The 55,076-nt window shown below is 73.7% G+C and carries 48 protein-coding genes and 3 pseudogenes; 31 read left to right on the top strand and 20 right to left on the bottom strand.

All coding sequences use genetic code 11. From position 1 onward, the window contains the following. Positions 1–592: 592 nt before the first annotated feature. Positions 593–1,828, bottom strand: coding sequence for a threonine aldolase family protein (locus tag MUU72_RS30470; RefSeq protein ID WP_248016649.1), 1,236 nt, complete (start codon positions 1,826–1,828; stop codon positions 593–595). 834 nt (positions 1,829–2,662) lie between these two features. Here MUU72_RS30470 and MUU72_RS30465 point away from each other — a divergent pair. From MUU72_RS30465 to MUU72_RS30420, 10 genes and pseudogenes are all read left to right on the top strand, one after another. After that, the gene (locus MUU72_RS30465) at positions 2,663–3,601 is read left to right on the top strand and encodes a Rossmann-like and DUF2520 domain-containing protein (RefSeq protein ID WP_248016648.1); all 939 of its coding nucleotides are present in this window, start codon (positions 2,663–2,665) and stop codon (positions 3,599–3,601) included. After that, positions 3,598–4,641, top strand: a pseudogene (gene panC, locus MUU72_RS30460) (pantoate--beta-alanine ligase); the annotation flags it as partial. The gene MUU72_RS30465 and the pseudogene panC, both read left to right, overlap by 4 nt. Positions 4,642–4,976: 335 nt before the next feature. Then, positions 4,977–6,737, top strand: coding sequence for an L-aspartate oxidase (locus tag MUU72_RS30455; RefSeq protein WP_248016647.1), 1,761 nt, complete (start codon positions 4,977–4,979; stop codon positions 6,735–6,737). Beyond that, positions 6,734–7,765, top strand: coding sequence for a carboxylating nicotinate-nucleotide diphosphorylase (nadC, locus tag MUU72_RS30450; RefSeq protein ID WP_248016646.1), 1,032 nt, complete (start codon positions 6,734–6,736; stop codon positions 7,763–7,765). The genes MUU72_RS30455 and nadC overlap by 4 nt, the downstream gene beginning before the upstream one ends. Before the next feature lie 4 nt (positions 7,766–7,769). Beyond that, entirely contained in the window at positions 7,770–8,567 is a 798-nt protein-coding gene (locus MUU72_RS30445) for a type III pantothenate kinase (RefSeq protein WP_248016645.1), read from the top strand. A 124-nt stretch (positions 8,568–8,691) separates the two neighbouring features. After that, a complete protein-coding gene (locus MUU72_RS30440) occupies positions 8,692–9,441 on the top strand; it encodes a hypothetical protein (protein ID WP_248016644.1) in 750 nt (249 codons plus the stop codon). Between the two features lie 68 nt (positions 9,442–9,509). After that, entirely contained in the window at positions 9,510–9,689 is a 180-nt protein-coding gene (locus tag MUU72_RS30435) for a hypothetical protein (protein ID WP_248016643.1), read from the top strand. A 169-nt stretch (positions 9,690–9,858) separates the two neighbouring features. Then, a complete protein-coding gene (locus MUU72_RS30430) occupies positions 9,859–10,341 on the top strand; it encodes a BlaI/MecI/CopY family transcriptional regulator (RefSeq protein ID WP_248016657.1) in 483 nt (160 codons plus the stop codon). Between the two features lie 9 nt (positions 10,342–10,350). Then, entirely contained in the window at positions 10,351–10,869 is a 519-nt protein-coding gene (locus tag MUU72_RS30425; protein ID WP_248016642.1) for an amino-acid N-acetyltransferase, read from the top strand. Positions 10,870–11,026: 157 nt separating this feature from the next. Next, positions 11,027–11,359 carry a histone-like nucleoid-structuring protein Lsr2 gene (locus tag MUU72_RS30420; protein WP_248016641.1) on the top strand — a complete coding sequence of 111 codons (333 nt, stop codon included), beginning with the start codon at positions 11,027–11,029 and terminating at the stop codon, positions 11,357–11,359. On the opposite strand, the gene MUU72_RS30415 is transcribed toward MUU72_RS30420, so the two are convergent. Next, complete coding sequence (locus MUU72_RS30415; protein WP_248016640.1) at positions 11,290–11,970, bottom strand: SCO3374 family protein; 681 nt, start codon at positions 11,968–11,970, stop codon at positions 11,290–11,292. The genes MUU72_RS30420 and MUU72_RS30415 overlap by 70 nt on opposite strands. Positions 11,971–12,467: 497 nt before the next feature. On the opposite strand from MUU72_RS30415, the gene MUU72_RS30410 reads away from it, so the two are divergent. After that, positions 12,468–14,990, top strand: coding sequence for an ATP-dependent Clp protease ATP-binding subunit (locus MUU72_RS30410; protein ID WP_248016639.1), 2,523 nt, complete (start codon positions 12,468–12,470; stop codon positions 14,988–14,990). 76 nt (positions 14,991–15,066) lie between these two features. Here the strand turns inward: MUU72_RS30410 and MUU72_RS30405 are convergent, their stop codons facing one another. Next, positions 15,067–18,264, bottom strand: a complete 3,198-nt coding sequence (locus MUU72_RS30405) for an NACHT domain-containing protein (RefSeq protein WP_248016638.1) — start codon at positions 18,262–18,264, stop codon at positions 15,067–15,069. 464 nt (positions 18,265–18,728) lie between these two features. Between MUU72_RS30405 and MUU72_RS30400 the strand changes: the two genes are divergently transcribed. After that, entirely contained in the window at positions 18,729–19,418 is a 690-nt protein-coding gene (locus MUU72_RS30400) for a M23 family metallopeptidase (RefSeq protein WP_248016637.1), read from the top strand. Between the two features lie 27 nt (positions 19,419–19,445). Here the strand turns inward: MUU72_RS30400 and MUU72_RS30395 are convergent, their stop codons facing one another. After that, positions 19,446–20,030 (bottom strand): TetR/AcrR family transcriptional regulator, encoded by a 585-nt coding sequence (locus MUU72_RS30395; RefSeq protein ID WP_248016636.1) that lies wholly within the window; start codon positions 20,028–20,030, stop codon positions 19,446–19,448. A gap of 194 nt (positions 20,031–20,224) precedes the next feature. Between MUU72_RS30395 and MUU72_RS30390 the strand changes: the two genes are divergently transcribed. After that, positions 20,225–21,829: an MDR family MFS transporter gene (locus MUU72_RS30390; RefSeq protein WP_443743070.1), complete on the top strand. Its 1,605-nt coding sequence runs from the start codon at positions 20,225–20,227 to the stop codon at positions 21,827–21,829. Between the two features lie 64 nt (positions 21,830–21,893). Here the strand turns inward: MUU72_RS30390 and MUU72_RS30385 are convergent, their stop codons facing one another. Both MUU72_RS30385 and MUU72_RS30380 read right to left on the bottom strand, forming a co-directional pair. Then, entirely contained in the window at positions 21,894–22,271 is a 378-nt protein-coding gene (locus MUU72_RS30385; protein ID WP_248016635.1) for a DUF397 domain-containing protein, read from the bottom strand. Then, positions 22,249–23,073, bottom strand: coding sequence for a helix-turn-helix domain-containing protein (locus tag MUU72_RS30380; RefSeq protein WP_248016634.1), 825 nt, complete (start codon positions 23,071–23,073; stop codon positions 22,249–22,251). Before MUU72_RS30380 ends, MUU72_RS30385 begins: the two co-directional genes overlap by 23 nt. A gap of 147 nt (positions 23,074–23,220) precedes the next feature. Here MUU72_RS30380 and MUU72_RS30375 point away from each other — a divergent pair, with 147 nt between their 5' ends. The 4 genes from MUU72_RS30375 to MUU72_RS30360 all read left to right on the top strand — a co-directional run bounded on the left by MUU72_RS30375 (position 23,221) and on the right by MUU72_RS30360 (position 26,390). Beyond that, entirely contained in the window at positions 23,221–23,436 is a 216-nt protein-coding gene (locus MUU72_RS30375; protein WP_248016633.1) for a hypothetical protein, read from the top strand. Further along, positions 23,430–23,855 (top strand): ATP-binding protein, encoded by a 426-nt coding sequence (locus MUU72_RS30370; RefSeq protein ID WP_372503273.1) that lies wholly within the window; start codon positions 23,430–23,432, stop codon positions 23,853–23,855. The genes MUU72_RS30375 and MUU72_RS30370 overlap by 7 nt, the downstream gene beginning before the upstream one ends. 77 nt (positions 23,856–23,932) lie before the next feature. Beyond that, on the top strand, positions 23,933–25,075 hold the full coding sequence (locus MUU72_RS30365) for an SPFH domain-containing protein (protein WP_248016654.1): 1,143 nt from the start codon (positions 23,933–23,935) through the stop codon (positions 25,073–25,075). A gap of 46 nt (positions 25,076–25,121) precedes the next feature. After that, a complete protein-coding gene (locus MUU72_RS30360; protein WP_248016632.1) occupies positions 25,122–26,390 on the top strand; it encodes a TFIIB-type zinc ribbon-containing protein in 1,269 nt (422 codons plus the stop codon). A 29-nt stretch (positions 26,391–26,419) separates the two neighbouring features. Here the strand turns inward: MUU72_RS30360 and cseC are convergent, their stop codons facing one another. The 5 genes from cseC to MUU72_RS30335 all read right to left on the bottom strand — a co-directional run bounded on the left by cseC (position 26,420) and on the right by MUU72_RS30335 (position 31,482). Next, positions 26,420–27,724: a two-component system sensor histidine kinase CseC gene (gene cseC, locus MUU72_RS30355; RefSeq protein WP_248016631.1), complete on the bottom strand. Its 1,305-nt coding sequence runs from the start codon at positions 27,722–27,724 to the stop codon at positions 26,420–26,422. An 8-nt stretch (positions 27,725–27,732) separates the two neighbouring features. Beyond that, positions 27,733–28,446, bottom strand: a complete 714-nt coding sequence (gene cseB, locus MUU72_RS30350) for a two-component system response regulator CseB (RefSeq protein ID WP_248016630.1) — start codon at positions 28,444–28,446, stop codon at positions 27,733–27,735. An 8-nt stretch (positions 28,447–28,454) separates the two neighbouring features. Beyond that, positions 28,455–29,138, bottom strand: a complete 684-nt coding sequence (locus tag MUU72_RS30345) for a hypothetical protein (protein WP_248016653.1) — start codon at positions 29,136–29,138, stop codon at positions 28,455–28,457. A 235-nt stretch (positions 29,139–29,373) separates the two neighbouring features. Continuing rightward, positions 29,374–29,925, bottom strand: coding sequence for a SigE family RNA polymerase sigma factor (locus MUU72_RS30340; protein WP_248016652.1), 552 nt, complete (start codon positions 29,923–29,925; stop codon positions 29,374–29,376). Positions 29,926–30,522: 597 nt separating this feature from the next. After that, on the bottom strand, positions 30,523–31,482 hold the full coding sequence (locus tag MUU72_RS30335) for an iron-sulfur binding domain-containing protein (RefSeq protein ID WP_248016629.1): 960 nt from the start codon (positions 31,480–31,482) through the stop codon (positions 30,523–30,525). Between the two features lie 227 nt (positions 31,483–31,709). On the opposite strand from MUU72_RS30335, the gene MUU72_RS30330 reads away from it, so the two are divergent. The 3 genes from MUU72_RS30330 to MUU72_RS30320 all read left to right on the top strand — a co-directional run bounded on the left by MUU72_RS30330 (position 31,710) and on the right by MUU72_RS30320 (position 34,398). After that, positions 31,710–32,213 carry a pyridoxamine 5'-phosphate oxidase family protein gene (locus tag MUU72_RS30330; protein WP_248016628.1) on the top strand — a complete coding sequence of 168 codons (504 nt, stop codon included), beginning with the start codon at positions 31,710–31,712 and terminating at the stop codon, positions 32,211–32,213. 205 nt (positions 32,214–32,418) lie between these two features. Then, positions 32,419–33,234, top strand: coding sequence for a hypothetical protein (locus tag MUU72_RS30325; RefSeq protein ID WP_248016627.1), 816 nt, complete (start codon positions 32,419–32,421; stop codon positions 33,232–33,234). A gap of 165 nt (positions 33,235–33,399) precedes the next feature. Further along, positions 33,400–34,398 (top strand): NAD-dependent epimerase/dehydratase family protein, encoded by a 999-nt coding sequence (locus MUU72_RS30320; RefSeq protein ID WP_248016626.1) that lies wholly within the window; start codon positions 33,400–33,402, stop codon positions 34,396–34,398. A gap of 72 nt (positions 34,399–34,470) precedes the next feature. On the opposite strand, the gene disA is transcribed toward MUU72_RS30320, so the two are convergent. Together disA and radA are read right to left on the bottom strand one after the other, a co-directional pair. Then, positions 34,471–35,595, bottom strand: a complete 1,125-nt coding sequence (disA, locus tag MUU72_RS30315; protein WP_248016625.1) for a DNA integrity scanning diadenylate cyclase DisA — start codon at positions 35,593–35,595, stop codon at positions 34,471–34,473. A 133-nt stretch (positions 35,596–35,728) separates the two neighbouring features. After that, complete coding sequence (radA, locus tag MUU72_RS30310; RefSeq protein ID WP_248016624.1) at positions 35,729–37,141, bottom strand: DNA repair protein RadA; 1,413 nt, start codon at positions 37,139–37,141, stop codon at positions 35,729–35,731. A gap of 198 nt (positions 37,142–37,339) precedes the next feature. On the opposite strand from radA, the gene MUU72_RS30305 reads away from it, so the two are divergent. Then, a complete protein-coding gene (locus MUU72_RS30305) occupies positions 37,340–39,157 on the top strand; it encodes a BACON domain-containing protein (protein ID WP_248016623.1) in 1,818 nt (605 codons plus the stop codon). Between the two features lie 40 nt (positions 39,158–39,197). Here MUU72_RS30305 and MUU72_RS30300 read toward each other — a convergent pair whose 3' ends face one another. Continuing rightward, positions 39,198–40,055, bottom strand: a complete 858-nt coding sequence (locus tag MUU72_RS30300; RefSeq protein ID WP_248016622.1) for a DUF3109 family protein — start codon at positions 40,053–40,055, stop codon at positions 39,198–39,200. A 57-nt stretch (positions 40,056–40,112) separates the two neighbouring features. Here MUU72_RS30300 and MUU72_RS30295 point away from each other — a divergent pair, with 57 nt between their 5' ends. From MUU72_RS30295 to MUU72_RS30280, 4 genes are all read left to right on the top strand, one after another. Then, positions 40,113–41,039, top strand: a complete 927-nt coding sequence (locus tag MUU72_RS30295) for a Ppx/GppA family phosphatase (protein ID WP_248016621.1) — start codon at positions 40,113–40,115, stop codon at positions 41,037–41,039. Between the two features lie 320 nt (positions 41,040–41,359). Continuing rightward, a complete protein-coding gene (locus MUU72_RS30290) occupies positions 41,360–42,172 on the top strand; it encodes a sugar phosphate isomerase/epimerase family protein (protein ID WP_248016651.1) in 813 nt (270 codons plus the stop codon). A gap of 186 nt (positions 42,173–42,358) precedes the next feature. Next, positions 42,359–44,209: a dihydroxy-acid dehydratase gene (gene ilvD / locus MUU72_RS30285; RefSeq protein WP_248016620.1), complete on the top strand. Its 1,851-nt coding sequence runs from the start codon at positions 42,359–42,361 to the stop codon at positions 44,207–44,209. A gap of 218 nt (positions 44,210–44,427) precedes the next feature. Further along, the gene (locus MUU72_RS30280; protein WP_248016619.1) at positions 44,428–44,628 is read left to right on the top strand and encodes a hypothetical protein; all 201 of its coding nucleotides are present in this window, start codon (positions 44,428–44,430) and stop codon (positions 44,626–44,628) included. A 93-nt stretch (positions 44,629–44,721) separates the two neighbouring features. Here the strand turns inward: MUU72_RS30280 and MUU72_RS30275 are convergent. The 3 genes and pseudogenes from MUU72_RS30275 to MUU72_RS30265 all read right to left on the bottom strand — a co-directional run. Further along, positions 44,722–44,904, bottom strand: a pseudogene (locus MUU72_RS30275) (DUF397 domain-containing protein); the annotation flags it as partial. A 71-nt stretch (positions 44,905–44,975) separates the two neighbouring features. Then, positions 44,976–45,206, bottom strand: a complete 231-nt coding sequence (locus MUU72_RS30270) for a DUF397 domain-containing protein (RefSeq protein ID WP_248016617.1) — start codon at positions 45,204–45,206, stop codon at positions 44,976–44,978. Next, positions 45,188–45,600 (bottom strand): annotated as a pseudogene (locus MUU72_RS30265) (helix-turn-helix domain-containing protein). Before MUU72_RS30265 ends, MUU72_RS30270 begins: the two are co-directional and overlap by 19 nt. Before the next feature lie 173 nt (positions 45,601–45,773). Here MUU72_RS30265 and MUU72_RS30260 point away from each other — a divergent pair. Continuing rightward, positions 45,774–45,980 carry a hypothetical protein gene (locus tag MUU72_RS30260; RefSeq protein WP_248016650.1) on the top strand — a complete coding sequence of 69 codons (207 nt, stop codon included), beginning with the start codon at positions 45,774–45,776 and terminating at the stop codon, positions 45,978–45,980. Then, complete coding sequence (locus MUU72_RS30255) at positions 45,977–46,198, top strand: hypothetical protein (RefSeq protein WP_248016616.1); 222 nt, start codon at positions 45,977–45,979, stop codon at positions 46,196–46,198. Before MUU72_RS30260 ends, MUU72_RS30255 begins: the two co-directional genes overlap by 4 nt. Positions 46,199–46,237: 39 nt before the next feature. Here MUU72_RS30255 and MUU72_RS30250 read toward each other — a convergent pair whose 3' ends face one another. Beyond that, positions 46,238–48,553 carry a serine/threonine-protein kinase gene (locus MUU72_RS30250; RefSeq protein WP_248016615.1) on the bottom strand — a complete coding sequence of 772 codons (2,316 nt, stop codon included), beginning with the start codon at positions 48,551–48,553 and terminating at the stop codon, positions 46,238–46,240. Positions 48,554–48,740: 187 nt separating this feature from the next. Between MUU72_RS30250 and MUU72_RS30245 the strand changes: the two genes are divergently transcribed. Continuing rightward, positions 48,741–49,025, top strand: coding sequence for an SH3 domain-containing protein (locus tag MUU72_RS30245; protein WP_248016614.1), 285 nt, complete (start codon positions 48,741–48,743; stop codon positions 49,023–49,025). 91 nt (positions 49,026–49,116) lie between these two features. Continuing rightward, positions 49,117–49,632, top strand: coding sequence for a hypothetical protein (locus tag MUU72_RS30240; RefSeq protein WP_248016613.1), 516 nt, complete (start codon positions 49,117–49,119; stop codon positions 49,630–49,632). A 98-nt stretch (positions 49,633–49,730) separates the two neighbouring features. Here the strand turns inward: MUU72_RS30240 and MUU72_RS30235 are convergent, their stop codons facing one another. Continuing rightward, positions 49,731–50,690: a glycoside hydrolase family 113 protein gene (locus MUU72_RS30235; protein WP_248016612.1), complete on the bottom strand. Its 960-nt coding sequence runs from the start codon at positions 50,688–50,690 to the stop codon at positions 49,731–49,733. A 175-nt stretch (positions 50,691–50,865) separates the two neighbouring features. Between MUU72_RS30235 and sigJ the strand changes: the two genes are divergently transcribed. Then, complete coding sequence (gene sigJ / locus MUU72_RS30230) at positions 50,866–51,915, top strand: RNA polymerase sigma factor SigJ (protein ID WP_248016611.1); 1,050 nt, start codon at positions 50,866–50,868, stop codon at positions 51,913–51,915. 106 nt (positions 51,916–52,021) lie between these two features. On the opposite strand, the gene MUU72_RS30225 is transcribed toward sigJ, so the two are convergent. Continuing rightward, positions 52,022–53,473: a M1 family metallopeptidase gene (locus MUU72_RS30225; protein ID WP_248016610.1), complete on the bottom strand. Its 1,452-nt coding sequence runs from the start codon at positions 53,471–53,473 to the stop codon at positions 52,022–52,024. A gap of 348 nt (positions 53,474–53,821) precedes the next feature. On the opposite strand from MUU72_RS30225, the gene proC reads away from it, so the two are divergent. Beyond that, positions 53,822–54,634, top strand: a complete 813-nt coding sequence (proC, locus tag MUU72_RS30220) for a pyrroline-5-carboxylate reductase (protein WP_248016609.1) — start codon at positions 53,822–53,824, stop codon at positions 54,632–54,634. Positions 54,635–55,076 lie beyond the last annotated feature (442 nt).

Below are 55,076 nucleotides of genomic sequence, written 5' to 3'. Positions count from 1 at the left end.
CACCCCCACCCGCCCCGACCAGAACCACCACCACCTCGCCGCCCACTAGCCCCACCCCCTGACCTCGCCACCGTGCCCCACCAAGACCCCTGACCGGAGCGCGGCGGTGCCACTGACCGGAGCGCACCAAGGTCACCGACCGGGGCGCGGCAATGCCGCCGACCGGAACGCAGCAGTGCCACCGACCCGGCTGGGCCCCGAACCCGCTTCCCGGGCCCGGCAAACGCACCGCACATGCCACCAGGAGCACCGCCCGGGCGCGCCAACCTCCTCACCGAGTCGCCCCGAGGCCACCGACCGGGCCGCATCCAGCTCCTTGACCCGGGGCGCACCAGATGCATCGGCGGATGCCGCCATGCGTACCGGCCGGAGGCGCCAAGGGCGCCGGCCGGAGGGAGCCGGCGGACCGACGAAGCCGAGGCGCCGACAGCCTCAGCGGCCCGGGTTCCCCGTTACGGGCCTGGGGGCACGGCTGACCTCGGCCGAGGATGCGCCGGCCGACGCCAGCGCTCGACGCGGCGGGCCCCTGCTCGTGACGTGCACCGGCCACCGGGTCACCGGCCACCGTCAGGCCCCGCCGCGCCGAACGGCGTCAGGTCTCGATCCGGCGGACGAAGTCGGCCACCGCGGTGCGTATGTCGTCGGCCGTCCACTCCAGGGCGGGGGAGGCGACGGTCACCTCCGTCATGGCCACGCCCGGCGGGCCGGCCGGGTCCGGCTCGAACCACCTGTGGAACAGCGTCGTGCGGGTCTCCTCGGACTGGCGGGTGGCGGCCTCGGTCAGGACCTCCGGTGGGTGCGGCAGCCATACCTGGAACTGGTGGGTGTGCGGCTCCTCGGGATGCACCCGGAACCACGGCACACCGGCCTCCGCCAGGCCCTCGCGCAGCGCCCGGGCCACGACCTTGGCGTGCGCGACGTACTCAGGGAGCCGGGGGAGTTCGCGGTCCAGGCCGGCGAGCGCGGCGAGGGCGACCGGCCACTGCTGGAACTGCTGGCCGCCGTAGCGGTGCCGCCAGGCACGGGCCTCCTCGACGAACCCCTCGCTGCCGGCCAGCGCCGCGCCCGCTATGCCGTCCAGCGACTTGTAGAACGACACGTAGACGCTGTCCGCCAGGCCGGCGATCTCCGGGAGGGGGCGGCCGAAGTGCGGGGCGCACTCCCACAGCCGGGCTCCGTCGAAGTGCACCACCGCGTCCCGGTCCCGCGCCGCGGCGACGGCGGACGTCAGCTCCTCCCAGCGGGGAAGGACGAATCCGGCGTCGCGCAGCGGGAGTTCGAGGGTGAGGGTGCCGAACGGCTCCTGGAGATCGTAGATCTCCTCCGCCGTGGGCAGGCGCGGGGCAGTCGTCGGATGCGCCATCCGCAGGCCGCTGACCACCGCGTAGGCGTCCCGCTCGTGCACCTCCAGATGGGAGAGGGGGTGGCCCGCGACCGTGGCGTTGCCGGTGCGACCGGCCCAGCAGCGCAGCGCCACCTGCTGCGCCATCGTGCCGGTCGGGAAGAACGCGGCGGCCTCGGTGCCCAGGGCGTCGGCGGTCCGGCGCTCCACCTCGCCCACGATGCCGTCGGCGTTGCCGTAGAGGTCGGTCCAGTCGTCGAGGTCGTACGCGCCGGGGGCCTCGGCCGCCAGGCGGCGGAGCCGCTCGCCGATCGTTTCCGGCGGCCGGGAACCGGTGAGCGTCCGCAGTGAGCCGCGCCATGCCGTCAAACGCCGGGCCCGGGCGTCGGGCGGCCCCTGGGGCACGCCGTCCGGCACCGGCGCGGCCGCGCCACCGTCCTCGGCGTCCCCGGCCGTCCGCTTTCCGTTGCCGGTCTCCTCCGTCATGAGTGCGTCCCCGCTTCCCCTGCTCGCCGTCCGGTTTCTTCTGCTCGCGGCCCGGATCTCCCCACTGCCGCCACCTCCCGCAAATGCGCCGCGTTCGAGGCGGGCACCGCGTTCATCGCGAGTGCGTTCATCGCGGTCGTCGCGCGCAGCGACGTCGCAGCGTTCGCCGAGTTCATGGTGCCCACCGGCCTTGCGGCGTTCACCGCGCTCCCCGGCCGTGCTGCGTTCGTCGCGCACACCGGCTCCGTCCTGTTGGCTGCGTTCGTCGGCTCCGTGGCGTTCGTCGGGTTCGCCGGGGGCCGTGTGTGCTCCTGCGCCGTTCGTGAGGTTCTCTGTGAGCTGCGGGAGATCTCCGAGATCCGGCGGGAGATCCCCGTGCTCTCCGGGGGCCCGGTGTGCTCTGCCGTTTTGGTGCTCCCCGACGTTCTCGGGTCCCCCGAGGCCCTTGGCTTCTCCGCGGTCTTGCCGTTCCCGGCCCGGCGGGAATTTCTCGTGCCGGGTGCTTTTGCCCTCGCGGGCTTTCGCGTTCCGCGCTGTCTGTTTTCCGCTCTCGGTCACGGCCCCCGCCTCCGCTCGTCCCGCTCCTTCCGCGCCCGCCGCGCGGCTTCGGACCGATCATCGCGCAGTCGCGCAAGACGCCGCGAGGGCTGTGGATAACTCTCCGCGGCGGGCCGGAGCGGGCTCGCGGCGAGGCCGGAGCACGAGGTTCCGGTTCTGCTCCGAGACGCTCGTCTCACCCTCTGTGCGGCCCTCAGGGCCGCGGGAGGCACTCGCGTAGCATGGCGACGAATCGTCCGGTACCCCTTGCGGACTGGAACGGAAGGCCGCCGCCACGTGAATCCGAACCCATCCACCGAGGCCCACGCCCGGCCAGCCCGGCTCACCGTCGGAGTCGTCGGGGCAGGCCGCGTCGGGCCCGCGCTCGCCGCGTCGCTCCAGCTCGCGGGCCATCGCCCGGTAGCCGTCTCGGGGGTCTCCGACGCCTCCGTACGGCGCGCCGCCGAGCTGCTGCCCGGTGTCCCGCTGGTCTCCCCGGCCGAGGTGCTCGCCCGGGCGGACCTGGTCCTGCTGACCGTCCCGGACGACGCGCTGGCCGACCTGGTGAAGGGCCTCGCCGAGACCGGCGCGGTGCGGCCGGGCCAGCTGCTGGTGCACACCTCGGGGCGGTTCGGGGCGAAGGTGCTGGACCCGGCCACCCGGGCCGGGGCGCTGCCGTTGGCGCTGCACCCGGCCATGACGTTCACCGGGACGTCCGTGGACGTCCAGCGGCTGGCCGGCTGCCCGTTCGGGGTGACCGCGCCCGAGGAGCTGCGGATGGCCGCCGAGGCGCTGGTCATCGAGATGGGCGGGGAGCCCGAGTGGATCGCGGAGGCCGACCGCCCGCTCTACCACGCGGCCCTCGCCATCGGTGCGAACTACCTGGTCACCCTGGTGGCACAGGCCATGGAACTGCTGCGGAAGGCCGGCGTCCGGGCCCCGGACCGGATGCTCGGCCCGCTGCTCGGCGCGGCGCTGGACAACGCGCTGCGGTCCGGGGACGCCGCCCTGACGGGCCCGGTGGCCCGGGGGGACGCGGGCACCGTCGGGGCCCATGTGGCGGAGCTGCGTACGCACGCCCCGCAGGCCGTCGCCGGCTATCTGGCGATGGCCCGGATGACCGCCGACCGGGCGCTGACGCACGGCCTGCTCAAGCCCGAGCTGGCCGCCGAACTGCTGGACGCCCTCGCCGGCCCGCCGCCCTCCGACCCCGGCCCCCATGGAGGTGGCGCATGAGCTCCTCGTTCGTCCCTTCGTCCCCGGACGGTGCCGGGCGGCCGGCAGGGGGGCCGCAGCTGGTGCGGACCGCGGAGGCGCTGCGCGCGCTGCCGCGCCGCAGCGGCGTGCGGGCCGTTGTCATGACCATGGGCGCGTTGCACGAGGGGCACGCCACCCTGGTGCGGGCCGCCCGGGAACGGGTCGGGGCGCAGGGCCAGGTCGTGGTCACGGTGTTCGTCAACCCGCTCCAGTTCGGGGCGGGCGAGGACCTCGACCGCTACCCCAGGACGCTGGACGAGGACGTGGTGCTGGCCGGCCGGGCGGGCGCCGACGCCGTCTTCGCGCCGTCCGCCGACGAGGTCTACCCGGGCGGCGCACCGCAGGTCCGGATCACCGCCGGCCCGATGGGCACCGTCCTGGAGGGCGCCAGCCGCCCCGGGCACTTCGACGGAGTGCTCACCGTCGTCGCCAAGCTGCTCCACCTGACCGGCCCCGACCTGGCGTTCTTCGGGGAGAAGGACGCCCAGCAGCTCGCCGTCATCCGGCGGATGGCCGCCGACCTGAATTTCCCGGTCGAGATCGTCGGCGTGCCCACGGTGCGGGAGGCCGACGGGCTGGCCCGGTCCAGCCGCAACCGCTACCTCTCCGGTCCGGAGCGGCGCACCGCGCTGGCGCTGTCCGCGGCGCTCTTCGCGGCCCGCGACCGGCTGACCGCCGAGGAGGCGCTGCGCGCCCGCGCCGCCTCCGCCGGGCGCCCCGTACAGGACCGCTCCGCGGCGCTGGCGGCCCTCGGCGAGGACCGGGCGGCCGCCGACGCGCACGCGGTCGCCTACGCCTCCGCGGGGCCGCCGCACGGCCCGTCCGTGGCCCGCGCCGCCGCGCACGCCGTCCTGGAGGACGCCTCCCACCTGGACCCGCCGCTGCGCCTGGACTACCTGGCCCTGGTCGACCCCCGGGACTTCACCGAGGTCGGCGACGACTACGAGGGGGAGGCGATCCTCGCGGTGGCCGCCAAGGTGGGCACCACCCGGCTCATCGACAACATCCGGCTGCTGTTCACCCCGGGCGCCGCCCCGTATCCCGCGGCCGCCCAGGGGGCGCGGACCGGCTCCGCGGGGAAGCCCGGCCACAAGCCCCGGAAGGCCGCCACGGCGGCGGACGCCCGCAAGCCCCCTCAGGCCGCCCCCAAGCCTCCCAAGGCCACCAAGGCCACCAGTGCCCAGGACGCCCCGCAGCCCGCCCGGTCCCCGCAGCCGGCCCGGCCCCCGCAGGCCCCGGCCGAGCAGCCCTCCCCGCACCCCGCCCGGCCCCCGCAGGCCGCGGCCGAGCAGGGCTCCCCGCAGTCCCCGACCCCTACGTCCACCCCACCCCAAGGTCCCCTCGGAGCGACCCGATGACCGCTACCGGAACAGCCGGCCCCGCCGGCATACGTCTCACCGCCCCCGCCCCCGGGTGGTCCATCACGGCGGACGTCGTCGTCGTGGGCTCGGGCGTCGCCGGCCTGACCGCCGCGCTGCGCTGCGCCGCCGCCGGCCGCCGGACCGTGGTCGTCACCAAGGCCCGGCTCGACGACGGCTCCACCCGCTGGGCGCAGGGCGGGATCGCCGCTGCCCTGGGGGATGGCGACACCCCCGAGCAGCACCTGGCCGACACCCTCGTCGCGGGCGCCGGGCTGTGCGACGAGGAGGCCGTGCGGGCGCTGGTCACCGAGGGGCCGGACGCCGTCCACCGGCTGATCGCCGCCGGGGCCCGCTTCGACACCGCCCCCGGTAGCGACGAGATCGAGCTCACCCGGGAGGGCGGCCACCACCGGCGCCGGATCGCGCACGCCGGCGGCGACGCCACCGGGGCCGAGATCTCCCGCGCCCTGGTCGCCGCGGTCCGCGACGCGGGCCTGCACACCATCGAGAACGCGCTCGTCCTGGACCTGCTCACGGACTCCGCGGGCCGCACCGCCGGCGTCACCCTGCACGTCATGGGCGAGGGCCAGCACGACGGCGTGGGGGCCGTCCACGCCCCGGCGGTGGTGCTCGCCACCGGGGGCATGGGCCAGGTGTTCTCCGCGACCACCAACCCGCCGGTCTCCACCGGCGACGGGGTGGCCCTGGCGCTGCGCGCCGGCGCCGAGGTCTCGGACCTGGAGTTCGTCCAGTTCCACCCGACCGTGCTCTACCTGGGGCCGGACGCCGAGGGCCAGCAGCCGCTGATCTCCGAGGCGGTGCGCGGCGAGGGCGCCCACCTGGTCGACGCCGACGGCACCCGCTTCATGGTGGGGCAGCACGAACTCGCCGAGCTGGCCCCGCGGGACATCGTGGCCAAGGCGATCATGCGCCGCGCCCAGGAGCAGGGCACCACGCACATGTACCTCGACGGCCGCCACTTCGGCGCCGAGATGTGGCAGCGCCGCTTCCCGACCATCCTGGCCGCCTGCCGGGCGCACGGCATCGACCCGGTCACCGAGCCGATCCCGGTCGCCCCGGCGGCCCACCACGCCTCCGGCGGCGTCCGCACCGACCTGCACGGCCGGACCACCGTCCCCGGCCTCTACGCGTGCGGCGAGGTGGCCTGCACGGGCGTGCACGGCGCCAACCGGCTGGCCTCCAACTCCCTGCTGGAGGGCCTGGTCTTCGCCGAGCGGATCGCCGCCGACATCGCCGCCCGGGAAACCGGTGCCGCGGCCCCCGCCCCGGTGGAGGACCGGTCCCCGCTGCCCCTCCTGGCGCCCGAGGCGCGCACCGCCGTCCAGCGGATCATGACCTCCGGCGCCGGTGTGCTGCGCAGCGCGGACGGCCTGGCCCGGGCCGCCGACGACCTCGAACGCCTCCACCGGGAGGCCGCGGCGGCCGCCGCCGACCCCGACGCCGCCTCCGCCAAGGCCCCCGTGCCCGGTGTGGAAGCCTGGGAGGCGACCAACCTGCTGTGCGTCGCCCGGGTCCTGGTGGCCGCCGCCCGCCTCCGGGAGGAGACCCGCGGCTGCCATTGGCGCGAGGACCACCCGGACCGCGACGATGCCACCTGGCGCCGGCACTTCCGCATCACCCTCGGTGCGGACCGCGCCCTCGCCGTCCTGACCACCGAGGCCGCCGGCTTCCCGCCGACCGCCGGCCCGACCCCTCAGCCCGTCCCCACTCCCGATTCGGAGCCCACCCCGTGAGCAGCACCCCCGACGACCTCCCCCTCCTCCAGATCGGCCGGCCCGGCGCCGTCCCCGCCGGCGGCGGCTGCGGCGACGCCTGCGGGTGCGCCGGTGACGGCGACGGCTACGAGCTGGACCCGCTGACCTGCGGGCTCGACCCGGACCTGGCCGCCCTCCTGGTGGCCGCCGGCCTCGACCCCGTCCAGGTGGAGGACATCGCCCACATGGCCATCGAGGAGGACCTCGACCAGGGCGTGGACGTCACCACCGTGGCCACCGTCCCCGAGGACGCCGTCGCCACCGGCGACTTCACCGCCCGGGAGGACGGCACCGTCTCCGGGCTGCGGATCGCCGAGGCGGTGCTCTCCGTGGTCTGCACCGACGAGTTCGCGGTCGAGCGGCACGTCGAGGACGGCGAGCGGGTCACGGCCGGGCAGAAGCTGCTGTCCGTCACCACCCGCACCCGCGACCTGCTGACCGCCGAGCGCAGCGCCCTGAACCTCCTCGGCCGGCTCTCCGGCATCGCCACCCTGACCCGCGCCTGGGCGGATGTCCTCGACGGCACCAAGGCCCGGGTCCGCGACACCCGCAAGACGACGCCGGGCCTGCGCGCCCTGGAGAAGTACGCGGTCCGCTGCGGCGGCGGCGTCAACCACCGGATGTCGCTGTCCGACGCCGCGCTGATCAAGGACAACCACGTCGTGGCGGCGGGCGGCGTCGCCGAGGCGTTCACGGCCGTGCGCGACGAGTTCCCCGGGGTGCCCATCGAGGTGGAGGTCGACCGGCTCGACCAGATCCCGCCCGTCCTGGCGGAGGGCGCCGACCTGATCCTGCTGGACAACTTCACCCAGGAGCAGACCCGGGAGGCGGTGGAGCTGGTCGCCGGCCGCGCGGCCCTGGAGTCCTCCGGCCGGCTCACCCTGGACAACGCCCGCAGCTACGCGGAGGCCGGTGTCGACTACCTGGCGGTGGGCGCGCTCACCCACTCCGCCCGGGTCCTGGACATCGGGCTGGACCTGCGCGAGAGCGACGACGAGAGCCGCTGACGCCATGCTGCTGACCATCGACGTAGGCAATACGCACACCGTTCTGGGCCTGTTCGACGGTGACGAGATCGTCGAGCACTGGCGGATCTCCACCGACGCCCGGCGCACCGCCGACGAACTGGCGGTGCTGCTCCAGGGCCTGATGGGCATGCACCCGCTGCTCGGGGAGGAACTGGGCGACGGCATCGAGGGCATCTCCATCTGCTCGACGGTCCCCTCGGTCCTCCACGAGCTGCGCGAGGTGACCCGCCGCTACTACGGGGACGTCCCGGCCGTCCTGGTGGAGCCGGGCGTCAAGACGGGCGTGCCGATCCTCATGGACAACCCCAAGGAGGTCGGCGCGGACCGGATCATCAACGCGCTGGCCGCCGTCGAGCTGTACGGCGGCCCCGCCGTCGTCGTCGACTTCGGCACCGCGACGACCTTCGACGCGGTCAGCGCCCGCGGGGAGTACGTGGGCGGCGTGATCGCCCCGGGCATCGAGATCTCCGTGGACGCGCTGGGCGTCAAGGGCGCCCAGCTCCGCAAGATCGAGCTGGCCCGCCCGCGCAGCGTCATCGGGAAGAACACCGTCGAGGCCATGCAGTCCGGCATCCTCTACGGCTTCGCCGGCCAGGTGGACGGCGTGGTGCAGCGGATGGCCCGGGAACTGGCCGACGACCCGGACGACGTGACGGTGATCGCGACCGGCGGGCTGGCCCCGATGGTGCTCGGCGAGTCCTCGGTGATCGACGAGCACGAGCCCTGGCTGACCCTGATCGGCCTGCGCCTGGTCTACGAGCGGAACGTCGGGCGCCTCTGACGGACGCGGACGGAGGGTGCGCGTCCGGTCCGGCACTGGCGCGCCCGTGTGACGCGCACCCCGCTGCCGCGCCACCGTGCACGAATTAAGCGGCTTTTGTCCGAATCGGTCGTAAAGTCGCCGCATGCCAATGCCATACGGACCCCGCGGCGGCATGGCCTTCGGCGCCGATGAGTTGCGTGTGCTCCGTCGCGCCCTCGCCCATGCCCTCCAGACGACCTCCCCCGCCGTCCCGCCGGCCGCCCCCGGGCCGGACCGGGCGCAGGACGTCCAGGAATACCTCCTGCTGGCCGAGGCGGTGGACGAGGCGGTCCGCGAGGGCGCCCGCCTGCGCGCCTTCCTGCTCGCCGACCTCGCCCGCTACCGCGACGCCCTCCCCGGGGCCGCCACCGGCTACCTCACACGCCTCCAGGAGGCGCTGGCGGCCGGCCACGTCCCCGGCCCCGACGACCTCGCCGCGCTGCGCTCCCTGCTCGCCCGGCCCGCCGCCGAGGCCGAGCGCACACGCCGCGGCGAGGTCCTGCGGCACTGTGAGCGGCTCGCCGAGCAATCGGTCCGGGCCCGGCTGCGCGCGCTCCCCGGCGGGCGCTCCGGCCCCTGCCCGGACGGCCTGCCGGCCGGGCGCGCGACCGCCCGGCCACGCCCGGCCGGCGCGGGCCCCCGCGGCGGCCCGGACGCCGCCTCCGGGCCGGAGCCCGAGCGGGAACCCCGGCGCGAGCCCAGCCCCGCGCCCCGCCCCGAGCCCCGGCGGGGGCCGCCCAAGCCCACGCCGGACCCGAAGGCCCCCCGCCCCGACCGGCCGATCCCCACGCCCGGCGAGGTCTTCCCGCCCCGCCGCAAGCCCGCGCCGCCCCCGGAGACACGCACCGCCTGAGCGCTGCGTACTCTGGCTCCTGGCTCAGTACGCATCGCGGGCTCACGCCTTGAAGGAGGCCCCTTGCCATGGATTACGTCGCAGCGCTGCTTCCGCCCGTAGTGATGGCAGTGGCCTTCACCTGCCTGATCATCACGATGATCAAGAGCCAGGGCGGCCAGAACAAGTCGAAGGAGGACGCGGCCGTCGACGAGGCGTTCGCGCGCGCCGAGGCCGCCGGGCAGGAGCCCAAGGCGTTCGGCGCCTGAACCCCGCCTTTTCGGCGGCCCGTCCGCGTGCGGTACGGCCCGGGATTGACCGTCCCGGGCCGTACCGCCTTTTTCCGGGCCAAACGCAACGAGATCAACCGGCATTCGCGACATCTCCCACTATTCTTCTTGTGTGCCGAGACGCTTGGGTGATCTGGAAGACGCGGTGATGACGCGGGTCTGGGAGTGGAACCGCCCGGTCACCGTTCGGGAAGTCCTGGAGGATCTCCAGAAGGAGCGGTCGATCGCCTACACAACGGTCATGACCGTATTGGACAACCTCCATCAGAAGGGCTGGGTCCGCCGCGAAGCCGAAGGCCGCGCCTATCGATATGAGGCGGTCTCCACTCGCGCCGCCTACTCGGCCGCACTGATGAACGAAGCGTGGTCCGCCAGTGACAACCCCGCGGCCGCACTGGTCGCCTTCTTCGGCATGATGTCGCCCGAACAACGGCAAGCCCTGCGCGACGCCGTACGGATGGTGCAGGCCGACGACCCGGACGACGCCGGGGAAGAACAGACCGCCGCCCGGGAACGGCACCGGGAAGGGGCTGCGGAAGCCCCCCGCGAAGAACACCCGCACGCGCCCGGGGAAGCCCCGGCCGGCGCCGGAGATGAACCCGGAGCGGAGGCCGGCGGCAAGGAGCGATAGCGTCCGGGCATGCCAGCGCATTCAAAAGGGCTCACCGTCCGCCGCGCCCGGACCGGCGATGTCCCGGCCGTACGCCGCCTCATCGACGCCTACTCGCGCGAGGGGATCCTGCTCGACAAAGCCACCGTCACGCTTTACGAGGACATCCAGGAGTTCTGGGTCGCCGAGCGGGACGAGGACGCCGAGGTCGTGGGCTGCGGCGCACTGCACGTCATGTGGGAAGACCTCGCGGAGGTCCGCACCCTGGCGGTGGACCCGGCGATGCGCGGTGCCGGGGTCGGGCACCAGGTCCTGGCCAAGCTGGTGGCCACCGCCCGGTGGCTGGGAGTGCGGCGCATTTTCTGCCTCACCTTCGAAGTCGACTTCTTCGCCAAGCACGGCTTCGTCGAGATCGGCGAGACTCCCGTAGACGGGGATGTCTACAGCGAACTGCTGCGTTCCTATGACGAGGGGGTTGCGGAGTTCCTCGGCCTCGAACGAGTGAAGCCCAACACCCTGGGCAACAGCCGCATGCTTCTGCACCTGTGATCAGCGTTCTATGTCCGAATCGCTCCCCTATCTCATGGCTACGGAAGCATGCGTTCCCCGCTGTGTGGGCAAGTGAACCCTACCCAAGGGTTTGTGTTTTTCCCGGAAAAGCGGTTTGCTTTCCGTCGTAATCCACATTCGATGAAAGGGAAACCTGGTGGCACAGAAGGTTCAGGTTCTTCTTGTCGACGACCTCGACGGTGGCGAGGCCCACGAGACGGTGACGTTCGCTCTCGACGGTAAGTCCTACGAGATCGACCTCTCCGACGCCAACGCGGAGAAGCTGCGCGAGTCGCTGGCCGACTTCGTGAAGGCCGGCCGCAAGACCGGTGGCCGTTCCGCCGGCCGCGGCAAGACCCGCGCCGCTTCCGCCGGCTCCCAGGACACCGCGAAGATCCGCGCCTGGGCGAAGGAGAACGGCTACAACGTCAATGACCGCGGCCGGGTCCCCGCCGACATTCGCGAGGCATTCGAGAAGGCCAACGGCTGAGCGCCGCAGGCGCGATCCGATTGGCCATTACGCGCACGTTCCAACCGGGCCCGGTGGCACTCCGTCGCCGCCGCGCTCACGAGCCGTACGAGGTCGGGGGCGTCCCCACCGTCCCCGATTCCTGCCCCGATCCCCGTGGTGGGCAGGGAATCCGCGGCCTCGTACCCAGGCCGGGGAGGCCGCACCCACCCCGCGGCCTCCCGCGCGCCGCAGCCGCTTGAGGCGCGGCCTTGCGAGGGGGGCGCCGGTGCGGGCATCCGCCCCCCGGCCCCGCGCGCCGTGAGATCCGCGGCGAGCGCCCCCCACTCCAGCCATTCCAGGATTCCCGGGAGCTCCTCCGCGCCGCCCGGCGCGACGAGCAGGAGCAGTTTCGGCCGATCCGGCGGGCGCTGCGCGCCCCGTCCGGGCCGCAGGAGCGCGGCCGGGCCGGTGTGCGGCAGCCGCCGCAGCACGGCGCGCCCCGCGTCGGCGGGCATCTCCAGGACGTCGAAGCGGACCCCCGTGAGCAGCTCCACCGGCTCGGTGCCGGTGGTCGGCCAGCCCAGTTCGTCCTCGTACCACCGGCGGACGGTGGCGAGGGGCGAGCGGGGTCGCGGAAGCGCGCGGGCCATGCCCGGTGCAACTCCCGACCCGACGGAAGGTTACGGAGGGTGTGCGGAGGATTGCATTCCGTGTATCGAGGTGGGGAGTGCGGGTGCATCGCGGGGCGTGGGGTTGTTCGCCCGTAGCGGAGGGGAAAGGCCCGCGCCGCATGGAGTGTCAGTGGCAGCGGGTAAGAAAGTCTCAGTGGGAAGAGACGCTGTGACCGGCGCACGGAGCAGTTCGCCGCCGTCTTTGACCGGTGGCGGACGGTGTGTCGGCGAGGGGCGCGTTCGCCACGGGCGTAGTGGCGGCATGCGTATATGCCTGGCCTGCGGGAACATCGTCTCGCACCATCGAGTTGGAGCAGATGTCAGCTGTTCGGCAGTAAATTTCCCCGTCGGAGCGGGGTGATCCGGACGGGTGTCGGCAGTTGGAATGAGCTGTCCCGCCCTGCGGGACTAGCATGCGGAAGGACAGGGAGGGGACCGACCCCTTACTGCCTGACCGCTCTGAGGAGCGATTAACGATGTTCGAGAGGTTCACCGACCGTGCGCGGCGGGTTGTCGTCCTGGCTCAGGAAGAAGCCCGGATGCTCAACCACAACTACATCGGCACCGAACACATCCTCCTGGGTCTGATCCACGAGGGTGAGGGTGTCGCCGCTAAGGCCCTGGAGAGCCTCGGCATTTCGCTCGAGGCGGTCCGCCAGCAGGTGGAGGAGATCATCGGCCAGGGCCAGCAGGCCCCGTCCGGGCACATCCCCTTCACCCCCCGTGCCAAGAAGGTCCTGGAGCTGTCGCTCCGCGAGGCCCTCCAGCTCGGCCACAACTACATCGGCACCGAGCACATCCTGCTCGGTCTGATCCGCGAGGGCGAGGGCGTCGCCGCCCAGGTCCTCGTGAAGCTGGGCGCCGACCTGAACCGGGTCCGGCAGCAGGTCATCCAGCTGCTCTCCGGCTACCAGGGCAAGGAGGCCGCCACCGCCGGCGGCCCGGCCGAGGGCACCCCCTCGACCTCCCTCGTCCTGGACCAGTTCGGCCGCAACCTCACGCAGGCCGCCCGGGAGACCAAGCTCGACCCGGTCATCGGGCGCGAGAAGGAAATCGAGCGGGTCATGCAGGTGCTGTCCCGCCGTACGAAGAACAACCCGGTCCTCATCGGCGAGCCCGGCGTCGGCAAGACGGCGGTCGTCGAGGGCCTGGCGCAGGCCATCGTCAAGGGCGAGGTGCCCGAGACCCTCAAGGACAAGCACCTCTACACCCTCGACCTGGGCGCCCTGGTCGCCGGCTCCCGGTACCGCGGTGACTTCGAGGAGCGCCTGAAGAAGGTCCTCAAGGAGATCCGCACCCGCGGCGACATCATCCTGTTCATCGACGAGCTGCACACCCTGGTCGGCGCGGGCGCCGCCGAGGGCGCGATCGACGCGGCGAGCATCCTCAAGCCGATGCTGGCCCGCGGCGAGTTGCAGACCATCGGTGCGACGACGCTGGACGAGTACCGCAAGCACCTGGAGAAGGACGCGGCCCTGGAGCGCCGCTTCCAGCCCATCCAGGTCGCCGAGCCGTCGCTGCCGCACACCATCGAGATCCTCAAGGGCCTGCGGGACCGCTACGAGGCGCACCACCGGGTGTCCATCACGGACGCCGCGCTGGTCGCCGCGGCCACCCTGGCCGACCGCTACATCTCCGACCGCTTCCTGCCGGACAAGGCGATCGACCTGATCGACGAGGCCGGTTCCCGGATGCGCATCCGCCGGATGACCGCGCCGCCGGACCTCCGCGAGTTCGACGAGAAGATCGCCGACGTGCGCCGCGAGAAGGAGTCCGCGATCGACTCGCAGGACTTCGAGATGGCCGCCGGCCTGCGCGACAAGGAGAAGCAGCTCCTGGCCGCGAAGGCGAAGCGGGAGAAGGAGTGGAAGGCCGGCGACATGGACGTCGTCGCCGAGGTGGACGAGGAGCTGATCGCCGAGGTCCTGGCCACCGCGACGGGCATCCCGGTCTTCAAGCTCACCGAGGAGGAGTCCAGCCGGCTCCTGCGGATGGAAGACGAGCTGCACAAGCGCGTCATCGGCCAGAAGGACGCCATCAAGGCGCTCTCGCAGGCCATCCGCCGCACCCGCGCCGGTCTGAAGGACCCCAAGCGCCCCGGTGGCTCGTTCATCTTCGCCGGTCCGTCCGGTGTCGGTAAGACCGAGCTGTCCAAGACGCTGGCGGAGTTCCTGTTCGGTGACGAGGACGCGCTGATCTCCCTCGACATGTCGGAGTTCAGCGAGAAGCACACGGTCTCCCGCCTCTTCGGTTCGCCCCCCGGTTACGTGGGCTACGAAGAGGGCGGCCAGCTGACCGAGAAGGTGCGCCGCAAGCCGTTCTCCGTCGTCCTCTTCGACGAGGTCGAGAAGGCCCACCCGGACATCTTCAACTCGCTGCTCCAGATCCTGGAGGACGGTCGCCTGACCGACTCCCAGGGCCGGGTCGTGGACTTCAAGAACACGGTCATCATCATGACCACCAACCTCGGCACCCGGGACATCTCCAAGGGCTTCAACCTGGGCTTCGCCGCCCAGGGCGACGTCAAGACCGGCTACGAGCGGATGAAGGCGAAGGTCAACGAAGAGCTCAAGCAGCACTTCCGGCCCGAGTTCCTCAACCGTGTCGACGACACGGTGGTCTTCCACCAGCTGTCGCAGGAAGACATCATCCAGATCGTCGACCTGATGATCGCCAAGGTGGACGAGCGCCTGAAGGACCGCGACATGGGCATCGAGCTCAGCGGCGAGGCGAAGTCGCTGCTGGCCAAGCGCGGCTACGACCCGGTGCTCGGCGCGCGTCCGCTGCGCCGCACGATCCAGCGCGAGATCGAGGACGCCCTCTCGGAGAAGATCCTCTTCAACGAGCTGCGTCCGGGCCACATCGTGGTCGTCGATGTCGAGGGTGAGGGCGACGCCGCCACGTTCACCTTCCGCGGCGAGGAGAAGTCGGCCGTGCCGAGCGCCCCGCCGGTGGAGTCGACGACGGGCGGCGCGGGCCCGAACCTCAACAAGGACTGAGCCCGAGCACGCACACAACCGCCCCGGGACCGCACGTGATGTGCGGTTCCGGGGCGGTTGTGCGTGGTGCCTTCGGTCAGTCGCGGGGGCGGGGGTAGTAGGTGACGTCCAGGTGGGGCGGGAGGGGGGAGGCGGGGGACGGGGTGAGGTAGGAGAGGTAGAGCTTTTCGAGGGCGGGGAGCGCCTCGACGGGGGAGAGGTCCAGGGAGCCGCCTATCAGGCCGTAGAGCTGGAGGGTGCGGACGTTCGGGAAGGCCGGGAGGAGGGCGGGGAGGAGAGCGCCGAATTCGGCCAGGGGGCGGTACCCGATATTGATCAGGCTGAGCATTTCCACCTGGGGGAGGCGGAGGTTCCGGGGAATGCGGAAGGTCGTTTCCTCTTCCGCCAGACCGAGGGAGAAGTCCGCCAGGTGGTCCAGGCGGGAAAGCGCCTGCCACTGGTCGGGGGCGGAGTCGCCCGGGAACTTCCGCAGCTGGAGGCTCTTCAGGCCCGGCCAGGCGGTGAGGCCGGTGAGGTCGGGAAGCCGCTCGCCGACCAGGAGGTGGGTCAGCGGAGCCCGGCCCGGCAGGGCGTCGAGCCCCTCCGGCGGGAGCGGGACCATGAGCATCAGGGAGGTCAGCCGGTCCAGACGGGCCAGACCTCGTGGCGTACGGCCGATCCCGGAGACGGAGAGATAGCGCAGGGGCAGGCCGGCGAGCGGGGCGACGGAGGCGACGCCGGGGCAGTTCTGGAGGGACAGCGAATCCAGGGACGGGAATTCCCGGAGGAAGGCCAGATCGTCGAGGTCCGGATTTCCGCTCAGCGTGAGATGCGTGAGCTGGGGGTGGAGGCCGCCGAGGAGTTCCGCGGTGGTGAACGGGCCGTTGACGGTCGTACGGGGGCGGCCGCCGAGGGACCTCAGCAGGTGCAGTTCCTCGGGGGAGGACACGGTGACGGGCGTGTCGGGGCCGAGGTGGCGGATGACTTCTTCCGCGTAGCGGTCGGTGCCGAACGTGGCCCAGTGGAGGCCGAGTTGGGAGCGGACGGCGAGGGACGGGTGGTCCCGGAAGCGCTTGACGCATTCCAGTGCCGCGTCCGTGCCGATGGTGGCGGCCGTGTGAATGACTTCCTGGGCCTCGTCGTCCTCCAACCCCTCGGGGCCGGGGAGCAGTTCCAGGACGAGGGGGCCGGTGTCGGCGAGGAGGTTGGACTCCTCGCGGGTGCGGGGCGGGAGGATGGCGCGGGCCCGGGCGTTGACCTCGTCGCGGACCGCCGGGTCCAGTTCCGTGGCGTGTTCCAGGCAGGCCACGGCGAGCAGGTCGACGCGGAGTTCGCCGCGGGCGAGGAGGCCGCGCAGCAGCTCGACGCGTTCGCGGGGGCGGGCGTGGGCGACGGCCATGCGGATCACGTCCTCCCACTGGGAGTCCGCGGCGTGGTGGAGGAGGAGGCCGAAGTCGCCTTCCTCGACGGCGGCCTTGGCGCCCAGGTAGTCCTGGAAGGTGCGGTGGACGAAGTCCACGGTGCCGGGCGCCGGTTCGCGGAGGAGGCCGCTGCGGAGCAGGAGGTGGCGGAAGACCGCCGGGGCGGGGCCCTGGGAGGCGGCGGCGGGGACGGCGGGGAGGGCGTCGGCGAGGAGGCGTTCGGCGCGGTCGCGGTCGAGTTCGGTGCGGCCGTTGCGGATCAGCCAGTAGGCGAGCCGCTGGAGGAGCTGGATCTGCGGTTCGTCGGCCAGCTCGATGCCGTCCGGGCCGCGCATGTCGCGTTCGCGGTCGCGGCGGGAGAGCAGCATGCTCAGCGCGGCGTCGTAGAGCTCCTTGCGGCCGTGCGGGAGGTAGCCGCGGCGGTCGCGGTGGAGTGCGCAGATCAGTCCGCACATCAGGGGGTTGGTGGCGAGGCGGCCCAGGTCGGGTTTGGTGCGGACGGCGGCGAGGAGGGACTGCTCGTAGCCGGCGAGGAGGTGGGGGTCGTCGGGGTCCGGGGTGGCGGCGTGGTGCCAGCGGGTGAGGAACGCGGCGACCTCGTCGCGGCTCATGGGGGAGAGGGTCAGTTCGGCGAAGCCGTCCGGGGCCAGCCAGTCGTCGCGGACCGCCGAGGGGCGGGTGGTGACCAGCCAGCGGTTGTCGGCCGGGAAGGCGTCGAGGAGGTCGCGGAGCCAGGCGCGGGCGGCCTCGCGCTCGCGGTCGGGGATCTCGTCCAGGCCGTCGATCAGGAGGAGGGCGCGGCCGGAGGTCAGGACGCGGTCGGCCCAGCCGGCGGGCTGGGCGCCGGCGTGCGGGCAGCCCACGGCGGCCAGGAAGCGGTCCGGGGTGGGCAGCGGCGCGCCGGAGCGGGTCAGGGTGCGCAGCGGGAGGACGAAGGGGATCCGGCCGTAGAGGTGGGGCAGGGCGGTGGCGGCCAGCGGCCGGGTGCAGGAGACGGCGAGCCACTGGACGAGGGTGCTCTTGCCCGAGCCGGCGACGCCGCGGAGGAGGACCCGGGAGCGGTTGGCCAGGGCCTGGTCGGCGGGTTCGGCCTTGCGGGCCGGCAGCCCCTCGAAGGGGATCTCGAACTGCTCGAACAGGTCGTGCGGGCCGGTGCCGGCGGCGGTCGCCTCCAGGCTCATGTAGGCCGCGTCCAGGGGCCAGCGGCCCGGGGAGTTGTGCAGGTCGATGCCGTAGATGGTGAGGCGGTTGTGCTTGCGCGCGACGTAGTCGAGGTAGGTGCGCTCGAAGGCGGTGTCGGCGGCGAGCGGGGACGGGTGGCGGTCCAGGAAGTCGTCGATGCGGCTGATCAGGGTGTCCAGGCCGCGGCTCTGCTGGACGAGGGTGCGGGCGACGAAGGTGGACCGCTGGCTGAAGAAGTGCACGATGTGCAGGCAGGCGGTGGCCAGCAGGGTGTCGTGGAGGAGTTCGGCGTCGCGGGAGAGGTCGCGGGTGGCCCGCGGGGCGGCGGCGCGCAGGTTCTCCGCCAGGGCCGCGGGGCCGAGCCGGACGGCCTGGACGTCGTCCATGGTGAGGGCGGAGAGGGCGGCGAGGGTGGTGGCCAGGGCGGTGGCCACGGCCGTTTCCTCGTCCGGGGGGACCGGGTGCTCGCCCGGGGCGGCGGAGCGGGCGGCGCGGCGCACCAGTTCCCCGGCGAGTTTGCCCAGGTCGCGGTCGGAGAGGGTGCGCTGCTCGCCCTTGAAGGAGACGAGGGCGGAGATGCGGACCGGCTTGTCCACCAGGCCGGCGCCGGGCCCCTCCGCCACGAAGAGCTTCTTCACGAGCGGTCCGACGACGGCGGACGCGAGCCGTGCGCCTACTGCTGACGGGTCCATGTGCGGTTCGTTCCCCCCTGTGACGGTGCCGGGATCAGATTAGAGGGGCGGGCGACCGCCGGTCAGCCGTTTCCCCCCGTTACCGGGAGCCGGTGGTCCTGAATTGCGTAATCCGGGTCACAGTAATTCCCGTAACCCGGGTCACATGCGGGCTGTCCGAGTATGTAATGCGGGCCACAGAAAAGCCCGGGATTCTCGTGACATGGGGCACAGGAATTGGGCCCGTACTAGGTGTGCTAGGAGAATGCGGCGGGGTGGGCGGCGGGCGCCCGAAGAGTCATCGTCGCCGGTCAGCGCGGTGTGGGTGGCGATCGGGGCCGGTCAAGAAGTGTCCCGGTATTACGCGTGCGCCTAGTAGGAACGGCCTCTTGGACATGACGGCCGGGCGGGTTACCAAGGTATGGCGATCCCGGACCGCAGCCGGGAAAACCCCCCTGACTTTCCCTTTCGGAGGAAAAGCCCGCATGTCTGAGTTCACCGCCATACGCAATTCCAAGAAGTCCGCCAAGAACACCGTGTTCGGGCTGCGCCACCGGGCCGCCGTCGTGGTCGCCGGTGCCGGTATCACCGCCGCGCTGGGCGCCGGTGTCGCCACCGCCGCCGACAGCGGGCTGCTGCACCTGACCGCCGGCACCGGCAAGGCCGTCGCCGCGCAGGCCGACGCGCAGACCAAGGCCGCCAAGGACGCCAAGGCGGCCGCGGTGAAGGCCACGGCGAACGCGGCGCAGAAGGCGGACGCCTGGGTGAAGCCGGTGGACCAGTACGTCCTGGGTGAGCCGTTCGGCATCCCGGGCAGCCACTGGGCGCACAAGCACAGCGGCCAGGACTTCGTCGTGCCGACCGGTACCGCGGTCCACGCCGTCCACGAGGGCACGGTCATCAAGGCCGGTCCCAACGGCGGCGGCGACGGCCCGGCCTACGGCAACGCGATCGTGATCAAGCACGCCAACGGCATCTACACCCAGTACGCGCACCTGTCGCAGATCCAGGTCCACGTCGGTCAGCAGGTGTCCGCGGGCCAGCAGATCGCCCTGTCCGGCAGCACCGGCAACTCCACCGGCCCGCACCTGCACTTCGAGGTCCGCACCGGCCCCAACTACGGGTCGGGCATCGAGCCGACCGGATTCCTGCGGGCTCACGGCGACGCCGTCTGAGGACGGCACGGCCTGAGCTGAATCCGGTCAGGCTGGCCGGCGGCCCGGCGGGTTTGCCGCCGTGACCAGTTCCGTGGCGACCCTGAGGACGGCCTTGCGCTTGTCCTCGGGGTCGCCTGCGAGGTTCTGCATCGCGAAAACGCCCGCATGCATCGCGAACAGCGCGGTGAGGCACCGCACCTGGTCCACCAGGTCGGCGTCGTCCTCCTTGAGCAGGTCGTAGAGGTCGAGCATCCGCTCCTTGAAGCGCAGGCCGACGCTCAGCTCACGCACCGTGGCCTGGTTTTCCTGCATGAAGCGGAAGAGGTCCTCGGCGGAGCGCAGCGACTCGTGGTACCGCCGGATGACCTCCTGCTTGGTCTCCACCGTCCGCGGCTGCTCCTTCGCCCAGGCGATCAGCTCGTCGATGGGCCGGCACAGGTCCTCGAAGAGGCTGATGACGATGTCTTCCTTGGTCTTGAAGTGGTAGTAGAGCGCGGCCTTGGTGACCTCCAGTTTTTCGGCGATCTCGCGCAACGAGGTCTTCTCGTAGCCGTGTTCGGAGAACAGCTCCAGCGCGACGTCCTGGATGCGCTGGCGGGTGTTCCCGCGGCGCGGCTGTGCTGTGCCCATGCTGCTCTCCTGCGTGACGGCGTGATCGGTGCGGGGTGCGGCCCGCTTCCCCGGCAATCATCTGCTGCCCTGCTGGTCACGGACGTACCCACCCCGGCACCAAAAAACTTACTTGACGCCCGGCTAGTAACTCTCTACCTTCTGACTGTACCTAACTAGCCGGGCGGCAAGTAAGTAAGAACGATGGGGAAGTGATGGGGATGTCGCGCACAGCGACCCCGACGGGGGAGATAACGGAGCCGGCACAGAGCACGGGCAAACAGCCCGCCGGCGTACGCATGGTGCTCTTCGCGCTGATGATCGCGATGCTGCTCGCGATGCTGGACAACATGATCGTCGGCACCGCGATGCCGACGATCGTCGGCGAACTGGGCGGGCTGGCGCACCTGTCCTGGGTCGTCACCGCCTACACGCTGGCCACCGCGGCATCCACGCCGATCTGGGGCAAGCTCGGCGACATGTACGGGCGGAAGGGCGTCTTCCTGACGTCCATCGTGATCTTCCTGATCGGTTCGGCGCTGTCCGGCATGGCGCAGGACATGGGCCAGCTGATCGGCTTCCGCGCCGTGCAGGGCCTGGGCGCGGGCGGTCTGATGGTGGGCGTCATGGCCATCATCGGCGACCTGATCCCGCCCCGGGAGCGCGGTAAGTACCAGGGCATGATGGCCGGTGTGATGGCCATCGCCATGATCGGCGGCCCGCTGGTCGGCGGCACCATCACCGATCACCTCGGCTGGCGCTGGAGCTTCTACATCAACCTGCCGCTCGGCGCGATCGCCCTGGTCATGGTCACCGCCGTGCTGCACCTGCCGAAGAAGCGGTCGCAGGCCCGGATCGACTACGCGGGCTCGGCGCTGCTGACCATCGGCATCACCTCGCTGGTCCTGCTCACCACCTGGGGCGGCACCGAGTACGACTGGGCCTCGAAGCAGATCGTGGGCCTGGGCGCGCTGGCGCTCGTCGCCCTGGTCGCCTTCGTGCTGGTCGAGCGGAAGGTCAGCGATCCGGTCCTGCCGCTGCGGATCTTCCGGAACGCGAACTTCTCGCTGGTCACGGTGATCGGCTTCCTGGTCGGCTTCGTGATGTTCGGCTCGATGACGTTCCTGCCGCTGTTCCAGCAGACCGTGCAGGGCGCCTCGGCGACCAACTCGGGTCTGCTGCTGCTGCCGATGCTGCTGTCGATGATGGCGGTCTCGCTGGTCGCGGGCCGGGTCACCACCCAGTCCGGCAAGTACAAGATCTTCGTGACCGGCGGCGGCTTCCTGATCACCGCGGGCCTGGCGCTGCTGTCCCTGATGGACGTCGGCACCACGCGCTTCACCTCGGGCCTCTACATGGCGGTGCTCGGCGCCGGTATGGGCTTCCTGATGCAGACCACGATGCTGATCGCGCAGAACAGCGTCGAGATGAAGGACATGGGTGTCGGCTCCTCGTCGGCGACGCTGTTCCGGACCATCGGCGGCTCGTTCGGCGTCGCGATCCTCGGTGCGCTGTTCACCAACGAGGTGACGCGGACGATGACCGAACGCCTCGGCGCCGCGGCCGGCAAGATGGCCGGCGGTGCGCAGATGGACCCCAAGAAGCTGCCGTCGCTCCCGCCGGCCGTGAAGGACGCGTACGCGCACGCGGTGGCGTCCGGCGCGCACCAGGTCTTCCTGTGGGGCGCGATCGTCAGCGTGATCGGCTTCGTCGCCGCGTGGTTCCTCAAGGAGGTCCCGCTGCGGGGCGGCCCGGCGGCCAAGCCGGCCGAGGCGGGTGCCGCCGACGCGGAGAAGCCGATGATGGTCGAGGCCGTCTGACGGCTGCGGGCGGTGAACGGCCCCTGGTGTACGTGGCTCACGTACGCCAGGGGCCGTTTCCCGTTCAGGCGCCCGGCAGTTGCCCGCCCTTGACGGCCGCGACGAACGCCGACCAGCCGGCCGCCGGGAACACCAGCGCGGGCCCGTGGGGGTCCTTGCTGTCCCTGACGGGGACGAGGCCGGGCAGGGCGTCGGTAACTTCGACGCAGTGGCCGCCGTCGCCGTTGCTGTAACTGCTCTTGCGCCAAGTGGCGGTCGCGAGGAAGTCATCGGAGACCTCGATGCAGTTTCCGCCGTCGGGGTTGCTGTAACTGCTCTTGCGCCAAACGGCGGTTGCGAGGAAGTCGTCGGAGACCTCGATGCACTCGCCGCCCTCGGCATTGCTGTAACTGCTCTTGCGCCAAGTGGCAGACGTCAGATCAATGCCCTTGCTGCGCTTCATCTCTATAGCCCCTTGCCGATTCCTCGATCATGGCCAAGGACGCCCTGGGTGACAGTGCGGCGGCCCTGAGCAGATCGTACGACCTCCGGTAGCTCGTCACGAGCGCTGGATAGTCGATGATCTGGCCGCTGTGAACGCCCTCGGTGTAGATCAACGGCGGGGCATCAGGGAAGGTCAGGACCTTGAGCACGCCCATCATGAGCGGGTGATCGGTCTCCGATTCCGGAAGGATCTGCACGACCGTCTGGCTGCCGCGCATCAGGGCGGCGATGTGCTCCAGTTGCTCGGCCATTTCGTAGGGCGGGAGCAACGGCTTGCGGATCAGCGGCTCATGCAGGATTCCCCAGTACGTGGCGCGGTCGTCCCGTCCCCAGAACTCCGCTCGGGCCAGCCTTGCGCGGACACGTTCCTCGACGCTCTCGGGTGATGCCCATGCCGCCTTCGACTCGGCGATGCGTTGGGCGTACGCCTTGGTCTGGAGCAGGCCCGGGATGAGGAACGGCGCCCAGTCCTCGATCGTCAGGGCGGACTTCTCCAGGTCCGGGACCTCCGCGAAGTACGGCGGATGTCCTGCCACGCGCGCCTTGTGGACCGCCTCGCAGTGGCGCCCGAAGAAGCCATTGGTCGCCAGCTTCTTGTCGATGTGGATGGCCAGATCCACTGGCATGCCGAGTTCGCCGCGTTCGATGCGGCTGAGGAGTGGAGCGCCGCGGTAGCTGCCGTCCACTAACTGTTCGAGGGTGAGGCCCGAGCTTTCCCGCAGGTAGCGCAGTTCGGCGCCGTAGAAGGAGGGGACGCTCATCGATGGGTTCGGCTCCTTGCGAGGGGACATCACTCATCACCACCACTTGCTGGGAGGGCGTGCAAGCCCGATTCCCTTCCCAACGTACGCAGCCCGACGTCACGCTGTGAGCGGATCGTCACAAAGCGCACAGGAGGGTGAACGGGTATGGCCAGGGACACGGAGCAGGACGACGCGTACGCGTGTGCCGAGGGGCTGCGGGACGCGCTGGCGGCGCACGGGATCACGCTGCCGTCGCTCGGCGTCGATCTGCCGTCGTTCGCGGGTACGTACCCGCCGCCGCTCGTCGCGCTCGGCAACTGCAACGCGGCCACCGCCCGCAGGCTCGCCGACGTGCTGCACGAGGCGGCGGCGCGGTGCTGACCGTGCGGCTGCTCGCCGTGCCGAAGGAGGTGCCGGTGCTGCGGCAGGCCGTACGGGCACACCTCGGGGCGGCGGCGTCCTGCGAGGTCGAGCTGTGCGTGAGCGAGCTGGTCGGCAACGTCATCCGGCACGTGGCGGAGGGCGTACCCGTCACCGTCCGGGTGCGCGGGACCGCCGACGGGCGGACGCGGATCGAGGTCAGCGACCCGGATCCGCGTGCGCTGCCCGTGCTGCTGCGGGCGACCGCCGAGGACGAGAGCGGGCGCGGGCTGGCGCTGCTGGACGCCGTCGCGCTGCGCTGGGGCGTCCGCCAGGAGGAGGCCGGCAAGACCGTCTGGTGCGAGGTGGCGGGGGAGCCGGCGGGCACCGGCGGCCCGGCCCCTCCCCCTCGGCGCGCACAGGTGGCGCCCGTACGATGACGTGGACGTAACAACGACTCACACGTCCGCGACCGGACCCGGCCCGGACGGTACGGGGGGAATGTCTCGTGGGCTTCATGGACCGCATCCGCGGCGAGTTCATCGACATCATCGAGTGGACCGACGACAGCCGCGACACGATGGTCTGGCGCTTCCCGCGCTACGAGAACGAGATCAAGATGGGCGCCAAGCTCATCGTCCGGGAATCCCAGGTGGCGGTCTTCGTCAACATGGGCCGGATCGCGGACGTCTTCGCGCCGGGCATGTACGAGCTGGAGACCGGGAACCTGCCGATCCTCTCGACGCTCAAGGGCTGGAAGCACGGCTTCCACTCGCCGTTCAAGGCGGAGGTCTACTTCGTCACGACGCGGCAGTTCACGGACATGAAGTGGGGCACGCAGAACCCGGTCACGGTGCGGGACGCCGAGTTCGGCATGGTGCGGCTGCGGGCCTTCGGCGGCTACGCGGCGCGGGTGACCGACCCGGCCAAGCTGCTGACCGAACTGGCCGGTACGGACCCGCAGTTCCGCACCGAGGAGGTCGAGGAGTACCTGCGGCAGCTGATCGTCGGGCGGCTCGGCTCGCTGCTGGGCGGTGCGGGGATCCCGATGCTCGACCTGGCCGCGCGCCAGGACGAGCTGGGGGGCCGGCTGGCCAAGGCGCTGACCGACGAGCTGGCGGCGTCGCACGGCATCTCGATCCCGAAGTTCGTGATCGAGAACATCTCGCTGCCGCCGGAGGTCGAGCAGGCCATCGACGCCCGCAGCCGGATGGGCATCATCGGCAACATCGACACCTACGCGCGGATGCAGGCGGCGGACGCGATCGGGGACGCGGCGAACAACCCCGGCGCGGCGGGCCAGGGCATGGGCTTCGGGCTCGGGATGGCCGCCGGGCAGCAGATGGCGCAGGCGTTCGCGCCGCAGCAGGGGCAGCCGCAGGGGCAGCCGCAGCAGGCCGCCGCGCCGGCCCCTGGGGGCGGGGCGGTGCCGCCGCCGCTGCCGGGGCAGCAGCAGTACCAGTGGCACGTGGCGGTGGACGGTCAGCAGCAGGGGCCCTACGACCACGCGACGTTCACCGGGCACATCGGCTCGGGGGCGATCCGGCCCGGCATGCTCGCCTGGCGGGAGGGCATGGCGTCCTGGCTGCCGGTGGAGCAGATCGCGGAGCTGGCCCCGTACTTCCGGGCGACTCCGCCGCCGCTGCCGCCGCAGGCGTGACCGACTGCCGAGAGCCCCGTGCCGACCGCCAGGAGCCTGTGACCGTATGAGCTACCCGCCGTACCAGCCGCAGCCGCCGCAATACCCACAGCAGCCGCAGCAGCCGCAGCCGCAGCCGCAGCCGCAGCAGCCGCAGCAGCCGCAGCAGCCGCAGTACCAGCAGCCGTATCCGCAGCAGCCGTATCCGGGCCAGCAGCCGTATCCGCCGCAGGCGTACCCGCCGCTGGTTGCCCAGCCGCCGCAGGCCCCCCAGCCGCCGCAGGCCCCGGAGCCGCAGGCGCCCGCGCAGCAGAGTTACGCGTGCCCGTCCTGCGGGTCCACGGCCGAGTACGCGCCGGGGACGAACAGCCTGCGGTGCCCGCACTGCCGGTTCGAGCAGCCCATCGCGCCCGTTGACCGCGAGGTGCGGGAGCACGCCATCGAGGAGCTGGCGACGCTGCCGCCCAAGCCCCGGGCGGCCGGCGGGCAGGTGCTGCGGTGCCCGGGCTGCGGGGCGGCGAACGAGACCACCGCGCTGTCCGGCCGCTGCCAGTTCTGCGCCACCCCCATGATCGCCTCGGCGGCCGAGGACCGGATCGTGCCGGAGGGCCTGGTGCCGTTCCGGGTGGCCAAGCAGGACGTGCACGAGAATCTGCGCACCTGGGCCCGGTCGCGGTGGTTCGCGCCGAACAGCTTGAAGAAGGTCACCACCGCCGAGACCCTGCACGGCACCTACGTCCCGCACTGGACGTACGACGCCGCGACCACGACCTGGTACCAGGGCGAGCGGGGCGAGGAGTACGAGGTCGGCAGCGGGGACGACAAGCGGACCGAGGTGCGCTGGTACCACGTGCGCGGCACGGTCCAGCGGTACTTCGACGACGTGCTGGTGCCCGCTGCCGGGAACGTCGAGGCCGACCGGCTCAAGGAGCTGGAGCCCTGGCCGCTGAAGGACGCGGTGCCGTACCAGGAGGCGTACCTGTCCGGCTTCCGGACCCTGCGGTACGACATCGAGCCGGAGGCGGGCTACCAGCGCGCCCAGGAGCGGATGGCCGAGGTCATCCGCAAGGACTGCAAGGACGACATCGGCGGCGACCGGCAGCGGCTGCACGCGGTGGAGACCGCCTACGAGGCGGTGACGTACAAGCTGCTGCTGCTCCCGGTGTGGTTCGCGTCGTACGTCCACAACGGCAAGCAGTGGCAGGTCATGGTGAACGCCGAGACCGGCGAGGTCACCGGGGAGCGGCCGTACAGCCCGCTGAAGATCGCGTGTGCGGTGGCGCTGGTGGCGGTGGTGGCGACGCTGGTGTTCCTGCTGACCAAGCACCACCACTGAGCGCGGGGCCGGGGGCCGGGCCCCCGGCCTCAGCGGTCCGGGAGCTGGATGACCGGGAAGCTGCCGGTGGCGGTCGGCGCGTTCTCGGGGAGCCAGAGCACCGAGACCGCGCCGGTCGAGCCGTCCGTCAGCTCGTCGGCGTTGCGGAAGGTCAGGCGGGCGCCCAGGACGCGGGCCTGGCCCACCGCGATGGTCAGGCCCAGGCCGTGGCCGACGCCGGCCCGGTCGCTGCTGCCGGTGCGGAAGCGGCTGGGGCCCTCGCGCAGCAGCGCCTCGGGGAAGCCGGTGCCGTGGTCGCGGACCCGGATGACGCGGCCCTCGACGGTGACCTCGATGGGCGGCTTGCCGTGCCGGGAGGCGTTGGCGATGAGGTTGCCCAGGATGCGTTCCAGGCGGCGTGGGTCGGTGGAGACCTCGGCGTCCCGCAGGACCTCGACGCGCACCTCGGGGTCCAGGGTGCGCACCCGCCGGACCACGAACTCGCCCAGCGCCACGTCCTGGAGCTCGGCGCGCTCGGCATGACCGTCGAGCCGGGCCACCTCCAGCACGTCCTCGACGAGGGTGCGCATGGCCTGGGCGCGGTCCCGGACGAGTTCCGAGGGGCGGCCGGGGGGCAGGAGTTCGGCGGCGGTGAGCAGGCCGGTGACCGGGGTGCGCAGCTCGTGGGCGATGTCGGCGGTGACCCGGCGCTCGGCCTCGATGCGCTGCTGGAGGGCGTCGGACATGGCGTCCACCGCCCAGGCCAGGTCGTCGGTCTCGTCCCGGACCCGGCCGCCGCCGACCTCGTCGCGGATCCGCACCGAGGTGTCGCCGTCGGCGAGCTTCCCGGCGGCGGCCGCGGCCTTCCGCAGCCGCTTGGAGAGCCGGCCGCCGACCAGTACGCCGAGCGCGCAGCCGCCGACCACCACCGCGGACGAGCCGATCAGCAGCGCCTGGTCGAGGTCGTCCAGCACCGCGAACCGGTCGGGGAAGCGGTCGTGGAGGGACAGCACCCGGCCGTTGGCGAGCGGAGAGGCGGCCCAGACCTCGGGTGCGGTCTGGCCGGTGTCCTCCAGGAACGTGGCGCGCTCGCCCTCGCTGACCTCCTTGCGGAGCGCCTTCGGCAGCGCCGGGTCGTCGATCTTCGCGCCGAACTGGAGGCGGTTGGTGGACTCGAAGATCTTCTGCGTGAAGTTGAGGCGCTCTATCTGGACGTCGCGGCTGTTGTCGAGCATGGAGACCCGCGCGGCGTTGTGCACGACAAGGCTCAGCGCCACCGCGACCAGCGCCCCGACGAGCGCGATCGCGGCGCTCAGTTTCCATCTCAGGCCCGTTCGCAGGGCCAGCCTGACCACCTCCGGAGTCAGCCTCTCAGCTTGTACCCGAAGCCGCGGACCGTCTCGATCCGGTCCTGGCCGATCTTGCCGCGCAGCCGCTGGACGTGGACGTCCACGACCCGGGTGTCCCCGCCCCAGCCGTAGTCCCAGACCCGCTCCAGCAGCCGGTCGCGGGACAGGACGGTGTTCGGGGCGGTGGAGAACTCCAGCAGCAGCCGCATCTCGGTCGGGGTGAGCGCCACCGTCTCCCCGCCCTTGCGGACCTCCATGCCCTCGGTGTCGACCTCCAGGTCGCCGAAGCGCAGCACCGTCTCCACGGCGAGGTCGCCGGGGTCCGGGCCGTTGCCGCCGGCCCGGTCGGCGCCGCTGGCGTGGCCGAAGCGGCGCAGCACGGCGCGGATCCGGGCGACCAGCACCGCGCCGTCGAACGGCTTGGTGACGTAGTCGTCGGCGCCGGCCTCCAGGCCCAGCACCACGTCGATGGAGTCGGCGCGGGCCGACAGCATGATCACGGGGACCGTCGACTCGTCGCGGATGCGGCGGCAGAGGCTGACGCCGTCGAGTCCGGGAACCATCACATCGAGCAGGGCGATATCGGGACGATTGGCGCGGAACGCCTCCAGGCCCGCGAGCCCGTCGGGCATGGCGGTGACCACGAAGCCGTCCCGCTCCAGCGCGAGTTGGGTGGCCTCGCGGATGACGTCGTCGTCCTCGACGAAGAGAACGTGGGTGTCGGCCATGAGGTGTCTCAGCCCTCCGATCCCGTGGTGCCGTCCGTCCCGCCGGCGTCCCCGGCGCCGTCGGTGCCGCTGCCGGCGTCGCCCGGGGTCTCGTCGACGGTGGTCTTGCTGTAGTCGGTGTGGTAGCGGTCGTACTCGGTGAAGCGGTCGTTCGCCCAGCGGTACGTCATCACATCTTCCCCCGACGGGCAGCACACCTTGTCACCGGTGTCGTAGGTCTGCTTGGAAACCTCCAGCTCGCCCTTGCTCACCCCGGCGTAGACCGACGGCTGCTCGTTCGCGTACACGTTGTCATACCCGTCCCGGGCGCCGGGCCGCTCGCGGTAGACGTACGCGCCCAGGCCGACGGAGTCGGCGCAGGTCATGACGTTGACGATGACGTCGGGGGAGGAGCTGCCGGTCAGCGAGGCGTAGGTCACCTCGACCGGGTACTCGTCCGCCGCGCAGGGCTTGGCGACGGCCCGCTTCACGTCCGCGCTCACCTTGGGGTCGTCCTTGAGCAGGCGGACGGCGTTGACCTTCTTGTACTGCGTGCCCGGGCTGGGGGTGGGGGCGGCGCTCAGCGCGCCCCGGGGGGCGGGCGTGCGGGGCGCGGCGCCTTCCTTGCGTATGCCCTCGCCACCCGGATTGCACCCGGCCAGCAAAAGGCCGACGGCGGCCACCCCCGCCGTGGCCGCGCCGCCCTTGGTCAAACCGTTCCTGGTCAGGCTCCTGGTCAGCCTGTATCTGGACAATCCGCTCCTGCTCACCGTGCCGCTGCTCGCCCGGCCGCCGCGTCTTCCGTCGCCGTGCCCCCGGCCGCCGCTCCTGTGGAGATTGTCGCGCGCCGAGCTGTGCGCCGGGCTGTGGGCTTGGTTACGTCCCCCGGCGCGGCCCCCTTCGTGGCCCGGGTCACGGTACCCGCCGTGGTCCCGGGCGCGCCGCCGGTCAGGCCGCGCACCGCTCCCGCTCCTGCTCGCCGCGCTCCAGGATGCGGGCGTCTATGTCGCGGCTCTCCAGCTCCTGGCGGAGCCGGGCCAGGGCGCGGTGCAGGGTGCTCTTGACGGTGCCGGTGGACATGCCGAGCGCCGCCGCGGTCTCCTCGGTGCTCATCTGCTCCCAGTGGCGCAGCACCACGACGCTGCGCTGCTTCGGGGCGAGCACGCCGAGGATGTCCATCAGCAGGGCCCGGTCGGCGCGCTGCTCGGTGCCGTCGTCCACGCTCGCGTCCGGGAGCTGCTCGGTGGGCACCTCCTCCAGCTTGCGGGCGCGCCACCACTCGGTGCGGGTGTTGATCATGACGCGGCGGAGGTAGGCGTCCGCCAGCGACTTGTCGGCGATGCCGTCCCAGCGGCCGTAGGTGCGGACGAGGGCGGTCTGGAGCAGGTCCTGGGCGTCGACCGGGTCCGGCACCAGGCGCCGGGCGCTGCGCAGCAGGGCATCCTGCCGGGTCCGCACGTACTCTTCGAAGTCCAGTACCTTGCCGCCGCTGGTCGCCATCCCGACGCCTCCGATCCGCTTTCGTTTCCCCACGTTGTCCGTGCCGGCGGTCATCTCCAGCACGGGAATGACGCTACGGAGGGGGTGTTGCGGCGTAATGTGCGTCGGCCCCTCAGGGAGTGCACGGAAAACCCTCGGTTGTGTAACAGCGCGCCGGGGGTCCTCCTTCGGGCGGACGGGAGCCGCCGCAGGGTCATCCTCCGGACGGACGCGAAGTCCCCGCCGGGAGGGACAGCGGCCTCGCGCGGGGCGCACGGGGCTCCCGGGGCGGCCCGGAACGACGAGAACCCGTCAGATCCGGCCGGTTTCCGGTCACATCCCCGGAGGGCGGGTTTCCGCTTCCGCCGGCGCGCCACCGGGTGCCGGTACGCCCACGGGCGCGGCCCCGGGGAAGGGGACGCGCCCGTGAGAGAAGACGGCCGGAACGGCCCCGCGTTCCATGACGGGACGGTGACGTACGCGACGGGTGGCGTAGGTGCCGGGGGCGTGACGGTGGCGTACGCCGTAGGTGACGTGCACACCGGGGCGGGTCCGGCGGCTCCGGCGCCGGCTTCCGGCCTCGGCGCCGGCTTCCGGCCTTGCGGCCGCGGACCCGGGTCAGGAATGCGGCAGGCGGTAGCGGCCGCCGCCCAGCGGCTCCACCAGCCCGTCCGAGACCAGCCCGTCGAGCGCCCGGGCCCGCTGCACCGGCTCGTCCCACACCGCGTCCAGCACCCCCTGCGGCACCGGCGTCACGGCCTCGCGCAACACCGCCAGCAGCTTGCCGCGCACCTGGCGGTCGGTCCCCGCGTACGCCTGGGTGCGGCGCGGCGGACCCTCGTGGACCGGCGAACCCGCCAGCCGCCAGGCGCACTGCGCCGCGATCGGGCAGCGGTGGCACTCCGGGCTGCGCGCGGTGCAGACCAGTGCGCCCAGCTCCATCGTGGCCGCCGCCCAGCGGGCCGCCAGCCCCTCGTCCTCCGGGAGCAGGGCGCGGGCGAGCTTGCGCTCGGCGGCGGTGGTGGCGTTCGGCGGGTACTGGCGGCCGGTGACCGCACGGGCGAAGACCCGCCGCACATTGGTGTCCAGCACCGCGTGCCGCTGGCCGTAGGCGAAGGAGGCGACGGCCGCCGCGGTGTACTCGCCGACGCCGGGCAGCGCCAGCAGCTGGGCGTGCTCACGGGGGACGTCGCCGCCGTGGCGCTCCTGTATGGCGGAGGCCGCGGCGTGCAGCCGCAGCGCGCGCCGCGGATAGCCGAGCCGGCCCCAGGCGCGCACCGCCTCACCCGGCGGCTCCGCGGCCAGGTCGGCCGGCCGCGGCCAGCGGGCCAGCCACTGCTCGTACACCGGCAGCACCCGGCTGACCGGCGTCTGCTGGAGCATGAATTCGCTCACCATCACGCCCCAGGCGCCCGCCTCGGGGCGGCGCCAGGGCAGGTCGCGAGCGTGCTCGGCGAACCAGTCGGTGACCGGGCCGTGCAGCCCGGTCCCGTCCACGGCCCCCGCGGCCGATACGGCGGCGGAGGCGTTCTCGGCGGCGGAGGTCATGGCACTGGGAATGGCAGGCGTGGAAGTCATGGCACTGCCGATCCTGGCACGCCCGCCCGCCACCGGGAAACGCACCCGCCCCGCCCCGCCGCGCGCCCACCCGCACGCAGGAAGGGCGGCGTCCGGCGGCGGCGTCCGGACCGGCCCCGGGGCGCGCGGCGGCCGGCGGGAGAGGGAGCGGCCACCGGCCGGCGCGGAAGGGCCCCGGGGCGCGTGGGGCGGGGGCGGCGTACGAGGATGCCGGTATGGAAGCCGGTATGGAGGAGACGAACGGTACGGGCGGCACCGGGCGGGCCGCGGGCGCGGGCTGTCCGCCGGCGATCGGGCGGGCGCTGGCCGGGCACACCACGGTGACCCTGGCCTACGCGGACGAGGACGGGCCGCAGGCGTGCGCGGTGCTCTACGCCGCCGGCCGGGCCGCGGACGGGGCCCCCGTCCTGTACTTCGTGACGGCCGTGCACACCCGGCACGGCCGGGCCCTGTCGCGGCCCGGCGCCCGGGTGGCGTTCACGGTGCAGCGCGACGGCCAGGAGTGGAGCGGGCTGACCGGCCTTCAGGGCCGCGGCGGCTGCCGGGTCCTGGACGGCGCGGAGCGGGACGCCGGCTGGCGGACCTACACCGCCCGCTTCCCCTTCGTCGCCGAGGACCCGCGGCTGCGCGCGGCCCTGGAGCGCACCGCCCTGTGGGAACTGCGCCCGGACTGGCTGCGCCTGATCGACAACACCCGCGGCTTCGGGCACAAGGAGGAGTGGCGGGGGTAGGGGCGTCGGGCGGTGGGCGTCGGGCCGTTCGGCCGCCGCCGGGTGCCTACCCGTCCCCGGCGGGTGGCCGACCGGCCCCGCCGGGGGACCAACGGGCCCCCTCGGGCGGCCAATGCGCGCCCACCGGGCCGATGATGTGAAAAGTTGCTGCCGGAAGCGGCGGGTACTGGCCGGTGCCGGTGCTGATCTCTCGTAGAGTTTTCGCGTGGGATCACTGCGCAATCCGATCGGGCCGCTTCCCTCCTCCATCTACTGGCGGCGGAGGGCCGTTGCGCTGGCCGTCGTCGTCCTCCTCATCGCCCTGGTGGTGTGGGCCCTGACCCTGGGCGGGAGCGGCGAGAAGGCGGCCGACGAGGGCAAGGGTGCGCAGGGTTCCGGACCCGCTGCCTCGATCACGCCCGGGCCCGCCCCCAGCGGCCCGGCGATCGGCCAAAAGCCGGGCGGGCGCGACGAGTCGGGGGCCGGCGGGGCATCCGGCGGTTCGGGCTCCGGGTCGGCGGGCGGCGCCGGGTCGGACGGCGGTGGCACCGGCGGCGCGTCCGGAACGGGCGGGGCCGCTTCCGGCGGCGCGCCGATCGGCCGGGCCGCGGGCGGCGACACCGTCGCCGCGGGCCCCTCGCTCCCCAACTGCGGGGCGGAAACGGTGAAGTTGGCGCTGCGCAGCGTCAAGGACGCCTACGCGCCGGACGACAAGCCGAAGTTCGAGCTGACCGTGCGGAACACCGGCGGCGCGGCCTGCAAGGTGGACCTCGGGCGCAAGGCGGCGGTGCTCACCATCACCGACACCGCGGGCGACGACCGGGTGTGGGCGTCGGACGACTGCCCGGCCGGCAGCGGCCCGGCGCTGCTCCAGGTGCCCGCCAAGGGCGCGGTGACCCGGACCGTCGAGTGGGACCGGCGGGCCAGCGGACCCCAGTGCGCGACGCCCAGCGCGGCGGCGGTGCCGGCCGGTACGTACACGATCGAGGCCAAGGTGCCGGGGCTGGCGGCGGTCCACACGACGTTCGAGCTGAAGGGCTGAGGCCGGGACCCGTTCCGGGAGCAGAGCCGGGGCCCGTCCCGGGGTGGCGGCCGGGGGCCGTTCCGGGGGGATGGAAGCGGAAGCTCCGGAAGTTCCGCCCGTAGGGAATCCGCTCAGAGCGAGCAGCGCTGGTGGCGGCCGGCCCGCCGGGGCACAGTCCCCGGCATGAGGCTACTGATTCTGGGCGGTACGGAGTTCGTGGGGCGGGCGCTGGCCGAGGCGGCGGTGGCGCGTGGCTGGGACGTCACGGTCTTCCACCGGGGGCGGCACCCCGCGCCCGAGGGGGTCACCGTGCTGCACGGCGACCGGTTGGCGGAGGGCGGGACGGCCGCCCTGGAGGACGGCGCGTGGGACGCCGTCGTGGACACCTGGAGCGCCGCGCCGGTCGCGGTGCGGGACACCGCCCGGCTGCTGGCCGGCCGCGTCGGGCGGTACGCGTACATCTCCACCTGCTCGGTCTACGCCTTCCCGCCCGTGCAGCGGATCAGCGAGGCGGCACCCGTGGTGGACGGTTCGCCGGACGACACCGGGGCCGAGGACTACGCGCGCGCCAAGCGGGGCGGAGAGCTCGCCGCGGCCGAGGCGTTCGGCGACCGGGCGCTGTTCGTCCGCGCCGGCCTGATCCTGGGCCCGTACGAGAACATCGGGCGGCTGCCGTGGTGGCTGAACAGGATCGCGCGCGGCGGGCCCGTCCTGGCGCCGGGGCCGCGCGACCTGGCGTTGCAGTACATCGACGCCCGCGACCTCGCCGAGTGGACCCTGGACGCCGTACGCGACGGCAGGTCCGGGCCGTACAGCCTGGTCAGCGAGCCGGGTCACGCCACCATGGGCGAGCTGCTGGAGTGCTGCGCGCGGGTCACCGGCGGGGCGGCCGAACTGCGCTGGACCGCGCCGGAGGACGTGCTCGCGGCGGGCATCGAACCGTGGACGGAGCTGCCGGTGTGGCTGCCGCCGGGCGACGTCTACGACGCGATCCACGGCAGCGACGTCTCCAAGGCGCTCGCCGCCGGCCTGCGCTGCCGCCCGGTCGCCGAAACCGTCGCGGACACCTGGACCTGGCTCCAGTCCCTCGGCGGCACGGCCCCCCAACGCCCGGACCGCCCCACCGTCGGCCTCCCGGAGGCCAAGGAGACGGAGGCGCTGCGCCGGGGGGAGCGGGGGTAAGGAGGGCGGGGCCCCAGGCGGGGCGCGGAGGACGGGCCGGGGCGGGGCCGCGGGGCGGCGGCGCCCCGGCCGTCACACGTAGCGTTCCAGGATGGAGGATTCGGCCAGGCGGGAGAGGCCCTCGCGGACCGAGCGGGCGCGGGTCTCGCCGACGCCCTCGACGGCCTGGAGGTCGTCGACGCTGGCGGCGAGGAGCTTCTGGAGGCCGCCGAAGTGGTCCACCAGGCGGTCGATGACCGCGCCGGGGAGGCGCGGCACCTTCGCCAGCAGGCGGAAGCCGCGCGGGGAGACCGCCGAGTCCAGCGTCTCGGGGGAGCCGCTGTAGCCCAGGGCCCGGGCCACGATGGGGAGTTCGAGCAGCTCGGTGTGGCTGAGCGCGTCCAGCTCGGCCAGCGCCTCGGCGACCGTGCGGGACCGCTTGGCGGTCGGCTCGGGGACGTAGTCGCGGGCGACCAGCTCGCGCTCCGGCTCCACGCCCGCGATCAGCTCCTCCAGCTGGAGGGCCAGCAGGCGGCCGTCGGTGCCCAGTTCGACGACGTACTCGGCGATCTCGGTGGCGATCCGGCGGACCATCTCCAGCCGCTGGGCGACCGCGGAGACGTCCCGGACCGTCACCAGGTCCTCGATCTCCAGCGCGGAGAGCGTGCCGGCGACCTCGTCCAGGCGGAGCTTGTAGCGCTCCAGGGTGGCCAGCGCCTGGTTGGCGCGGGAGAGGATCGCGGCGGACTCCTCCAGGACGCGCCGCTCGCCGTCCACGTACAGCGCGATCAGGCGCATCGACTGGCTGACCGAGATCACCGGGAAGTTGGTCTGGATGGAGACGCGCTGGGCGGTGCGGTGGCGGGTGCCGGTCTCCTCGGTGGGGATGGAGGCGTCCGGCACCAGCTGGACGCCGGCCCGCAGGATCTTGGTGATGTCCTTGTCGAGGACCAGCGCGCCGTCCAGCTTGCACAGCTCCCGCAGGCGGGTCGCGGTGAACTCGACGTCCAGGACGAAGCCGCCGGTGCACATCGACTCGACGGTCTTGTCGAAGCCGAGGACGATCAGACCGCCGGTGTTGCCGCGGAGGATGCGCTCCAGGCCGTCGCGCAGCGCGGTACCGGGCGCGACGGCGCTCAGCGAGGCGCGCATCAGGCTCTCGGTGCCGGAGCTCGCTCCGGACCTGCCGGGAGACGACGCCCGGTCGTTGGCTGCCACTGCACTCCTCCGTCGCATGTCTGTCGGTCCGCAGGCCGCCCGGCCGGTGCCGTGGCGCGTACCAGAGGAGGGTATCCGGGAGCTACGCGGCCGGTGGCGGAGACGGCGGTGACGGGCGAGACCGGGGCAAAGTCTACCGGCGTGCGCCCTCCTCCCGCGGGGCCTCCCGGCGCACCCGCCGGGGCAGCACGGTCAGCGCCTCGCCGACGTCGGCGACCTCCAGCACCCGCATCCCGTCGGGGATCTTGCCGGGGTCGGCGGGGACCAGGGCGTGCGTGAAGCCGAGCCGGGCGGCCTCGGACAGGCGGCGCTGCACGCCGGTGACCCGCCGGACCTCGCCGGCCAGCCCGACCTCGCCGATCGCGACGAGGTTCTTCGGCAGCGGGGTGTCGCTGGCGGCGCTGGCCAGGGCCAGGGCGACGGCGAGGTCGGCGGCCGGTTCGCTGAGCTTCACGCCGCCGACCGTGGCGCTGTAGATGTCGCGCTTGCCGAGGGCGCTGATCCGGCCGCGCTGCTCCAGGACGGCCAGCATCATCGAGACCCGGGAGGTCTCCAGGCCGGAGGTGGTGCGCCGGGGGGAGGGGATCTGGGAGTCGACGGTGAGTGCCTGGACCTCGGCGACCAGGGGGCGGCGGCCCTCCAGGGTGACCGTCAGGCACGTCCCGGGCACCGGCTCGGCGCGGCGGGTCAGGAAGAGGCCGGAGGGGTCGGCGAGGCCGGTGATGCCCTCGTCGTGCAGCTCGAAGCAGCCGACCTCGTCGGTGGTGCCGTAGCGGTTCTTCACGCCGCGGACGAGGCGGAGCCGGGCGTGCCGGTCGCCCTCGAAGTGCAGGACGACGTCGACCAGGTGCTCCAGCAGGCGCGGGCCGGCGATGGCGCCGTCCTTGGTGACGTGGCCCACCAGGAGCGTGGACATGCCGCGCTCCTTGGACGCCCGGATCAGGGCGCCGGCGACCTCGCGGACCTGCGCCATCCCGCCGGGGGCGCCGTCGATCTCCGGGGAGGCGACGGTCTGCACGGAGTCCAGGACCAGCAGGGAGGGCTTGACGGAGTCGAGGTGGCCGAGGACGGCGGAGAGGTCGGTCTCGGCGGCCAGATAGAGGTCGTCGTCGAGCGCGCCGATGCGGTCGGCGCGCAGCCGGACCTGGCTCGCGGACTCCTCGCCGGTGACGTAGAGGGTGCGGTGGTCGGCACAGGCGGCCTTGGCGGCGACGTCCAGCAGGAGGGTGGACTTGCCCACGCCGGGCTCGCCGGCCAGCAGCACCACCGCGCCGGGGACCAGCCCGCCGCCCAGCACGCGGTCCAGCTCCGGCACGCCCGTGGAGCGGGCGGCGGCCTGCTTGCCGTCGACCTGGCCGATGGGCAGCGCGGCGGTGGTGACCCGGCCGGGCGCGGTGGTGCGCACCGCGGGGGCGCCGCCGTACTCCTCGACCGTGCCCCACGCCTGGCACTCCGGGCAGCGGCCGAGCCACTTGGCGGTGGTCCAGCCGCACTCGGTGCAGCGGTACGAGGGGCGCTCCTTGCCCGGCGATTTACGAGTTGCCATGACGCCACCGTAGCGGCGGGGTCTGACAGCGGGCGGAGCCGGCGGCGGACGGGCCCGCCGGGTGGTGCGCGCCCAGCGCGCATCCCGGCCGTCTGACAAATCGGTGTCCCCTTTTGAGGGAGATGGTCACCCGTACGGGTTAAAAGTGACCCTGCTGCGCAGGAGCGACTGCATCATCCCCCTACCGTCGCCGGGGTGATGAGCAGCAGGCCCGAGCACCCTACGCACACCACCGGCGCACTCCGGTCGCGCACCGCCGCGCCGCGCCGGCACCGGCCGCAGACCGACGGCGGGACCGGCCGCCCAAGGCCCCGGGACCGCGACGAACCCCACGACCACCCCGAGTCCGAGGACCGCTACGAACCCTGGCTGGACGGGCTGTTCACCTACTGCCTGTCCGTGCTGTGCGAGCACGACACGGCGGCCGCCGTCCTGGGTGAGACGCTGGCGCTCGCCGAGCGGCAGCACGGCCGGCGCCCCGCCGACCCCGCCCTCTTCGGACCCTGGCTCTACGCCCTGGCCCGCTGGGCGTGCCTGCGCCGGCTCGCCGAGCAGGCCGACGCCCCCGAGCCCGATGACCCGCCCGGGGCGCGGGACGACCGGCGGCAGCGCGAACTGGCCGCGCTGGCCTGGCCGGAGGCGGCCGGCACCACCCCCGAGCAGCGCGAGGTCCTGGAGCTGTCGGTGCGCCACCGGCTGGCCCCGGACGAGATCGCCGCGGTCACCGGCGCCGAACCGGCCGCCACCCGCACGCTGCTGGCCGCCGCCGCCTGCGAGGTCGAGCGGACCCGGGCGGCGCTGGCGGTGGTGGAGTTCGGGCGGTGCCCGGACGTGGCCCGGCTGGCCGGGGACGGCCAGATGCTGCTGGGCGCGGCGCTCCGCCGGGAGCTGGTGCGCCATGTCGACGACTGCGCGGAGTGCCGCCGGACCGCCGAGCGGGCCACCGCCGCCGGCCCCTGGCCGGGCACCGCGCCCGCGGACCAGGGCGCGCTGCCGCTGGTCCCCGCGGACCGGGCGGCGGTCGGCGCGGCGCTGGCGGCGGCCCGGTCCACCCGTTCGGGCCGCGCCGAGGGCGTGCCCGGGGCCGTCCCCGCGGCGGCCGGCCGGAGCGGTGGAGCAAACGGTTCTCCACGCTATGACCGCCGGGGATTCCCCCGCGTCCCCACCGACCGCACGGCCCGCCGCCGGCGGCTGCGCCACCGGGCGCTGACCACCACCGTGGTGGCGACGGTGCTGGCCGCGCCGGTGCTCGCCCTGTGGGCGGCGTACCGCAACGCCCCGGAGGCCGGCGCGTCGGCCGTCATGCCCACGGTGGCGGCCGACGACGCCGAGGGCGCCGGCAGCGGCGGCCGGCTCGACGGCGGCCGGTACGAGAACGCCGGCAACGCCCGGCCGTCGGCCCCGCGCCCCGGCTCCCCGGCCGGCGACGGTGCGCCGGACGTGTCGGTGTCGGTGCTGGACCCGTACGCCGGCCCGACGCCGCCCGGCGGGCGGGAGGAGAAGGGGCCGGGGCGGCTGACGGTCGCCGCGCAGCCGGCCGCGGGCACCACGGTCATCACCATCAGCGCCTCCGGCGGCACCCCGGTGCGCTGGCGGGCGACCGCGGGCGCGCCCTGGCTCCAGATGAGCCACACCGCCGGTCAGTTGCGTCCCGGCCAGTCCACCACGATCACCGTCTACGTGGACCACGACCGCGAACCCGAGGGCCACTGGCGGTCGGTGATCACCATCGAACCGGGCGGCACCGTCGTCACGCTCGACGGCCACGGCGCCGCCGACCCCGCGCCGCAGCACGGCGGCCCCGGCGGGCCGGCGCACCCTCCCGCGCCCAGGCCGAGCGGGGCGCCGCCGCGGCCCGCGCCGTCGCCGTCCAGCGGCCACGGCGGGCCGTCCGCACCGGGCGGGCCGTCCGGACCGGGCGATCCGTCCGGCCCGGCCGGGCCCTCGGCGCCGTCCCACGGGCCGGCGCCGAGCACCGGGGCGACGCCGCCCGCGGGGGGTCCGCACACGGAGTAGGGGCGCGGCGGGGCGGCGGGCGCGCGGCGGGGGCGGGTGGTTACTCCGCCGCGGCCGGCTTCGGGTCCGCCGGGTGGGGGGCCAGGGGCAGTTCCGAGGCCATCCGCTGCTCGCACAGTTCGGCGAGGTGCGCGTAGCCGGCCGGGCCCATCAGCTCGGTCAGCTCCGGCTTGTACGTGACGTAGACGGGCTCTCCGGCGCCGTGCGCGGACGTCGCCGAGGTGCACCACCAGTGCAGGTCGTGGCCGCCCGGGCCCCAGCCGCGGCGGTCGTACTCGCCGATGGTGACCTGGAGGATCTGGGTGTCGTCCGGCCGGTCGATCCAGTCGTAGGTGCGCCGGACCGGCAGCTGCCAGCACACGTCCGGCTTGGTCTCCAGCGGCTCGCGGCCCTCGCGCAGCGCCAGGATGTGCAGCGAGCAGCCGGCGCCGCCGGCGAAGCCGGGGCGGTTCTGGAAGATGCAGGAGCCCTGCCAGCGGCGGGTCTGCCGCTCGCCGTCCTCGTCCTCCTCGGTCCAGCCGGTGGCGGTGCCGACATCGTGGAACTGCCACAGGTCCGGGGTGAGCCGCGCCACGTGCTGTGCGACCCGCTCCTCGTCCTCCTCGTCGGAGAAGTGCGCGCCCAGCGTGCAGCAGCCGTCGTCCGCGCGCCCCGCCTGGATGCCCTGGCAGCCGCTGCCGAAGATGCAGGTCCAGCGGGAGGTCAGCCAGGTCAGGTCGCAGCGGAAGAGCTGCTCGTCGTCGGCCGGGTCGGGGAAGGTGACCCAGGCGCGGGCGAAGTCGAGACCGACCTCGTCGGCCGGAGCCCCGTCACCGGACCGCGCCGCCGCCTCCTGAGCGCGTCGCTTTTCTTCCTTCTTCAGGGCTTTGGCGTGCTTCGCCTGTTTCGTCTTTGCCACGGGTCCAGCGTACGGCCGGCACCGAGTGTCTCCCGTCGCGGCAGTAGGTTTCCACGTATGAGACTCGGTGTCCTCGATGTGGGTTCGAACACGGTCCACCTCCTGGTGGTGGACGCACACCCCGGCGCACGCCCGCTGCCCGCCTACTCGCACAAGGCGGAGCTGCGCCTGGCCGAACTCCTCGACGGGGACGGGGCCATAAGCAAGGCCGGCGTGCACCGGCTGGTGGTCACCATCCAGGAGGCGATGCAGGTCGCCGAGGACAAGGGCGTCGAGGACGTGCTCCCGTTCGCCACCTCCGCGATCCGGGAGGCCACCAACGGCGAGGAGGTGCTCCGCCGCCTCGCCGACGAGACCGGCGTGACCCTCCAGGTGCTCTCCGGCGAGGACGAGGCCCGGCTGACCTTCCTGGCCGCCCGCCGCTGGCTCGGCTGGTCCGCCGGCCGCCTGCTCGTCCTGGACATCGGCGGCGGCTCGCTGGAGATCGCCTACGGCCTGGACGAGGAGCCGGACGTGGCGGTCTCGCTCCCCTACGGGGCCGGCCGGCTGACCGCGGCCGAACTGCCGGCCGATCCGCCCGACCCCGAGGACGTCCGCGCGCTGCGCCGCCAGGTGCGGGCCGGGATCGCCCGGGTGGTCAGCGACTTCGCCCGGCACGGCGCGCCCGACCAGGTCGTCGGCACCTCCAAGACCTTCAAGGCGCTGGCCCGGATCGCGGGCGCGGCCCGCTCCTCGGAGGGCCTGTACGTCCAGCGGGAGCTGCCCCGCAAGAAGCTGGAGGAGTGGGTGCCGCGGCTGGCCCAGATGAGCGCCCGCGAGCGGGCCGGGCTGCCCGGGGTGACCGAGGGGCGGGCGCGGCAGCTGCTGGCCGGGGCGCTGGTCGCCGAGGCGGCGATGGACCTGTTCGGGGTGGAGACGCTGGAGGTGTGCCCCTGGGCGCTGCGGGAGGGGGTGATCTTGCGGCGGTTGGACCACCTGCCGTAGGGGTGGTGTCCCACGCTGTGGGTTGCGGTGGCCGCGCCCCTTCCTTGTGGGTGGGGGCGGAGGGGCTGATCCGGACCCCGTCCGGTTACGTGGTCTCGTCCCCGGGGAGGGGGGCGTCCGGGGCGGGTGCCGGGGACCGTGGTGGGGTGTTCGGATACCGGAATGCGGTGAGGATCACATCGGGGGCCGGGAGGGGTGGAGTACCAGGCGTTGTACGGAGCCCCGGGTGTCGCAGCGGTCCCACCGGGCGGCCGTGGCGCTGCTCACCTCCTGCCCTGGGGCGCGGTCCGGCCCGTACGCTGTCCTTCGTGACAGAGCCAGTGCTGCGCATTCCCGACGCGAAGGTCGCGCTGTCCACGGCTTCGGTCTATCCGGAGTCGACGGCGACGGCCTTCGAGATCGCCGCGCGCCTGGGCTACGACGGGGTCGAGGTCATGGTCTGGACCGACCCGGTCAGCCAGGACATAGAGGCGCTGCGCCGGCTCTCGGACTACCACGGCGTGCCGGTGCTGGCCGTGCACGCGCCCTGTCTGCTGATCACCCAGCGGGTCTGGTCCACCGACCCGTGGGTCAAGCTCCAGCGCGCCCGCAACGCTGCGGAGAAGCTGGGCGCCTCCACGGTCGTGGTGCACCCGCCGTTCCGCTGGCAGCGCGGCTACGCCCGGGAGTTCGTCCGCGGTATCTGGCGGATGGAGGGCGAGACCGACGTCCGGTTCGCGGTGGAGAACATGTACCCCTGGCGCTACCGCGACCGCGAGATGCAGGCGTACGCCCCCGACTGGGACCCCACCAACGACGACTACCGGCACTTCACCGTCGACCTCTCGCACACCGCCACCGCCCGCCACGACGCCCTGGCGATGGCCGGGCGGATGGGCGACCGACTGGCCCACGTCCACCTCGCGGACGGCAACGGCTCGGCCAAGGACGAGCACCTGGTGCCGGGCCGCGGCAGCCAGCCCTGCGCCGAGCTGCTGGAACGGCTCGCCGCCACCGGCTTCGACGGCAACGTCGTCGTGGAGGTCAACACCCGCCGGGCGATGTCCGCCGCCGAACGGGAGGCCGACCTCGCCGAGGCGCTGGCCTTCACCCGCCTCCACCTGGCGTCGCCGACCTGGGTCCCCGGCAAGTAGCCGGCCCGTTCGCCCCTGCCCGTTGCGGTACGCCGGTCCGTTCCGGTCCGCCGGGCGTCCGCAGTCCGGTCCGGCGTCTCATATCCCGGAGAGCGCTGTCCAGATCTTGGATCCGGGGCGTAACCTCGGGATCAGCTGCGGTATGGCACCGCCGCCGTACGTCCGTATCCCGAGGGAGTGACCACCGTGCCCGAGCTGAGGTCCCGCACCGTTACCCATGGCCGCAACATGGCGGGCGCCCGCGCCCTTATGCGGGCGTCGGGCGTAGCGAGCGAGGACATCGGCAAGCCGATCATCGCGGTCGCCAACTCCTTCACCGAGTTCGTGCCCGGCCACACCCACCTCGCCCCGGTCGGCCGGATCGTCTCCGAGGCGATCAAGGCCGCGGGCGCGGTGCCCCGGGAGTTCAACACCATCGCGGTGGACGACGGCATCGCCATGGGCCACGGCGGCATGCTGTACTCCCTGCCGTCCCGCGACCTGATCGCCGACTCGGTCGAGTACATGACCGAGGCGCACTGCGCCGATGCGCTGATCTGCATCTCCAACTGCGACAAGATCACCCCGGGCATGCTGATGGCGGCGCTCCGCCTGAACATCCCCACGATCTTCGTCTCCGGCGGCCCCATGGAGGCCGGCCGCGCCACGCTGGTCAACGGCACGGTCCGCAAGCTCGACCTGATCGACGCGATGGTGGACGCCTCCAACGAGAACGTCTCCGACGAGGACATCCTCCGCATCGAGGAGAACGCCTGCCCGACCTGCGGCTCGTGTTCCGGCATGTTCACCGCCAACTCGATGAACTGCCTGACCGAGGCGATCGGCCTGTCGCTGCCCGGCAACGGCTCGGTGCTCGCCACCCACACCGCCCGCAAGGCGCTGTACGAGCGCGCCGGCGCCACCGTCGTCGAGCTGGCCAAGCGCTACTACGAGCAGGACGACGCGTCCGTGCTGCCGCGCAACATCGCCACCCACGCCGCGTTCGAGAACGCCATGGCGCTGGACATCGCGATGGGCGGCTCGACCAACACCATCCTGCACCTGCTGGCCGCCGCCCAGGAGGCCGGTGTCGGCTACGACCTGACCGACATCGACGCGGTCTCCCGCCGCGTCCCCTGCCTGGCCAAGGTCGCCCCGAACGTGGCCCCCGGCGGCACGTACTACATGGAGGACGTGCACCGGGCCGGCGGCATCCCCGCCATCCTCGGCGAGCTGTACCGCGGCGGGCTGCTCAACGAGGACGTGCACACCGTGCACGCCCGGTCGATCAAGGAGTGGCTGGACGCCTGGGACGTCCGCGGCGGTGCGGCGACCGAGGAGGCCGTCGAGCTGTGGCACGCCGCCCCCGGCTGCAAGCGCTCGGCGACCGCGTTCTCCCAGTCCGAGCGCTGGGAGACGCTCGACACCGACGCCGCGAACGGCTGCATCCGCGACGTCGCCCACGCCTACTCCGCGGACGGCGGCCTGGCCGTGCTGCGCGGCAATCTGGCCGTGGACGGCTGCGTGGTGAAGACCGCGGGCGTGGACGAGTCCATCTGGACGTTCGAGGGCCCGGCGGTGGTCTGCGAGTCCCAGGAAGAGGCCGTCGAGAAGATCCTGAACAAGCAGGTCACGGCCGGCGACGTGGTCGTCATCCGCTACGAGGGCCCCAAGGGCGGCCCCGGTATGCAGGAGATGCTCTACCCGACGTCGTTCCTCAAGGGCCGCGGGCTGGGCAAGTCCTGCGCGCTGGTGACCGACGGCCGGTTCTCCGGCGGCACGTCGGGCCTGTCCATCGGCCACGCCTCGCCCGAGGCGGCCTCCGGCGGCACCATCGCGCTGGTCCGGGACGGCGACCGGATCCGCATCGACATCCCGAACCGCTCGATCGAACTCCTCGTGGACGACGAGGAGTTGGCCGCCCGCCGGGAGGCCCTCGGCGGGGTCTACGCCCCGGCGAACCGCGAGCGCAAGGTCTCGGCCGCGCTGCGTGCCTACGCCGCGATGGCCACCAGCGCGGACAAGGGCGCGGTCCGGGACGTCAGCAAGCTGGGCTGACCGCGCGCCGGCACGGGCCGGCGGCCGCCGGGTATGCCGGGCATCCCCCCTTCCTGCCCCTTTCCCGCCAGGGGAGGCGCGGGTAACCTCCCCTTGACGCACAGTCAGGAGTCGGGGAGTTGGGGGATGGCTGTCCGGATTGCGCCACGATGGCGCGAAGTCGCGGTCCACGGGACGTGTGCCCGAATTGTGGTTATACGCAGTGAGATACTGGCGGCATGATGGCTGACAAACCTGGTCCTGCCGAGCCTGGACCCGCTGACGCGCTGGCTGCGGTCACCGCGCACGTCTGCGAGTGCGGCGCCGTCGTGGAAGGGCTGTACGGCCGCTGGGCGTGCACGGCCTGCGGACGCGTGTCCCCCTACCTGGAACCGCCCCAGGGCTGGCAGGCCGAACCCGGCTACGCCGACTGGAAGTGAGCGGAGCGCAGCGCGGCGAAAGGGCGGCGGCCCCCGGTCCCCCGGGGGCCGCCGCCCTCGCCCGTTCCGGGCCCGCCTGCTGCCCCGGCCCGCTCAGATGCTGAACCCGCCGTGCCGGACGGCCCCGATGAACGCGTCCCAGGCCGCCGCCCCGAAGAGGAGCGGGGTCCGGCGGGGGTCCTTGCTGTCGCGCACGGGGACGAGGGCGGGGGCGTCGTGGCCGTGGGTCGCGACCTCGACGCAGGCGCCGCCGTCTTGGTTGCTGTGGCTCGACTTGTGCCAGGTGGCGGTGCTCAGGTCGATGGCTTGCACGGGGCTTCCTCCGGTGTGTGGTGGCCGCGGCCCGCTCAGGCGCCGAACCCGCCGACCCGGACGGCTCCGATGAACGCCCCCCAGGCCGCCGCCCCGAAGACGAGCGGCGTCCGGCCGGGATCCTTGCTGTCGCGCACGGGGACGAGGGCGGGGGCGTCGTGGTGCTGGCGGTGGCCGTGGGTTGCGACCTCGACGCACTGGCCGCCGCTGGTGTTGCTGTAGCTGCTCTTGCGCCAGGTGACGCCGTTCAGGTCGATGGGTCGCACGGCATTTCCTCCAACATCCGCAGGATGAACTTGAGCGACTCTGCAGGGGGCAGGGCGAGGTCGCGCATCGCATCGTACCTACGTTGTAGGTCGTCAACTGAGGCGTTTTCTTCACCAGTTCACCACGCAGGTCATTCTCGGTGTAGGCGACTGTGCGCCCATCTGTCAGCAGGAGTTCCGGCGTCCCGTAGTAGTCGTCCAGGGCGCGGACCACGTCGGGGCTGCCGAGGGTTTTGCCGCTCTCCATCTTGCCGAACAGCGACCAGTCCCAGCCCAGGCGTTCGCCGAGCTGGCGGAGGCTGATGCCCTTCTGGCGGCGGAGCAGGCGGAGTTCCTCGGCGAAGCGTTTGCGGGGTTCCTGGCTGCGTCCGGTGACCGCTCTCCTCGGGGGCAAGGGACCCTCCTCCGTGGCAGGTGTGGAATGGGTGGCCGAGGCGTGGAAACAACAGCCCGATCGAGGCATTTGCCGGGGCCTGCTGGTGCATGCTCGTAATGGCCGGAATACGCAGCGTAGTCGCGGTCCGGCGGATCAGGCAGGGAAACGGCAGAAGGAGCAGCCCCGTGACGATGGACCAGATCGCCGAAGCCGAGGCGGCGCGCGACGAGTTGGCCGACGCGCTGGAGCGGAACGGCATCGTGCTGCCGTCGCTGTCCGTCGATCCGCTGTCGTACGGCAGCCAGCCGCCGCGGCCGCTGATCGAGCTGGGCCGCTGCAACCCGCAGACCGCGCGGAAGCTGGCCGCGGCCATCGGGGGACGGGGCGCCCGCTCATGACGGCCGGCCTGCCCGCGAAGGGCGAGATCGTGCGGGACCGGCTGCGGGACCGGGTCGGGCGGGTCATGGACCACGAGGGGGAGTGCGTCCAGCTCCGGCCGCTCGGGGGCGGGGTGGAGTGGGACGCGGATCCGGCGGACATCGAGCCGGTCACGGTGTCCGCGGCGCTCAGCGGCCATGTGGCGGAGCTCAACCGGCAGAGTACGCGGCCGGCCTGACGGCCCGGTGCCCCCGCGAGGGCACCGGACCGGGGCGGGTCACCAGCGGGCCGGGTCGGTGGTCGCCGCGCCGAAGACGGTGCCGTCGGGGGAGGCGGCGTAGATCCGGCCGTGCGCGGCGTCCAGGCAGGGCGCGGGCACGGCCTGGAGGAAGCCGTTGTGGCGGGTGGCGGTGAGACGGGGCGGGGTCTGGCCGAGGAGGGCGCCGGAGGTGGTGTCCACGGCGATCAGGCGGCCGTCGGCGGCGGTGAAGTAGAGGCGGTCGCCGGCGGCCACGGGGGCCGAGCCGCGGCTCACCGAGGTCTCGGTGTCCCACGTCCGCTCGCCGACGGCCTGGAGGGCGCCGCCCTCGGCGAGGAGGTAGGCGGTCTCGCCCTGGACGGTGGCCGCCACGCCGCGGAGCGGGGCGGCCAGCGGGAGGCGGCGGGTCCGGCGGGTCGCCGGGTCGTAGCGGAGGACCGCGGCGGTCACGTTGTCGTAGGTGGGGTCGCCGACGGTGAGGAAGAGGGCGCCGGAGCGGGTGGGCCCGGCCAGGGTGAGCGAGCCGGGCAGGCGGCGGGACCAGTGCACCGAGCCGTCGGCCGGGTCGATGGCGGTGAGCTGGGTGGCCGGGGCCGGGCCGGTGGTGCCGGTCTCGGCGGCGTAGGCGGTGTGCGGGTCGCCGTAGGCGGTGAAGCGGGGCAGCCGGTGGCCGGGGAAGCGGGTGCGCCAGCGCTGCCGGTGGGTGGTGGTGTCGAGCGCGGTGACGGTGCCGTCGGCGGCGGTCAGCAGGATCCGGTCGGCGACCACGGCCGCGCCGCCCTCGTAGGGCGAGACGTCCATGCTCCAGCGGAGCGCCCCCTTGCCGTGTGCCGACGGGTCGAGGGCGAGCAGGCGCCGGCCGTCGGCGGCGAAGGTGTAGAGGAGGCCGCCGGAGAGGACCGGGGCGGTGGGGGAGACGGCGCTGCGGGCCGGACCGGCGGCCTCGTGGCGCCAGGCCACCTCGCCGGTGCCGGGGGACAGCCGGGCCGCCGGGAGGCCGGACTGGCCGCAGAAGACCGCGCCGGCGCCGGCCGTGCAGTACGGCATCTCGGCGGCGTAGCCGGCCGGGCGCTCGACGAGCGTGGTGCGCCAGGAGTGGAAGGTGGTGCGCGGGGTGCGCGGGGGGTGGGTCTGGAGGGCCGGGTCGTCGTCGGCGCCGGCGGTCAGGGCCCAGGCGCCGGCGGCGCCGAGGACGAGGACGAGGGCCGCGGCGGCACCCAGGAGGCGGCGGCGGGAGCGGGCCGGGCGCCGGGCGGGCCGGGGCTCCGGAGGGTCGGGCAGGGCCGGGCCGGCGGCTGGGGTTCCGGGGGCGGCGGGTGTGGCGGGTGTGCGGGGTATGCCGGGTGCGGCGGGGTCGGCCGGGGCGGCGGCCGGGCCGGGGGTGCGGGCGCGGACGTGGGTGGTCTCGGCGCGGGCCGGCTGCCGCTGGGCGGGGACCCGGACGGCGCCCGGGACGGTCTCCGGCAGCGCGCCGCCGGGCGGGCGGGCGGCGGCCGGGAGCGTCATCGGGGCGTCGGTGCGCAGGAGTTCCATCAGGCGGCCCGGCGTCGGGCGGTCCGCCGGGTCCTTGGCCAGGCAGCCGGCGACCAGCGGCACCAGCGCGTCCGGGACGCCGGAGAGGTCCGCGTCGTCGTGCACCACCTGGTACGCGACCAGGTACGGGCTGTCGGAGTCGAAGGGGCCGCGCCCGGTGGCGGCGTGCACCAGCACCGACCCCAGGGCGAAGACGTCCGCCGCCGGGCCGACCTCGCGCGGCCGCTGGAACTGCTCGGGCGCCATGAACGGCGGGGTGCCGATCAGCTTGCCGGTCTCGGTGCGCATCTCGCTGTCGGACGGCCGGGAGATCCCGAAGTCGATGACCTTCGGGCCGTCGGCGGCGAGCAGGACGTTGCCGGGCTTGAGATCGCGGTGCACCACGCCCGCGCGGTGGATGTCGCGCAGCGCCTCGGCCAGGCCCGCGCCCAGCTGCCGCACCTCGGCCGGGGCCAGCGGGCCGTTCCGCTTCACATGGTCGGAGAGGGTCGGGCCGGCGATGTGGAGGGTGGCCATCCAGGGGCGTCCGGCGTCCGGGTCGGCGTCCACGACGGGGGCGGTGAAGGCGCCGCTGACCCGCCGGGCGGCCGCCACCTCCTGCCGGAACCGTCCCCGGAACTCCGGGTCCTGGGCGAATTCGGCGTGGATGACCTTGACCGCGAGCAGCAGTCCGGAGGAGGACCGGGCCAGGTGGACCACGCCCATGCCCCCGGAACCCAGCCGGGCCTCCAGGCGGTACTGCCCGGCGTATTCCGGACGTTCCGCTTCCGGGCCGGGCCCGGACTCGCGCAGCGGCGGCATCGTTCCACCCCCGTGTCGTCGCCATGCCATGCGGTCGCGAGTGCGACGCGCGGAGCCTAGTCGATGGCGCGGTCCGGACGGGTGAGGCTTGCTAGCGTGCCGCCCACGGGTTTCGCACGCATGCCCGGGGGAACGGCCGCCCGGCAGCGGCGGGCGCCCATCGAGAACAACGGGGGGATTTCCGATCATGAGCACACAGGACGCACAGGCTCTCGCCGCCGGGGTGACGTACCCCGTCGCGCCCGGTTACCGCGTCAACGTCCGCCAGGGGCCCGGCACGGACACCCCGGTGGTCCGGCAGCTGGCGGCGGGCGCCCGGGTGGAGATCCGCTGCCAGCGCCGCGGCCAGTGGGTCACCGGCCCGTACGGCACCTCCAACATCTGGGACAACATCGGCCCCGGCCAGTACGTCTCCGACACCTACGTCCACACCGGCAGCGACGGCATGGTCGCGCCCACCTGCATGGGGTGAGGCCCGGCCGCCCCGGTGCCCGGAAGCCGGCATGCCTCCCGGGCACCGGGGGCGTCCGGGGACAACCGGGGCGTCCGGGATAATCGACGGCATGAGCGACGCGCAGCGCACCGTGTCCCCGGGCGGCCCGGAGCCGGAGGAGATCCGTTTCTTCGGCACCACCTGGGTCGAGCACGACGGCGGCTACGCGCTGCGCCGGGCCGCGGTGGCGGCCGGATCGCTGGTGCTGGCCGCGGCCGGGGCGCTGGTGCTGCGGTTCGCGTTCCAGGGCCTGACGATCGCCGCGGTCGGCTCGTTCGTCAACGTCCTGGTCGTCGCCGGCTTCGCCGTGTGCAGCGCGCTGGCCTTCCGCCGCACCTGGGACGGCTTCCTCCGGCGGCCCGGCGCGGCGGCCGACAGCGCGGCCGACCGGTCGGCGCAGAGCCTGCTGCTGATCGGCTTCATCGGCTCGCTGCTGGCCTACTTCTGCCGCAGCCTCGTCGAAGCGCCCGGGGAGCAGCTCCGCCGCGCCGAGTACGAGGCGGCCCTCGAACGCCACGCCCGCCGCCGGGGGACCCGTACGGGCAATCCGGCGGCGCGCGGGCCGAAGCCGAGGAAGCGCCGCTGAGGGCACGGGCGGCGCGGCCCCCGGCGCGCCCCGGGGACCGGCGGGGCCGGACCCGGTGACGGCCCGGGGGCGTCAGGTCCGGTGACGGCCCGGGGACGTCAGGGCCGGCGGGCGTAGCGCTCGGCCATCGCCCGGAAGACCTCCCGCGGCTCCCAGTCCTCGGCCGCCGCCTCCCCGCCGGCCATCCCCACCACCCCGTACGAGCCGAGGTCGCCCGCCGCGTCCGCCCGGCCGAACGCGGCGAAGGTGAACCACAGGGCGGTGTCCACCCCCTCCGCCTCGAAGACGTCGAGCAGCTCGCCGAAGTACCGCACCTGCTCGCCCTCGTCGCGCACCGCGCCGGCCGGCGGCGCCCAGGCCATCCCGCCCAGCTCGCCCGCGCCCCGGTACGGGCAGGTGCCGAATTCGGTCACCGCGACCGGCTTCCCGTGCGCCGCGTGCCCGCGCAGCTCCTCCCGGAAGGTGGCGGCGTTGTACGAGGCCCGGTAGGCGTCCACCCCGACGAGGTCGAACGGCGCCCAGTCGACGTCCTCCCAGGGGCCGGAGGCGTAGGTGATCCGGCCGCCGAAGCGCTCCCGGACGGCCGCGGCCACCTCGGCGAGGAAGCCGTTCAGCCGCTCCTGGACCGGGCCCAGCGACTGCCACCAGGCCAGGTCCGCGGTGCTCATCGCCCGGATCCGGTCGTCGTAGGTCTCCCCGGGGAGGAACCCCTTGCAGAACATGCTGGTCTCGCACCCCGCGACGAAGACCACCTCGGCCCCGCTCCGGCGGACCTCCTCCGCCCGCCCGGCGCACTCGGCGAAGAACGGGAGCAGCTCCTCGGGGGCGAGGTCCACCGGGAACGGCGCGAACCACACCTCCAGCCCGGCCTCCGCCGCGTACCGGGCCGCGGTGCTCAGCCGCTCCGGGCGCCCGCCCGAGACGCGGACCGCGTCGCAGTGCAGTTCCCCGGCGATGACGGCCATGTCCCGCCGCACCGCCGCCTCGGTGAAGACCTTCCGCGAGAGCTTGTCCCCGGGGAGGAACCCGGTGTCGTAGTTGATGCCGCGCGCACGCATGGCGCCGCCTCGCTTCCCCCGTCGCTCCGGCGGCCGGTGGGCCGCCCGGCGGCCGCCCACCGGTCGCTGCGCGCCATTCTGCGGCAGACCCCGTGGCGGACCGGGCAGGATGGGCGCGTGCGGCGCCAGGAGCGCGGGCGGGGACCGCGGGCGGCGCGCGAGGGAGGCGGGGCACATGGCGGCGGAGGGCACCGGGGCGGCGGAGGGCACCGGGGTGGCCGGGGGCGCGGCCGAGCGGCTGGCGCGGTTCGAGGAACTGCGCGGACGGCTGTGGGGCGTGGCGTACCGGATCACCGGGACGGTCAGCGACGCCGAGGACGCCGTCCAGGAGACCTGGCTGCGCTGGCAGGCGCTGCCCGACGACGCGCCGGTGGCCAGCCCGCGCGCCTTCCTCACCACCGTGGTGAGCCGGATCTGCTACGACCTGCTGGGCTCGGCCCGGGCCCGCCGCGAACTGTACGTGGGGCCCTGGCTGCCCGAGCCGCTGCTGGACGGCGCGCCGGGCCGCGGACCCGCCGCCCCCGGCCGCTCCGGCGCCCCCGACGGCCCCGAGGACCGGGTCACCCTCGACGAGTCCGTGAGCATGGCGCTGCTGACCGTCCTGGAGCGGCTCACCCCGGCCGAGCGCACCGCCTTCGTCCTGTACGACGTCTTCGCCGTGCCGTTCCCGGAGATCGCCGAGGCGGTGGGCCGCACCCCGGACGCGGTCCGCCGGCTCGCCTCGCGCGCCCGCCGCCGGGTCCGCGCCGAGGCCCCGCGCCGCACCGTCGACCGGTCCGAGCACCGGCGCACCGTCGAGGCGTTCCTGGCGGCCGTGACGGGCGGGGACTTCGCGGCGCTGCTCACCGTCCTGGACCCGCAGGTGGTGTGGCGCTCGGACGGCGGCGGCAAGGTGACCGCCGCCCGCCGGCCGGTCCTGGGCCGCACCAAGGTCGCCCGCTACGCCTGGGGCGTGGTCACCGGCGGCCTCGACCCGGCGACCGTGCGGCTGTCCGTACGGGACGTCAACGGCGCCCCCGGCATCGTCTTCACCGACCCGACCGGGCGGTTCCCGTCCGGCGTCCTCGCCTTCACGGTCCACGCCGGCCGGATCACGGAGGTGGACGCCGTCCTCAACCCGGACAAGCTGGGGCAGTTGAGGGCGGAGACCGGGGCGGGGGCCGCGCCCGGGGACGGGACCGCGCCGGGGACGGGGGCCGCGCCCGGGGCGGGGGCCGGCCGCTGACCACAGGGCCGGCCACCGGCCACCGGCCGCCGGCCGTCGCGCAGCCCGGCCCCCCGGCCGGCCCCCCGGCCGCCCGCCCGGTGCTCAGCCCCGGCGCGCGGGACCGTCACGCGTCGTACTCCCAGTCCGGCTGCCCCTCCCCGTACAGCCAGTCGTCGAACAGGTCGGTCAGATCCTCGTCCGTCCGGTCCTGGCAGAAGGCGATGAAGTCCCCGGAGTCCGCGTTGGCGTGCCGGAACTTCGCCGGCCACTCCTTGAGGATCGCGAAGAACGCCTTGTCGCCGACCGCGTTCCGCAGCTGCTGGAGGACCATCGCGCCGCGCTCGTAGACCGGCGTCCCGGTCACGTCCTCGGCCGACTCCGGCTCGCCGGGCGGGAAGTCCCAGCGCGCCTGGTCCTCGTCGCTGTCGTAGAGCGCGTCGAACTGCTCCTGCGGGGTGCGGCCGCCCTCGCGCTCCTCCCACAGCCACTCCGCGTACGTGGCGAAGCCCTCGTTGAGCCAGGTGTCCCGCCAGGTCTTCGGCGTCACCGAGTCGCCGAACCACTGGTGCGCGGTCTCGTGCACCACCGTCGCGGTGTCCGGCGCCCCGGCGTACACCGGCTTGGTCTGGGTCTCCAGCGCCACCCAGTCGATCCGCGGCGGGGTGTGGTCCACGATGGCGCCCGCCGAGGAGAACGGGTACGGGCCGAACAGCTCGGTCCCCCAGGCCAGGATCTCCGGCAACCGGGACAGCGGCTCCTTGGCGGCCTTGGCCTCCTGGGGGTCGACGGCCACGTAGAGCGGCAGGCCCTGCGGTGTACGGGACTCCTGGACGTCGAACGTCCCGATGGTGGCGGTGGCGAGGTAACTGGCCATCGGCTCGGCGCTGTGCCACGCGTAGGTGGTCCGCCCGCCGGCGGTCCGCTTCGACCGCAGCTCCCCGTTGGCGATCGCGGTGTAGCGCTCCGGCACGGTGATCCGGAAGTCGTAGGCGGCCTTGTCGCTGGGGTGGTTGTTGCCCGGGAACCACGTCATCGACCCGGCCGGCTCCCCGCTGACGAACGCGCCGTCGGCGGTGGGGACCCAGCCCTCCCGCGCCCCGTCCGCGTCGGTCATCTCCTGCGGCGTCCCCCGGTAGCTGACGGTCGTCCGGAACGTGTCGCCCTTGCCTATCCGGCCGGCCGGCCGGACCACCAGCTTGTGGCCCGTCCGGCTGAACCCGGCGTCCCGCCCGTCGACCCGCACGCCGGTGACGGTCATGCCCTGGAGGTCCAGTTGGAACGTGCGCAGGTCCTGGCCCGCCCGGGCGGTGATCGCGGCCGTCCCGTCCAGATGGCGCCGGGCGACGTCGTACGCGAGGTCGAGGCCGTAGTGGCTGACCCGGTAGCCGGCGTTGCCCAGCTCCGGGAAGAGGGGATCGCCCAACCCGCCCCGGCCCACCGCCCCCTTGGCGGCCGTGCTCCCGGGCGCCGCGGTACGTCCGGGCGCCGCCGTGCCCCCGGGCGAGCAGGAGGACAGCAGCAGGGCGACGGACAGCGCGGCGACGGCACCGCAGCTGCGGAAGGGGCGGCGATTCACGGCACTCCTCGGACCGGGCACGGGCAACGAACACAAGTTCCCCGACCCTACGGCCCCTTCTCCCCGCGCGACCGCTCCGTTCCGGCTGTCCCGCCCCCGGGGCGACGGCCAGGACAACCCACTCCTGGCGCCCCCTCCGCAGCCGCACCCCCACCCGGCGCCCCCCCCGGGGCGCGGGCCACCGCCACCGGGACCACGACCGATCCGGCCCTCTCATAGGTCCCCGCCCGCCGGCTCGGTGCCTGCCGGGCCGGTGCCTGCCCGCTCCGTGGACACCCCCCGCACCCCGCCGCCCACCGGTGCGAGGATGGCCGGGAACCGACCACGCACCACCGGCGAGGTGAACGCATGACCCAGAAGGTCGCCGTACTCGGCACCGGAAAAATCGGCGAAGCCCTGCTCAGCGGCATGATCCGCGGCGGCTGGGCGCCCTCCGACCTGCTGGTCACCGCCCGCCGCCCGGAGCGCGCCGACCAGCTCCGCACCCGCTACGGCGTGGCGGCGGTCAGCAACGCCGAGGCCGCCGAGGCCGCCGACACGCTGATCCTCACCGTCAAGCCGCAGGACATGGGCGCCCTGCTGACCGAGCTGGCCCCGCACGTCCCCGCCGACCGCCTGGTCATCAGCGGCGCCGCCGGCATCCCGACCTCCTTCATCGAGGAGCGGCTGGCCCCCGAGACCCCGGTGGTACGGGTCATGACCAACACCCCGGCCCTGGTCGACGAGGCGATGTCCGTCATCTCCGCCGGCACCCACGCCACCGCCGCGCACCTCACCCTCACCGAGGAGATCTTCGCGACGGTCGGCAAGACCCTGCGCGTCCCGGAGTCCCAGCAGGACGCGGCCACCGCCCTCTCCGGCTCCGGCCCGGCGTACTTCTACTTCCTCGTCGAGGCGATGACCGACGCCGGCATCCTGCTCGGGCTGCCCCGCGACAAGGCCCACGACCTCATCGTCCAGGCCGCCATCGGCGCCGCGGTGATGCTCCGCGACAGCGGCGAACACCCGGTCAAACTCCGCGAGAACGTCACCTCCCCCGCGGGCACCACCATCAACGCCATCCGCGAACTGGAGAACCACGGCGTCCGCGCGGCCCTCATCGCCGCCCTCGAAGCCGCCCGCGACCGCAGCCGCGAACTGGCCTCCGGCAACACCACCTGACCCACCCCCAGGCAGGGCGTCGCCTTCCCCCTGCTGCCTCGCAGGGCGTTGGCCTCCCCCTGCCGCCCGGCGGTGCGTCGCCCTCCCCCTGCCGCCCGGCGGTGCGTTGACCTCTCCCTCCGGGCGGCGGGGCGTTGCCGTCCTCTTCCCCCGCCGCCCGGCACCGGAATACCTCCCGCCCTCCTCTCGTTGTGGACCCGCAGGGGGCCCTCGCACCCCCTACGGGATTCGTTCGCCTCCCCCCTACGGGCGCTGCCCCCCACCAGGGCTCCGAACGGACGCCGCCCTCCGCCCCGGCCCCACCCCAGCCGCCCCGCAGGGGTTTGATGCACCTCACCCACTCGTGTAGTGTTCTCCGAGTTGTCACGGAGCCGACGGCCCCGGGCAGCCATCCCGCCGCATCGCGGCAACCCACTACTGCACGGCCTCCTCAACGGGACTG

It is taken from the genome of Streptomyces rhizoryzae, from assembly GCF_023155275.1.
GTDB classification, from domain to species: Bacteria; Actinomycetota; Actinomycetes; order Streptomycetales; family Streptomycetaceae; genus Streptomyces; species Streptomyces rhizoryzae.
The sequence above is the reverse complement of the archived record's forward strand: the minus strand, read 5'-3'. Positions and strand labels throughout refer to the sequence as shown.

Bases quoted from the DNA above. Each gene is read 5' to 3' on its own strand.
- MUU72_RS30470 (WP_248016649.1), bottom strand. From the start codon at position 1,828: ATGACGGAGGAGACCGGCAACGGAAAGCGGACGGCCGGGGACGCCGAG.
- MUU72_RS30455 (WP_248016647.1), top strand. From the start codon at position 4,977: ATGACCGCTACCGGAACAGCCGGCCCCGCCGGCATACGTCTCACCGCC.
- MUU72_RS30445 (WP_248016645.1), top strand. From the start codon at position 7,770: ATGCTGCTGACCATCGACGTAGGCAATACGCACACCGTTCTGGGCCTG.
- MUU72_RS30440 (WP_248016644.1), top strand. From the start codon at position 8,692: ATGCCAATGCCATACGGACCCCGCGGCGGCATGGCCTTCGGCGCCGAT.
- MUU72_RS30435 (WP_248016643.1), top strand. From the start codon at position 9,510: ATGGATTACGTCGCAGCGCTGCTTCCGCCCGTAGTGATGGCAGTGGCC.
- MUU72_RS30430 (WP_248016657.1), top strand. From the start codon at position 9,859: ATGACGCGGGTCTGGGAGTGGAACCGCCCGGTCACCGTTCGGGAAGTC.
- MUU72_RS30425 (WP_248016642.1), top strand. From the start codon at position 10,351: ATGCCAGCGCATTCAAAAGGGCTCACCGTCCGCCGCGCCCGGACCGGC.
- MUU72_RS30415 (WP_248016640.1), bottom strand. From the start codon at position 11,970: ATGGCCCGCGCGCTTCCGCGACCCCGCTCGCCCCTCGCCACCGTCCGC.
- MUU72_RS30410 (WP_248016639.1), top strand. From the start codon at position 12,468: ATGTTCGAGAGGTTCACCGACCGTGCGCGGCGGGTTGTCGTCCTGGCT.
- MUU72_RS30405 (WP_248016638.1), bottom strand. From the start codon at position 18,264: ATGGACCCGTCAGCAGTAGGCGCACGGCTCGCGTCCGCCGTCGTCGGA.
- MUU72_RS30400 (WP_248016637.1), top strand. From the start codon at position 18,729: ATGTCTGAGTTCACCGCCATACGCAATTCCAAGAAGTCCGCCAAGAAC.
- MUU72_RS30395 (WP_248016636.1), bottom strand. From the start codon at position 20,030: ATGGGCACAGCACAGCCGCGCCGCGGGAACACCCGCCAGCGCATCCAG.
- MUU72_RS30390 (WP_443743070.1), top strand. From the start codon at position 20,225: ATGGGGATGTCGCGCACAGCGACCCCGACGGGGGAGATAACGGAGCCG.
- MUU72_RS30385 (WP_248016635.1), bottom strand. From the start codon at position 22,271: ATGAAGCGCAGCAAGGGCATTGATCTGACGTCTGCCACTTGGCGCAAG.
- MUU72_RS30380 (WP_248016634.1), bottom strand. From the start codon at position 23,073: ATGAGCGTCCCCTCCTTCTACGGCGCCGAACTGCGCTACCTGCGGGAA.
- MUU72_RS30375 (WP_248016633.1), top strand. From the start codon at position 23,221: ATGGCCAGGGACACGGAGCAGGACGACGCGTACGCGTGTGCCGAGGGG.
- MUU72_RS30365 (WP_248016654.1), top strand. From the start codon at position 23,933: ATGGACCGCATCCGCGGCGAGTTCATCGACATCATCGAGTGGACCGAC.
- MUU72_RS30360 (WP_248016632.1), top strand. From the start codon at position 25,122: ATGAGCTACCCGCCGTACCAGCCGCAGCCGCCGCAATACCCACAGCAG.
- cseB (WP_248016630.1), bottom strand. From the start codon at position 28,446: ATGGCCGACACCCACGTTCTCTTCGTCGAGGACGACGACGTCATCCGC.
- MUU72_RS30340 (WP_248016652.1), bottom strand. From the start codon at position 29,925: ATGGCGACCAGCGGCGGCAAGGTACTGGACTTCGAAGAGTACGTGCGG.
- MUU72_RS30335 (WP_248016629.1), bottom strand. From the start codon at position 31,482: ATGACTTCCACGCCTGCCATTCCCAGTGCCATGACCTCCGCCGCCGAG.
- MUU72_RS30330 (WP_248016628.1), top strand. From the start codon at position 31,710: ATGGAGGAGACGAACGGTACGGGCGGCACCGGGCGGGCCGCGGGCGCG.
- MUU72_RS30320 (WP_248016626.1), top strand. From the start codon at position 33,400: ATGAGGCTACTGATTCTGGGCGGTACGGAGTTCGTGGGGCGGGCGCTG.
- radA (WP_248016624.1), bottom strand. From the start codon at position 37,141: ATGGCAACTCGTAAATCGCCGGGCAAGGAGCGCCCCTCGTACCGCTGC.
- MUU72_RS30305 (WP_248016623.1), top strand. From the start codon at position 37,340: ATGAGCAGCAGGCCCGAGCACCCTACGCACACCACCGGCGCACTCCGG.
- MUU72_RS30295 (WP_248016621.1), top strand. From the start codon at position 40,113: ATGAGACTCGGTGTCCTCGATGTGGGTTCGAACACGGTCCACCTCCTG.
- MUU72_RS30280 (WP_248016619.1), top strand. From the start codon at position 44,428: ATGATGGCTGACAAACCTGGTCCTGCCGAGCCTGGACCCGCTGACGCG.
- MUU72_RS30260 (WP_248016650.1), top strand. From the start codon at position 45,774: ATGGACCAGATCGCCGAAGCCGAGGCGGCGCGCGACGAGTTGGCCGAC.
- MUU72_RS30255 (WP_248016616.1), top strand. From the start codon at position 45,977: ATGACGGCCGGCCTGCCCGCGAAGGGCGAGATCGTGCGGGACCGGCTG.
- MUU72_RS30250 (WP_248016615.1), bottom strand. From the start codon at position 48,553: ATGCCGCCGCTGCGCGAGTCCGGGCCCGGCCCGGAAGCGGAACGTCCG.
- MUU72_RS30245 (WP_248016614.1), top strand. From the start codon at position 48,741: ATGAGCACACAGGACGCACAGGCTCTCGCCGCCGGGGTGACGTACCCC.
- MUU72_RS30240 (WP_248016613.1), top strand. From the start codon at position 49,117: ATGAGCGACGCGCAGCGCACCGTGTCCCCGGGCGGCCCGGAGCCGGAG.
- MUU72_RS30235 (WP_248016612.1), bottom strand. From the start codon at position 50,690: ATGCGTGCGCGCGGCATCAACTACGACACCGGGTTCCTCCCCGGGGAC.
- sigJ (WP_248016611.1), top strand. From the start codon at position 50,866: ATGGCGGCGGAGGGCACCGGGGCGGCGGAGGGCACCGGGGTGGCCGGG.
- proC (WP_248016609.1), top strand. From the start codon at position 53,822: ATGACCCAGAAGGTCGCCGTACTCGGCACCGGAAAAATCGGCGAAGCC.